Source organism: Candidatus Zixiibacteriota bacterium, assembly GCA_029860345.1.
GTDB lineage: Bacteria > Zixibacteria > MSB-5A5 > GN15 > FEB-12 > JAJRTA01.
The window spans coordinates 173,015-230,685 of the sequence record JAOUBJ010000004.1 but is presented as its reverse complement, the minus strand read 5'-3'; the positions used below and the strand labels follow the sequence as shown (position 1 = coordinate 230,685).

44 protein-coding genes are annotated in these 57,671 nt (G+C 52.6%); 18 read left to right on the top strand and 26 right to left on the bottom strand.

Translation table 11 applies throughout. The annotated features are described in order from the left end of the window. Window positions 1-51 precede the first annotated feature (51 nt). The 15 genes from OEV49_06120 to rpmH form a co-directional block, all read right to left on the bottom strand. The gene (locus OEV49_06120; protein MDH3890641.1) at window positions 52-954 is read right to left on the bottom strand and encodes a serine protease; all 903 of its coding nucleotides are present in this window, start codon (window positions 952-954) and stop codon (window positions 52-54) included. Window positions 955-1,001: 47 nt separating this feature from the next. Then, entirely contained in the window at window positions 1,002-1,955 is a 954-nt protein-coding gene (locus OEV49_06115) for an isoaspartyl peptidase/L-asparaginase (GenBank protein ID MDH3890640.1), read from the bottom strand. 101 nt (window positions 1,956-2,056) lie between these two features. After that, window positions 2,057-2,485 carry a hypothetical protein gene (locus tag OEV49_06110; protein MDH3890639.1) on the bottom strand — a complete coding sequence of 143 codons (429 nt, stop codon included), beginning with the start codon at window positions 2,483-2,485 and terminating at the stop codon, window positions 2,057-2,059. 201 nt (window positions 2,486-2,686) lie between these two features. Then, the gene (locus tag OEV49_06105) at window positions 2,687-3,694 is read right to left on the bottom strand and encodes a MoxR family ATPase (GenBank protein MDH3890638.1); all 1,008 of its coding nucleotides are present in this window, start codon (window positions 3,692-3,694) and stop codon (window positions 2,687-2,689) included. 674 nt (window positions 3,695-4,368) lie between these two features. Continuing rightward, the gene (locus OEV49_06100; protein MDH3890637.1) at window positions 4,369-4,788 is read right to left on the bottom strand and encodes a polymer-forming cytoskeletal protein; all 420 of its coding nucleotides are present in this window, start codon (window positions 4,786-4,788) and stop codon (window positions 4,369-4,371) included. Beyond that, the gene (locus OEV49_06095; GenBank protein MDH3890636.1) at window positions 4,769-5,554 is read right to left on the bottom strand and encodes a M23 family metallopeptidase; all 786 of its coding nucleotides are present in this window, start codon (window positions 5,552-5,554) and stop codon (window positions 4,769-4,771) included. Before OEV49_06095 ends, OEV49_06100 begins: the two co-directional genes overlap by 20 nt. A gap of 127 nt (window positions 5,555-5,681) precedes the next feature. After that, window positions 5,682-6,533 (bottom strand): ParB/RepB/Spo0J family partition protein, encoded by an 852-nt coding sequence (locus OEV49_06090; GenBank protein ID MDH3890635.1) that lies wholly within the window; start codon window positions 6,531-6,533, stop codon window positions 5,682-5,684. After that, on the bottom strand, window positions 6,530-7,288 hold the full coding sequence (locus tag OEV49_06085) for an AAA family ATPase (GenBank protein ID MDH3890634.1): 759 nt from the start codon (window positions 7,286-7,288) through the stop codon (window positions 6,530-6,532). The genes OEV49_06090 and OEV49_06085 overlap by 4 nt, the downstream gene beginning before the upstream one ends. An 86-nt stretch (window positions 7,289-7,374) precedes the next feature. Next, the gene (locus OEV49_06080) at window positions 7,375-8,001 is read right to left on the bottom strand and encodes a class I SAM-dependent methyltransferase (protein MDH3890633.1); all 627 of its coding nucleotides are present in this window, start codon (window positions 7,999-8,001) and stop codon (window positions 7,375-7,377) included. Continuing rightward, complete coding sequence (gene mnmG, locus OEV49_06075; protein MDH3890632.1) at window positions 7,998-9,869, bottom strand: tRNA uridine-5-carboxymethylaminomethyl(34) synthesis enzyme MnmG; 1,872 nt, start codon at window positions 9,867-9,869, stop codon at window positions 7,998-8,000. The genes OEV49_06080 and mnmG overlap by 4 nt, the downstream gene beginning before the upstream one ends. A 471-nt stretch (window positions 9,870-10,340) precedes the next feature. Next, window positions 10,341-11,687: a tRNA uridine-5-carboxymethylaminomethyl(34) synthesis GTPase MnmE gene (gene mnmE / locus OEV49_06070; GenBank protein ID MDH3890631.1), complete on the bottom strand. Its 1,347-nt coding sequence runs from the start codon at window positions 11,685-11,687 to the stop codon at window positions 10,341-10,343. A gap of 66 nt (window positions 11,688-11,753) precedes the next feature. Next, window positions 11,754-13,469, bottom strand: a complete 1,716-nt coding sequence (gene yidC / locus OEV49_06065) for a membrane protein insertase YidC (protein MDH3890630.1) — start codon at window positions 13,467-13,469, stop codon at window positions 11,754-11,756. Window positions 13,470-13,521: 52 nt separating this feature from the next. Beyond that, on the bottom strand, window positions 13,522-13,731 hold the full coding sequence (gene yidD / locus OEV49_06060) for a membrane protein insertion efficiency factor YidD (GenBank protein ID MDH3890629.1): 210 nt from the start codon (window positions 13,729-13,731) through the stop codon (window positions 13,522-13,524). A gap of 10 nt (window positions 13,732-13,741) precedes the next feature. Next, on the bottom strand, window positions 13,742-14,092 hold the full coding sequence (rnpA, locus tag OEV49_06055) for a ribonuclease P protein component (GenBank protein MDH3890628.1): 351 nt from the start codon (window positions 14,090-14,092) through the stop codon (window positions 13,742-13,744). Next, complete coding sequence (gene rpmH / locus OEV49_06050) at window positions 14,076-14,228, bottom strand: 50S ribosomal protein L34 (GenBank protein ID MDH3890627.1); 153 nt, start codon at window positions 14,226-14,228, stop codon at window positions 14,076-14,078. The genes rnpA and rpmH overlap by 17 nt, the downstream gene beginning before the upstream one ends. A gap of 345 nt (window positions 14,229-14,573) precedes the next feature. Between rpmH and OEV49_06045 the strand changes: the two genes are divergently transcribed. From OEV49_06045 to OEV49_06000, 10 genes are all read left to right on the top strand, one after another. Continuing rightward, complete coding sequence (locus OEV49_06045; protein MDH3890626.1) at window positions 14,574-14,942, top strand: cupin domain-containing protein; 369 nt, start codon at window positions 14,574-14,576, stop codon at window positions 14,940-14,942. A gap of 10 nt (window positions 14,943-14,952) precedes the next feature. After that, window positions 14,953-17,394 carry a protein kinase gene (locus OEV49_06040; protein MDH3890625.1) on the top strand — a complete coding sequence of 814 codons (2,442 nt, stop codon included), beginning with the start codon at window positions 14,953-14,955 and terminating at the stop codon, window positions 17,392-17,394. Window positions 17,395-17,588: 194 nt separating this feature from the next. Continuing rightward, window positions 17,589-20,075 (top strand): protein kinase, encoded by a 2,487-nt coding sequence (locus OEV49_06035; protein MDH3890624.1) that lies wholly within the window; start codon window positions 17,589-17,591, stop codon window positions 20,073-20,075. 21 nt (window positions 20,076-20,096) lie between these two features. After that, entirely contained in the window at window positions 20,097-20,279 is a 183-nt protein-coding gene (locus tag OEV49_06030) for a hypothetical protein (protein ID MDH3890623.1), read from the top strand. Between the two features lie 11 nt (window positions 20,280-20,290). Then, a complete protein-coding gene (locus OEV49_06025; GenBank protein ID MDH3890622.1) occupies window positions 20,291-23,251 on the top strand; it encodes a protein kinase in 2,961 nt (986 codons plus the stop codon). An 8-nt stretch (window positions 23,252-23,259) separates the two neighbouring features. Beyond that, window positions 23,260-25,107 (top strand): protein kinase, encoded by a 1,848-nt coding sequence (locus OEV49_06020; protein ID MDH3890621.1) that lies wholly within the window; start codon window positions 23,260-23,262, stop codon window positions 25,105-25,107. Between the two features lie 206 nt (window positions 25,108-25,313). Continuing rightward, window positions 25,314-28,496, top strand: a complete 3,183-nt coding sequence (locus OEV49_06015; protein ID MDH3890620.1) for a protein kinase — start codon at window positions 25,314-25,316, stop codon at window positions 28,494-28,496. Window positions 28,497-28,504: 8 nt separating this feature from the next. After that, entirely contained in the window at window positions 28,505-31,045 is a 2,541-nt protein-coding gene (locus OEV49_06010; GenBank protein MDH3890619.1) for a protein kinase, read from the top strand. Next, window positions 31,042-31,425: a hypothetical protein gene (locus tag OEV49_06005; protein ID MDH3890618.1), complete on the top strand. Its 384-nt coding sequence runs from the start codon at window positions 31,042-31,044 to the stop codon at window positions 31,423-31,425. Before OEV49_06010 ends, OEV49_06005 begins: the two co-directional genes overlap by 4 nt. Before the next feature lie 233 nt (window positions 31,426-31,658). Further along, window positions 31,659-33,830, top strand: coding sequence for a prolyl oligopeptidase family serine peptidase (locus OEV49_06000; protein MDH3890617.1), 2,172 nt, complete (start codon window positions 31,659-31,661; stop codon window positions 33,828-33,830). Between the two features lie 422 nt (window positions 33,831-34,252). Here the strand turns inward: OEV49_06000 and OEV49_05995 are convergent, their stop codons facing one another. The 5 genes from OEV49_05995 to OEV49_05975 all read right to left on the bottom strand — a co-directional run bounded on the left by OEV49_05995 (window position 34,253) and on the right by OEV49_05975 (window position 39,769). Further along, the gene (locus OEV49_05995) at window positions 34,253-34,918 is read right to left on the bottom strand and encodes a hypothetical protein (protein ID MDH3890616.1); all 666 of its coding nucleotides are present in this window, start codon (window positions 34,916-34,918) and stop codon (window positions 34,253-34,255) included. 9 nt (window positions 34,919-34,927) lie between these two features. After that, a complete protein-coding gene (locus OEV49_05990; GenBank protein MDH3890615.1) occupies window positions 34,928-35,755 on the bottom strand; it encodes a purine-nucleoside phosphorylase in 828 nt (275 codons plus the stop codon). Between the two features lie 419 nt (window positions 35,756-36,174). Further along, complete coding sequence (locus tag OEV49_05985; GenBank protein ID MDH3890614.1) at window positions 36,175-37,146, bottom strand: adenosine kinase; 972 nt, start codon at window positions 37,144-37,146, stop codon at window positions 36,175-36,177. A 243-nt stretch (window positions 37,147-37,389) separates the two neighbouring features. Continuing rightward, the gene (locus OEV49_05980) at window positions 37,390-38,469 is read right to left on the bottom strand and encodes a DivIVA domain-containing protein (protein MDH3890613.1); all 1,080 of its coding nucleotides are present in this window, start codon (window positions 38,467-38,469) and stop codon (window positions 37,390-37,392) included. A 613-nt stretch (window positions 38,470-39,082) separates the two neighbouring features. Then, complete coding sequence (locus tag OEV49_05975) at window positions 39,083-39,769, bottom strand: YggS family pyridoxal phosphate-dependent enzyme (protein ID MDH3890612.1); 687 nt, start codon at window positions 39,767-39,769, stop codon at window positions 39,083-39,085. A gap of 129 nt (window positions 39,770-39,898) precedes the next feature. On the opposite strand from OEV49_05975, the gene OEV49_05970 reads away from it, so the two are divergent. The 8 genes from OEV49_05970 (at window position 39,899) to OEV49_05935 (ending at window position 48,680) form a co-directional block, all read left to right on the top strand. Further along, window positions 39,899-40,570 (top strand): RecX family transcriptional regulator, encoded by a 672-nt coding sequence (locus OEV49_05970; GenBank protein MDH3890611.1) that lies wholly within the window; start codon window positions 39,899-39,901, stop codon window positions 40,568-40,570. Further along, window positions 40,542-43,202: an alanine--tRNA ligase gene (gene alaS / locus OEV49_05965; protein ID MDH3890610.1), complete on the top strand. Its 2,661-nt coding sequence runs from the start codon at window positions 40,542-40,544 to the stop codon at window positions 43,200-43,202. The genes OEV49_05970 and alaS overlap by 29 nt, the downstream gene beginning before the upstream one ends. A 33-nt stretch (window positions 43,203-43,235) precedes the next feature. After that, window positions 43,236-44,003 (top strand): geranylgeranylglyceryl/heptaprenylglyceryl phosphate synthase, encoded by a 768-nt coding sequence (locus OEV49_05960; protein ID MDH3890609.1) that lies wholly within the window; start codon window positions 43,236-43,238, stop codon window positions 44,001-44,003. Then, window positions 44,000-44,590, top strand: coding sequence for an SIS domain-containing protein (locus tag OEV49_05955; GenBank protein ID MDH3890608.1), 591 nt, complete (start codon window positions 44,000-44,002; stop codon window positions 44,588-44,590). The genes OEV49_05960 and OEV49_05955 overlap by 4 nt, the downstream gene beginning before the upstream one ends. Next, window positions 44,587-45,855, top strand: a complete 1,269-nt coding sequence (locus tag OEV49_05950) for an O-antigen ligase family protein (protein MDH3890607.1) — start codon at window positions 44,587-44,589, stop codon at window positions 45,853-45,855. The genes OEV49_05955 and OEV49_05950 overlap by 4 nt, the downstream gene beginning before the upstream one ends. A 34-nt stretch (window positions 45,856-45,889) precedes the next feature. Continuing rightward, entirely contained in the window at window positions 45,890-46,162 is a 273-nt protein-coding gene (locus OEV49_05945; GenBank protein MDH3890606.1) for a hypothetical protein, read from the top strand. Between the two features lie 350 nt (window positions 46,163-46,512). Further along, window positions 46,513-47,163 carry a hypothetical protein gene (locus tag OEV49_05940; protein ID MDH3890605.1) on the top strand — a complete coding sequence of 217 codons (651 nt, stop codon included), beginning with the start codon at window positions 46,513-46,515 and terminating at the stop codon, window positions 47,161-47,163. Between the two features lie 365 nt (window positions 47,164-47,528). Continuing rightward, window positions 47,529-48,680 (top strand): glycosyltransferase family 4 protein, encoded by a 1,152-nt coding sequence (locus tag OEV49_05935; protein MDH3890604.1) that lies wholly within the window; start codon window positions 47,529-47,531, stop codon window positions 48,678-48,680. Between the two features lie 169 nt (window positions 48,681-48,849). Here OEV49_05935 and OEV49_05930 read toward each other — a convergent pair whose 3' ends face one another. The 6 genes from OEV49_05930 to OEV49_05905 form a co-directional block, all read right to left on the bottom strand. After that, window positions 48,850-49,428: a hypothetical protein gene (locus tag OEV49_05930; protein MDH3890603.1), complete on the bottom strand. Its 579-nt coding sequence runs from the start codon at window positions 49,426-49,428 to the stop codon at window positions 48,850-48,852. Between the two features lies 1 nt (window position 49,429). Next, window positions 49,430-49,762: a PadR family transcriptional regulator gene (locus tag OEV49_05925; GenBank protein ID MDH3890602.1), complete on the bottom strand. Its 333-nt coding sequence runs from the start codon at window positions 49,760-49,762 to the stop codon at window positions 49,430-49,432. A 566-nt stretch (window positions 49,763-50,328) separates the two neighbouring features. After that, entirely contained in the window at window positions 50,329-52,449 is a 2,121-nt protein-coding gene (locus OEV49_05920) for a methyl-accepting chemotaxis protein (GenBank protein MDH3890601.1), read from the bottom strand. Between the two features lie 398 nt (window positions 52,450-52,847). After that, window positions 52,848-54,179, bottom strand: coding sequence for a Fic family protein (locus OEV49_05915; GenBank protein MDH3890600.1), 1,332 nt, complete (start codon window positions 54,177-54,179; stop codon window positions 52,848-52,850). A 366-nt stretch (window positions 54,180-54,545) separates the two neighbouring features. Continuing rightward, the gene (locus tag OEV49_05910; protein ID MDH3890599.1) at window positions 54,546-56,720 is read right to left on the bottom strand and encodes a DUF1926 domain-containing protein; all 2,175 of its coding nucleotides are present in this window, start codon (window positions 56,718-56,720) and stop codon (window positions 54,546-54,548) included. A 4-nt stretch (window positions 56,721-56,724) separates the two neighbouring features. Continuing rightward, window positions 56,725-57,627 (bottom strand): MlaD family protein, encoded by a 903-nt coding sequence (locus OEV49_05905; protein ID MDH3890598.1) that lies wholly within the window; start codon window positions 57,625-57,627, stop codon window positions 56,725-56,727. Window positions 57,628-57,671: the final 44 nt, after the last annotated feature.

The following is a 57,671-nucleotide window of genomic DNA, read 5'->3' as shown; positions in this document are numbered from 1 at the left end:
CGTCAGGTCTTGCGATCGCCTCAGGCGAACGTGTGACCTGACGCGGTGGCGTCAACCGACTGACTTTCCTTCCTCAGGTATGTCGATGAGACCGGGGAGCAACTCGTTTAGTTGTTTCGAAAAAGCGCTGGTTGGGACTGCACAACCCAAAGACGTTTCCTGGTGGACACCAAATCTCTCGTGCTCTCTCTCATCTTGGTTTTCCAAAAGTTCGACCATAGGAGTAAACTCTATTCGTGAGGCAAAGACCACACCCACTACATCCCCATCAACTGTGAAGACCGGTGATCCACTGCTGCCGCCGTTGATATAGATGTCCAGCAGTAGCTGAGTCTGTATTGCCAACTTAGGGTGAGGTAGAATGCCAGCAAGGCATCCTGTTTGGAGGATAGGGCAACATTGTAAATCGGCTATAGTGTCAACTACCGGACCATCCAAACCTTGGGGAAAGCCGAGAATACCGACGGGTGTACCAACGTGTAGGTTGTCTGACAAAACTATCTTAACGGGTCTCAGAGCAATGGAATCGAAGGGTGGCTCCGTCAAGTCCATTCTGCAGATTCCGATATCGGGAGCTGCGGGCGGAAGCACAAGATCGGCTCTTTGTCCTTCAAAATCTACACTATCCCTAGCGTTAACCGGGTTGGACGCTGGCGGGTCATCAATCCACCTAAGGTCTTTGATTCTTGTATTTGCAAAGCCAATTTGTGGGAACGTGCTATCCTCTCCGTCCATTACGACGAAGTTCAGAGCTCGTGATTCAGGCCTGATGGACACATTCCCTTCATCATCAGTTCTTAACAGTGGCTCCAGCACATGTTTGTTAGTAAGAATCCAACCGTCCTCATGGATGACAAAACCTGTTCCAAAAATGTTGAATTGAGGTCCGTCGTGATCGCCTATGCCGAACACAGATGCCTCTATTTTTGACACGCCTTCCCTGAAATCAATCACGTTTACTCTCTCCTCTTGTCGTTCGCCTCTCTGAATCGAGTAGCTTGCTACTCTCTGAAAATCTTCACCACCGGTTCGGTGCCCTGCATCAGATGCCCGCGGTACATGCCCTCGGTGTTGAAGGGGAGAGCGAAATTTCCGTCTTTGTCAATCGCTATCAGCCCGCCTGTTCCCTCGCGGTCGGTCAGGCTTGTTTGCACCGATGCTTCGGCAGCTTGTGAAAGCGACATCCCACCGTAACGCATCCGGGCCGCTATGTCGTAGGCCACCACCCCGCGCATGAAAAACTCACCATGCCCGGTGGTACTGACGGCGCACAACTTGTCAGCATAAGTTCCGGCGCCAACACAAGATGAGTCGCCCACTCGTCCGTACCGTTTGTTGGTCATGCCGCCCGACGATGTCGCCGCAGCCAGGCCGCCCATCTTATCCAGCGCCACCGCACCGACCGTGCCGTGCTTGTCGTCTTCAGAAAGAGCAAGTGGCAAGCCACCCTTTTTGTTCTCGCCCGCTGCCTGCTCTTTCGCCAGTAAAGCCTGCAACTGCTCCCAACGCTGGTCGGTGTAGAAGTAATCTTTGTCAACCAGCTTGAAACCCTGCTCGACCGCGAACTGTTCAGCCCCCTCGCCCATCAGCAAGACATGCGGGGAATGACACATGACTTGTTTGGCCAGGTCGATCGGGTTAGCGATCCGCCTGACCCCGGCCACCGCGCCCGCCTTACCGGTGAAACCATCCATGATAGTAGCATCCTGCTCGTTGATACCGTCGTGCGTGAAGACAGCGCCACGTCCGGCGTTGAACAGCGGTGAGTTTTCCATGACGTTGACCGCTTTCTGCACCGCGCCAAGCGCACCATGCCCTTTTTGCAGCACCGCGATGCCTACATACAACGCCTCGGTCAGGGTCTCACGGATACAGGCTTCTTTCTCCGGTGTCATTTTGGACTGGAGAATGGTGCCGGCGCCACCGTGTATGACTATGCCACAGGGTTTGGTCATTTCAAAGAGAAACGTAACTAGTAGTGAATCGGTTTGAGCTGACAATCTGTTCTTTGGTTCGCAGGGGCTTCCTTCATTAGGCAGCTGGTTGGAGGATATTCTTACCTCATAAAGTACCAGTATCTATCCTTGACCAATTTCAATTCAAAGAACCATGACTCCTCGGCCACAACTGTTTGCGCCAGAGTGTCCACTAGCCTGGCGGTGAATCCAGCGGTGATTATGCTATCCTTCTTCACCATATCGATGCCTCCATGAGCCTCGGTCCCGTTCCACCTGCCATGGTTCTTCCACAAATACTTGTCACATTGATGCTTCAATTGTGGACACATTTTCTCGCGGGTCAGATCGGGAAACTGAACGCAGAAACTCACGAATTCTAGTACGACCTTAGGATAGTATCTCGGATGGTAGCGTTCTTCTTTGATGATAAGAGAGTCCGGGGGTTCAATCATATACTCGCTTACCAGGGCTATACCCACGTCGAACACCTCTTTGTCTCTTAGCTGCTTTACATTCCAGTCACGCATAGATAATTCAATACGGTAATCGCCAAACTCAACCGTAGGGTTAGTTCGGTCCGGCGGCCAGTAGTACCACGTATGGCCCGGGGGGAAGCGACCGCAAGCCGCCAAAACACAGGCAACAACTATCGATTTTGTCAACAATGTCCTGCGTATGAAAGAACTCTCTTTCATTTCGTGCTGAGGGTTTGGTTATGCCTGATCTGGCTACCCCTCCTCTTTCACTGTCTCCAGCACCCGCTTGATAATCTCCTCGGTGTCGACACCGTCGGCTTCGGCGTTGAACGAGGTCACGATACGATGGCGTAATACCGGATAAGCAGCAAAGCGAACGTCCTCCGGACCCGGCGTGGGACGGCCATCGAGGATCGCCTTGGTCTTGGCGGCCAGGATCAGATACTGCGAAGCGCGCGGACCGGCCCCCCAGTTGACCCAGTTTTTGATAAATTCAGGCGCGGTGGCATCGTTGGGACGAGTAGCCCGCACCAGGTCGACCGAGTATTGCACCAAATGATCGGACACCGGCACGCGACGGACCAGTTGCTGGAAGGCTATGATATCTTCCGGTGAAAGAACCTTCTCAAGCTGGTGCTCCTGCACGGTGGTGGTCTCTTTGACAATTCTGTTTTCTTCGTCCGACGACGGATAGTCGACAAAGACGTTAAACATGAACCGATCCAACTGCGCTTCCGGCAGCGGATAGGTCCCTTCCTGCTCAATCGGGTTCTGCGTGGCCAACACAAAGAACGGCTCGTCGAGTTTGTAGGTCTCACCGGCTGCTGTCACTTCGTGCTCCTGCATGGCCTGAAGCAGGGCAGCCTGGGTCTTGGGCGGCGTGCGGTTGATTTCGTCGGCCAGGATTATGTTGGCAAAGACCGGCCCCTTGACAAACCGGAACTCGCGCTTGCCGGTGGTGTGGTCCTCTTCGATAATTTCGGTACCGGTAATATCGGAGGGCATCAAGTCCGGCGTGAACTGGATGCGGTTGAATTTCAGATTGAGAACCTCGGACAATGTGGAGATCAACAATGTCTTGGCCAGCCCCGGCACTCCGACCAACAAGCAGTGACCGGAGGCTAACAGGGAAATCAGGAGTTGTTCGACAACTTTGTCCTGCCCCACGATCACCTTACCGATTTCGCTGGTGATTTTGTTGTATGAAGCGTTGAGGTTTTCTACGGCGTTGAGATCGGATCCAGCCTGTTGTACGGCCATTTATTCCTCCGGCGGTTGTTTACTCTTTCACGGCTTTAGCCACCCGTAATCAGGCGGAGCTATAAGGCTTATACGCAAATGTCGACCGAAGATACAAATTCCGCCTGAGAAAATCAACCCGGTGCGAACTGTAGGTGGCAGCTTGATCGATGACGTATGCAGGATTCTTGGTTTTTCAAGCCACCCTTAAATATGGGTCTATGTGTCTGATATTTAGGTGGAAAGAACCCGACCGCGCATGTTCACAAAACTGTGGAGCGAAGTCGGCATCACCGATACATGTGCGCGGCGAGGGAGTGAACATGGGTATTAATATCCAAATTCTTTTGCATAGCTGGTATTCAGACAAAGATTTAGGAGATACTAAACGTCAGTTGGCGCAACCAGGGCGATTGATAAACGGTATGAATCAGAGATTAGTAGCTGCGTCAGCGGTGCGGATAATCTAATGCATTGCCACAAAACAACATAACATCAAAAACGCCTAACGTTCCACTTGATCCCAATCCGCCTAAGAGACATGGGTACATGCAGTTAAGAGAAAGTGCGGCCTTGTGGAAAAAGTCTCTTGACAGATTGGCGTAATAGGGCTTATGTGGCTATTAGGCAATCATTTATGAGGCTGTCCACATTCTGGGACGGTTGTCCACAGACCGCTTTCATGCTCTATCCTCTCAGTCGTCCTGATCCGACGAAAGAGCCGCTTGCGGCTCAGGCTCGGTGGCCAAAAAGCCCAAATTGGGCGGACTGTCTTTCATGCTACAAGCGCCTGAGAACATCGCACCTTCCTCGATCACCAAAGATTTGGTCCGCAGGTCGCCGTCCATTTCACACTTGGCCTGCAACTCGATTTTCTCAGAAGTGTTGACATTGCCGCGCATGGTGCCGGCGACAATAGCGCTTTCTGCTTCAATCTCAGCTTCGACCAGCCCGCTCGACCCGACCGTAACACAACCCGAACTGATAATCTTACCCTTGACCGTGCCTTCAACCCTAAGGGCACCCTTCACATCGAGGGTCCCGGTGATAACTGTATCCTTGCCGATAATGGTGTTCATCAAGCCATCCGGTTCGTTAATGTTGTTTCTTTTCATGCTGAATATCCAATGGATTTATAGGTTCATCATGCACCCTTACTTCATAGTGAAGATGGGGGGCTGTAGATTGTCCGGTGTTACCGCTTAGTGCGATACGACTACCGACCGCCACGCGGTCTCCGACTGCCACCAAAAGGCTGTCATTGTGCCCGTATAATGTGCTGACCGAATCGTTGTGTTGCACCACCAAAAGTCGGCCATAGGTGGAATCATAATCGGCATACACTACGGTTCCGATTGCCACGGCCAGCACGGCGGTGCCTTCGGCGCAGGCGATGTCGATCCCGGGGTGGTACCGGCTGGAATCACTCAACTCGAAATCTTGCGTGATAAAGCCCTGAATCGGTAAGCCCGACGGCCAGCTAAGATCCGGTCCGGCCTCCCGGTTCAGTATCGCACCAGTGGTATGATCGATACTCGCAAACAGGGTGGAGTCATCCAGCAGTTCCGGCAACCGATATTCTATACCGGCCAGTTCGGCTATCTGCTTTACAACCTCTCGCGCTTCGTTCATGTTGTTTTCCAGTATCTGCACTTTATACTGATACCTGAGCAGGCCTTCGTTCTCGGCGGCCAATTTGTCGGTGAGTGCTGCACGTTTTAATACATCGGCATAGAATGCGAAAAAGAACACCTGCCCCACCAAAAGAATGGCCAATGCCCACAAAACCGCCTTGAGCACCCAGGCCCGGACGCGATATCCACGACGAGCTTCGGCGCCGTCGGGGATAAACATAACAGTGATATACCGGGTCGCTTTCATGACCGATCGCACTCACGAAAACAAACCGGTCGAAAGCAGTTCTTGTTCTTGCATGCAACTTCCATGTCGATACATATCTCATCAGGGCGCAGCAACTCACACTCACCATTGTCACAATGGCACCGGTTCATCCGACGATCTTGCGAAACAGATCGAGCAACCGATCCAGGTCATCGTCGGAATAATAATCGATCTCGATTTTCTTTCTTCTCAAACCATGATGGATCTTCACCGAGGTTCCCAAAGTTTGTTTTAGAAAAGTCTCGGCGTCCATGATGGCCGGCATTCTCCGCTTGGGTGTCAGTCGTCGTTTGGTAACGCGACCGGCCGAACGTTCGACATCACGAACAGAGAGTGATTCATCTATGATACGCTGCGCCTGCCGCATCATTTCAGCTTCATTATCAAACGACAGAACGGCCCGGGCATGACCCTCGGTCAGTCTTCCTTGGCGCAGCATGTTTTTGATTTTCTCCGGCAGGCTCATCAATCTCAGCAGATTGGTCACGGCCACGCGGCTCTTGCCGACACGGGCGGCCAGTTGTCCCTGAGTGAGGCCACACTTTTCGATGAGGGCGTGATACGCCTCGGCCGTTTCGATCGGGTTGAGGTCCTCACGCTGAAGATTCTCCACCAGGGCCAGTTCCAGCATACTGGTGTCGTCGGCCGCTTGCATCATGATCACCGGCACTTCGGTCAGGCCGGCAAGTTTGGCTGCGCGGTAGCGACGCTCCCCGGCGATGATAATATAGCCGGCGCCGTCCGACTTCACTACCAACGGCTGGACCACGCCATGACGCTTGAACGATTCGGCCAGTTGCTCAAGAGCCGTCTCATCAAAATCTCTACGCGGCTGCAACGGATTCGGCGCCAGTCTGTCAAGGGGTACCACCTGCTGAGATGATTGATCAGTGTCACCGACGCCGCGATCACTTGGTATCAACGCTTCGAGACCTTTGCCTAAAACAACTTTACTCATTGTGCCATTACCTCTTTAGTCAAGGCCATGTAGTTCTCCGCACCGGTGCAGAGGATGTCATACAAGATGATCGGTTTGCCGAATGACGGCGCTTCGGACAATCGCACGTTGCGATTGATGACAGTGTCATACACTTTGCTGTCGAAAAAACCGCGGACTTCTTCGGATACCTGTCTCGACAAATTGAGACGTCCGTCAAACATAGTCAGCAAGACACCGTCAACGGCCAATTCCGGGTTGAGATGTTCGCGCACCAGCTTGATCGTATTCATCAACTGCCCCAACCCCTCCATAGCGTAGTACTCACACTGAATGGGAATAATCACCGCGTCGGCGGCGGTGAGGGTGTTGATGGTCAATAGTCCCAGCGAGGGTGGACAGTCGATCACGATGTACTTGTAATCATCGATGATTTGCGCCAGTGCAGACTTGAGACGTTGTTCGCGTGACATCACATTGACCAGCTCCACTTCGGCCCCAACCAGCGATATCGATGCAGGTATCAGGTTCAAGTATTCGAGTTCGCTGGCCACGATCGCCTCACCGGTGGATTTGGAGCCAAGGAGGATATCGTAGACTGACGACTCGATGTTATTTTTGTCGATGCCCAGCCCGGAAGTAGAGTTGGCCTGCGGGTCCATATCGACCAGGCAGGTTTTGCACTCGGCGGCGGCCAGGCAGGAACTTAAGTTGACGGCGGTGGTTGTTTTGCCCACGCCACCTTTTTGGTTGGCTATGGCTATTATTTTGCCCAAGAAACACTCCTTGTTATCGCAACATCCTGCTATTCGAAATGATATTACCAGGTTGCGACGGTGCGCGCAACAAAAACCGACCTTGCTCAGCAGTTTTTTCGCACTATTGTGTAGTTCTTGATAGGTTCCGCGCCGTTCAAAGTAAACGGCTGGACAATAGTGGTATACTGCGAGGAGTCGATCTCGAATTCCGGTTTGGAGTAATAAACAAAACAACCGGCATCGGTCAGAGCGTTGCTGATCAGTCGCCACAAGGATGGCGTCAGTTTAACATAGCGCAGTGTGATCAAATCGAATCTACCGTCCGGAACGCCGGGGATGAAATCGTGGGGGCTGATTTCGGCCGGGAGATTAAGCTGCTTAACGATTCGGCCCAAAGCGTCGGCACGACGTTGACGACGCTCCACCAGCACGCTCTGCTCAATTCGAAAACGGCCGGCCCGGGCCGCCAGGAGAATCACAATGGCCGGAAATCCGCCACCAGAGCCGATATCAAGATACCTGTGAAAACCGGGTTGGGCTATCTGTTCCATGGGCGCCAACGATTCGGTAGACAATCTTCTCAAGTCTTCCTGATTTGTTTCACGTGAAACAAGATTGATTCGCTGGTTCTCGGCCATGAGCAGATCGAAGAACCCTTGCAGATCGGATGCGCCATGGAACCGACTGAGCAGCTCCTTCGTATTGAAATCAAGCGGGGGATTCTGGATCATTCGGAAACAGCCCCCTGTCTCTTCAAATGGACTGACAAAATAGCCAGATCGCCGGGTGACACCCCCTCCAGTCGACCGGCCTGACCCAATGATTGCGGCCGATACCGAGCCAGCCGCTCCGCTGCTTCCTTTTTTAGGCCGGTGATTGCAAGATAGTCGAACTTCGCCGGAATTGTCATCGTCTCCAGCCGTTTGAATTTGTCGATCTCCCGCTGTTGTTTGACCAGATATCCCTTGTACCGTATTTGAATCCCGGCGCGTTGCAGCAATTCCGGCCCTTCAGAGAGGTCGGACTCAAATTCGGCCACGATGCCCAAAGATTCATCCAGTGTCAGATGTGGCTGACGGATCAAATTGGCCAGACTCACCCAGTCGGCCCGCTGAAAGCGTTCACCGGCCACCCCCAAATCAGCTACTTTTATTCGGGTCGCCTCCAGTTTCGCTACCAGGCCGGTTGTCTCCGACTGCAAGCGCGTGAATGCCTCCAGTTCCGGTGGATCCACCAGGCCGTACTGCTGGGCATAACAACTTAGCCGGTCGCGGGCGTTATCCTCACGCAAGGCCAATCGGTATTCGGCCCGCGAAGTGAACATCCGATATGGCTCGGTGATCGGCTTGGTGCAAAGATCATCAATCATCACCCCGGTATACGCCTCGGATCGATCAAGGATCAGCGGCGGCTGTTTTGACAGACAGAGCGCGGCATTCAAGCCGGCCAACAGTCCCTGGGCGGCCGCTTCTTCGTAGCCCGAGGTTCCATTGATCTGCCCGGCAAAAAAGAGCCCTGAGATTCGTCGCGTTTCGAGTGACGGTTTGAGCTGGAAAGGTGGACAGAAATCGTATTCGACAGCATAACCGGGGCGAGTAAGGTCCGCCTGCTCCAGGCCGGTGACAGTCCTGATTGCAGCCAGCTGTATCGATTCCGGTAAGGCTGTCGAAAAGCCATTTGGGTAAACTTCGCTGGTGCCGTTGCCTTCCGGCTCCAGGAATACCTGGTGTGTGGCCTTGTCTGGAAAGCGAAAGAACTTGTCCTCGATAGACGGGCAGTAGCGGGGGCCGGTAGCTGTTATCTGGCCTGAGAACATGGCCGACTGCCTGAAACTGTCCCTGATCAGTTGTTTAGTCGCAGCGGTGGTATCGGTCAAATAGCACGGGATTTGGTTAATCAAGCGTCGCGATGATCGGGCCGAAAAAAAAGGAACTTGTTCCTCGCCCGGCTGCACCCGGCATCGTGAGTAATCGACCGTATCACCATCGAGCCGAGGCGGCGTACCAGTTTTCAAGCGTCCGGTTTCGAAACCGTGCTCTCGCAGAGAACCAGACAGTCCTGTCGCAGCCGGCTCACCCATGCGTCCTGCCTCGGTCTGAGTTTCTCCAATATGAATAAGTCCGGACAGGAAAGTGCCGGAGCAGATTACGACTGCCTGGCCGCTGATTACACGTCCACTTTTGGTGTCAACACCGCAGACCGCACCATTCTGGACGATTAATCGATCAACCGTTTCTTCGATCAGCTCGATGTTTTCCACCGAGGAAACCCGGGTGCAGACATACTCGTTGTAGCGGATTCGGTCGGCCTGGGCTCGGGTGGACCAAACGGCCGGGCCACGCGATAAATTCAGCCGACGGAACTGTATCCCGGTGGCGTCAATAGCTTCGGCCATCAGGCCGCCCAGGGCATCCACTTCTTTCACCAGGTGCGACTTGCCGATTCCGCCAATGGCCGGGTTACATGACATCAGGGCCAGCTTGGTCTTATCCATGCTGATCAGGGCCACTTGCCGCCCCATGCGGGCAGCCGCCAGTGCTGCTTCGACTCCAGCATGGCCTCCGCCGACGACTATTATGTCAAAATCTCGATTTGTCAAGATACTGCAACTCTAAACTACAGTTAATTCATGTCTCTTTTCCCCTCTCGAGAGAGGTGCCCCGCCGACGGCGGGGCGGGGTGTGTTCTTCAGTCGGTGGCGGAAAAAACACACCCCTGAATCCCCTCTCAAGAGGGGACTTTGAAGACCACACCTTGTCACAACAAGCGCGGCCGAATCCACAACCAACTTGTTGGGGCGACTCATGGCCGCTCCCTGCGCGATGTCGACCGGCGGGTGATACCATCAAGCCCGGTCTGGGTCTACAGTCACGCTGTATCATCACATTCACAAATCCATCCGGTGGGTGGCACCCTCAAGCCTCGCTCGGGGGTGATAAATCACTTTCTTGGCGCTTCGCGCCCATGACTCCAAGGTTTTCACATACTTACTCATAACGCGCGTAGCGCGAAAAAGTGATTTATCACTGCCGAAGGCAGCAAAAACTGATTTATCAGTTTCACGTGAAACTCACTTGCCAATACAAAACTTAGCGAAAATCCTATCCAATATCTCGTCATTATAAATCCTGCCGGTGATTTCGTCAAGAGCGGTCACAGCAGCCTGCAACTCAAAAACGACCAACTCCGGCGACTCACCCAACCTGAGCAGTTTTCCGGCTCGTCTAATTTGTTTCAGGGCGCGCTGAAGTTTCTGCTGATGCCGTGCCGAAGTCACCACCAGGCCGGAAGTGAGATCGGGCATCGACTCCCGAATGATTGTAGATAAACTGCTGGAGAATTCGTCAACTCCCTGTCCGCTCAGGCAGGAGATAGGCATCAAGTGGGCGTGTCGGCTCTGTTCGAGCTTTTGATCGGCTTTTGTCAACACGTCTATCTTATTACCTGCTAATAACTTACGCATCCTCCCAAGGTCCTCAAGGTCGGCCTGAAGCTCTGATGACCATCTCTTTCGGGACATATCCACAATCCAGATAAGCAGATCACATTTTGAAATCAGCCGCCGAGCCAGGTCCTGACCGGCCTTCTCGATCTGGCTGCCGCCGATTCGCAGGCCGGCCGTGTCTATCAGGTTTACCGGTATGCCCTCTATGTCGATCCACTCCGACAGATAGTCCCGGGTGGTTCCCGGCGTGGCGGTTACCAAGGCGCGTTCCTGTCTCAACAACAGGTTGAACAGTGTTGACTTACCGGCGTTCGGTCGACCTGCGATCACTATTTTGAAGCCATCGCGCAAAATGCGACCAGCGCTATAACTCTCCTTCAATCGCCTTATTTGATCCATTAACTCGTTTAGTGATTTGGTCAATCCCGCACCGCCATCAGGCCCAATGTCATCCTCCGGATAATCGATCGCAGCTTCAGTTTCGGCCAGGATTTCCACCAGCCCACTTCGGAGCATGTTAACATGCTCCGTATATGCTCCCGACAGATGCTCCCGGGCTGCATCATACGATACGCTGGTTTGGGCATCGATAAGTTCGCCCACTGCTTCAGCTTGAGTCAGGTCAATGCGGCCATGGAGAAAGGCCAGTCGTGTGAATTCACCCGGCTCGGCGGCTCGCGCTCCCGATTTCAGCAATTCATTAAGTACCTGTTTAACAGCTTCTGAGCCGCCGTGACAGTAAACCTCCACTTGATCCATCCCGGTATACGAGCGTCCGGACGGCATATAGACAGCCATTACTTCGTCCAGCCTGGCGCCGTCGGCGTGACAGAACCAGCCATGCTTCAACATGAACGGAGTAAAGGACTGCTTGCCCTGCTGGTCACTTTGAAAATGTTTTTTGAGCAGTCTGAGCGATAACCGCCCGGCCACTCGGATGGCCGCTATGCCGCCTCGGCCCGGTGGCGTGATAACAGCGGCAATACTATCACCGTCTAATAGATCATCCAGATCATCGGTTTTTTTTTTGACGGCATATCAGGTAGTCATCACTTGCGCGTTTTTCTTCCTCTTGAACAGCACGTAATCAAGCAGGGAGAATACTGAGAAGCAAATCCAGTACAATACCAGCCCGGCGGCGAACGTGTAAAAGATATAACCCATGAACAACGGCATCAGATAGATCATCATTTTGTTCTGCTGTGTGCTGGGCATGGTCAGTTGTTGCGACAAGAATTGTGCGACCACCATGATGACCACGAGAATAATGTATGGATCTGAAAAGCCCGAGGCACCGCGCGACAGATCATTAATGAACCAAACAAAAGGTGCATCGCGAAGCAGGATGGTCGACCGGAAGACACTAAAGAGGGCGAAAAACAGAGGCATCTGAGGAAGCATCGGCAGACAGCCGGAGACCGGACTGACCCCGTGCTTTTTGTAGAGCTTCATCATTTCCTGGTTCATTGCCTGCGGGTTCTTCTTGTGCTTGGTTTTTAACTCATCGACCTTCGGCTGCAGGTCGCGCATGGCCTGCATCGATTTGAACGATTTCATCGACAGCGGCAAAGTCACAATCTTGACCATCAGCGCGAATAGAATGATCACCAGACCGTAGTTGGGGAGAAAACTGTACAAACGCGGCAACAACCAGATAATAGCAATCGCGAACGGTTTGATAATCCAGCCGACAAATGGAGTGGTGCCGATACCGAGCATATCCTCAAGACCGACATCGTACCCGTCCAACAGCGAATAATCAAGCGGTCCCACAAAGACTCTGAAGCTGTCACTATGATTCTCAAGACCGGTGAATTGCAAATCCATGCCGGCCGTGATATACCGTGCTTCGGTGGAGCCATCGGGCGTGGAGACATCTTGTTTGAGCCCCTTGGCAAAAGCGCTCGCTGCCGGTCGGTTTTGTGGAATCAGTACAGCCGCGAAATATTTGGAGCGCACTCCGGCCCAGACAGTGGCGCCTTCGACCGACTGATTCAGGCGACCGTCGTCGAACTCATCCAGGGTTTCACGGGCACCCCCTTGCATGGTGACCGCTTCCATGGCGTCGTAGTCGATCGTGGCCTGAGGTTCGGTGACACCTAGCGGGGTGTTCCAGGTAATCCTGTACGACCGTTCGAACCCAAGATTCCGCGGCTCTTCCAGTTCGACGGCCAGATCGTAATGATAACTGTCCGGGTAGAAACGCAGCCGCTTGATGATGCGGCCGCCCTGGCCATTGTCAAATGTGTACTCCACCTCGAAAGTATCCCGAGTGGCATCGTAACTGCCTGCAACAAGACTGGACACGAATGGGGTTTTGGAGGTCGAAAAGGTACCACCGGCAAAAGTCGCCTCGGGCGTGACAGCTGTCGCTTTCGGGAGCATCTCGATTTCTTCGCCGTCCCGATAGAAATACTCTTTGAGCTTCATCGAAACCGGACCGCCGCCGAAACTACTCAGAGTTACATCGTATTTGTTGGTGGAAACAACAATGGTGTCGGGTGGATTTGAGTCAAGGGAGCCGCTCGATTCAACATCCAGCCGATCTGGAGACCGCTGAATATCGGTACCGGTGGTGGCCGGTTCAAAATCAGAAGTGGTCTGGGCGACGGATGCTGTGTCGGTTGCGATCGGGGTTTCAGTTGGGAGCTGCAGCGGAGCCGGTTCGACCAATCCCAAGAATTCCAGAATCTGGCCGTAGAAAATGATGACCACGACCAGCAGTATAACTAACGGTAAAGTCTTTTTGTCCAAAATCGCCTTCCCTGTCTGTTTCTATCCCTGTAGACTATCTCTATCCCGAGCTTCATTCGACCGGATCGTAGCCTGCCTCATGCCACGGGTGGCACCGGAGCACGCGCCTGATGGTCATTATGCTCCCCTTCCATGCTCCGTACTTGCGCAGGGCATCTTGACCATAACGGGAGCACGAAGGTTCAAAACGACATCCTCCACTGAACAAATGAGCCAAAGCATACCTGTAGAAATCGATCAACAGAATGAGAAAACTGCTGATCAGCCCTTGGTTAGCTGAGGTTTCTGTTGATCTGTTTGAAAGTGCTTTGGATTTCACCGTACACCTGCTCGAAGCTGGATTTGGTGCTTTGCTGGCTGGGGATGAATCCCACTTTTATCGGTCTGTCCAATAATGCTTTGACCTGTCTGATCACTTCCCTGAAGCGACGTTTGATCCGATTGCGCTCGACCGCCGAGCCGTGATGTCGAGAAACAAAAACGGCGTAGCCGAATTGGTCAGCCTCTGTCCAGACACAGGCATGACCGGGTGTGGAAAGCCTTCGTCCGTTCGAGAATAGGTGATCGATCTCGCGCCGGTTTTTCAGGCTGTCTGAGCGCGGTAGTTTATTTCTTGCGTCCAACTTTGACGGTCAATCTTTTTCTGCCCCTGGCGCGACGACGAGCCAGGACACGACGGCCGCCTTTGGTGGCCATACGGGAGCGGAAGCCGTGGTCGTTTAGCTTCTTGCGATTCGATGGTTGAAATGTTCTTTTCATTCAAAAATCCTCTATAGTTTAGCCCGATAATATAACGATTCTCCTAATGCCGTCAAGGCATTAAAAATGCCCTTGACCCTTTCGGTTACAGCCGGTGTCCGCCTACCTGGTGTAGCCGTCCCGGCGCCTGAGAAGTGGTCAGCCGATCCAGCTAAAACTCTGTTTTTGACGTTGCAAAGCACACGGGCAACCACTTAGATTAGGGTCAAGGATAACCTCATAACGAGGGCGTCGTGTTATCACGGTCTCATGGCCTATTCGGACCGATTGAGGTCACCAGTCTTTTGATTGCAGGAGCAATACCACTGAACCTAACCATAATTCGATTCTGAGGAAACAATTCGAATGAAGTACACGCGGGTCTATACCGACGACAGCGGCGAATCGCATTTTGAGGATGTGGAGGTTGAGTTTAAGACAATCGACTTTGCTCCTCCGGCGCCGCCGCTGGATCTCTCGTCGTTCACACCGGCGACACAATTTGGATATCTGAGAGCGCTGGCCGGCTGGTTCGGCGACTGGCACCCAGCGCCCTGCCGCCAATTACTTTTCTACCTCGCTGGTGAGATTGAAGCCGAGACCTCAGACGGTGAAACGCGCCGGTTCGGCCCCGGAAGCGTCACGATGGTTGAGGACACAACCGGCAAGGGTCACAGAAGTCGTGTGGTGGGTGACACTGCCGCGCTCGCTGTGGTGGTGCAGTTGGCAGATTGAATCGGATAGTATGGAACCTAACGACGACGACAAAACACGCACGCACGTCGTGCTGACCAAAGGCACGATGGTTTCGCACTACCGGATTGTCGAGAAGATCGGCGCCGGTGGTATGGGTGAAGTCTACCTGGCTGAGGACACCAAGCTGTCTCGAAATGTCGCCCTGAAATTTCTGCCGACGCATTTGTGCCGGGACGAAGACAGTCGTACTCGGTTTACTCGCGAAGCCAAGGCGGCCGCCAAACTCGATCATCCGAATATCGTCCCGGTGTATGAAGTAGGTGAGTATAACGGGCGACCGTTTTTTGCCATGGCCCATATTACGGGAGAACCGTTGAGGGATGTGGTCAAACAAGGCAAACTCTCGGTTGCCGAGGCTGTGAGTCTGACCCAGCAGATATGCGAAGGACTGCACGAAGCTCACGAAGCAGGGGTGGTTCACCGGGATATCAAGCCGGGCAATATTATCATAGACAGTAAAGGCAAACCCCGCCTATTGGACTTTGGGCTGGCCACAGTTTCGGGCGAAGAGAAGCTGACCCAGACCGGGTCGACTCTGGGCACGGTCGGGTATATGGCGCCGGAGCAGATTACCGGCGGAAAAGTCGATAAGAGGTCAGACCTGTTCTCAGTCGGCGTGATCCTATATGAGATGTTAACCGGTCGTCGTCCTTTCGAAGGGGACAATGATGCTGCGATAATAAGAGCGATTACCACGTCGACACCGGAACCAATTGCTCGATTCAAATCGGGCGTGACGGGGGAGCTGCAACAGGTAATCAACAAGGCACTGGCCAAGGACCCTGCCCTCAGATACCAGCATGCCGACGGAATGCTGGCCGACCTGAGACGACTGACCGTCGAAACAGCGCCGCCCAGGAAAAACCGTTTCGTATGGTTGGCATCGGCTGCAGTGGTTTGCGTCGCTGGGGGATACTTGATTTCCACACTCTTCACCGCTGGGGAGGAGTCGGCTCAGGCTCAGCCGCCGGTTCTCATTGTGTTACCCTTCGTAAATCTTGGTGCTGCCGATGATGAGTATTTTTCCAGCGGCATCCGTGAGGAGATCAGTTCGCGCCTTTCTACTATCAAGGAACTACGCTTGCTGTCAAACAACAGCGCCGAGAAGTACCGAGACGTAGATAGGAGTATAGAGCAGATTGGTAAGGAGACGGGAGCGGACTATATTCTCGAGGCCACTATTCGTTGGGACAGATCAGGCGACGTCGATCGCTTTCGAATTACTCCCAAGCTGACCAGGACCAGTAACAGCTATATGATGTGGTCCGATAACTTCGATCAACAGATGGTTCAGATATTTGAAGTGCAAACGGAAATCGCATCCAAGATTGTTACAGCCTTGGGTTTGACACTTCTGGAGCCAAACCGACAGACTCCTGATTACGCGCCGACAACGAGCATGGCCGCATACAATTACTACCTTCGTGGTTTGGACGCTATGGGCAGGAGCGCACGCGTCGCCAAATTGGGTGAGGCGATCGAAATGTTTGATTCTTCTCTCGCTCTCGATCCACGCTTTGCCCTTGCCTGGGCTAAGAAATCAACGGCTTATACTCAGTTAGTATTCGGTCGCAAGGGGGGTGGGGCAAGGCGAGATTCAACAGGCTTACAAGCGGCAGAAAAGGCGTTGGAGTTGGATCCCAGTCTACCGGAAGCACACATCGCTCTTGGGTCGCACTACAATTTCCTTGAGCGCGATTATGAGCGGGCGCTGGATGCGTTCGCGCTGGCCTCTTCAGAAGTAGCACCTAACGCTGATCTCCTGCAGCAAATCGGCGTAGTGAAGATGCGCCAGGGTAAGTGGCACGAGGCGCTATCAAACTTCGAACAAGCAGCCAGAATCGATCCACTCACGGTGCGTCATTATTACTGGCTTGGAACCGCTCATTCTTATCTGCGTGACTTCAAAAAGGGCCGGGAGTTCGTTGATCGCGGGGTCGTCCTGGCTCCCACCGACGGGGACATGGTATACTACAGTCTGTTGTTGAACCTGCTGGAGCATGGAACTGTTGATTCCCCTACCCACTCCTATGAGAGTATCGTGAGCGCTCTCGGTGCGGCACAATCGTCGCTGTATGAGATGTTTCCCTCTACTTCTCTCGGAGTATGGAGATTCGTGATCGAGAGAACCGATCCGGATGAGATGATCGCCGACCTGCGGGACTTAAAAGATGAACGTGTGGACTATCTTGTCTACATGAATATCGCCCAGATTTTTGACCTGACTGATCGAGAAGACTCCGCCTTCATCTACTATGATTCATGCCGGATTCGACTGCTTGAGGATTTCGACTTCAGCCTGCATCCCAATGATTGGCCAATCTATTCCAGGTTAGGACTCACCTACGCTTTTATGGGGATGCCTGATTCGGCCGTAGCCGCAGGAAAGACCGCAAAAGAGTTGATGCCTGTCGACAACTGCCATTGGTGAGGACCTGATCCGGTCATGGTCATGGCCCAGATATATGCAATAATCGGACAGTATGATTTGGCCATCGATGAACTAGAATACCACCTGTCAATACCAGGTTGGAGCACACCACAGTACCTGAGAGCCGATCCGCTGTTTGCCCCTTTGCAGGAATCACCCCGATTCATAGCACTTCTTGAAAGGCATGAGGCGAAATGACCGAGCCTAACGACGACAAGACCCGTACTCACATCGTGCTGACAAAAGGAACAATGGTTTCGCACTATCGGATAGTCGAAAAAATCGGTGCTGGTGGCATGGGTGAGGTCTATCTGGCCCAGGACAGCAAGCTGTCACGCAATGTGGCACTGAAGTTTCTGCCGACGCATCTTAGCAACGATGAAGATTGCCGCGCCCGTTTCAAACGTGAAGCACAAGCTGCGGCCAAGCTGAATCATCCCAACATCGTTACGATTTTTGAAGTTTCGGAATTTCGAGGCCGACCGTTTTTTGCGATGGAGTTGGTAGAGGGTCAATCACTACGCGACCTGGCCAAGGGAAAAGAGCTTGGTGTTGATAGGATCATCGAACTGGCCCTGCAAATCTGTGACGGACTCGGCGCCGCTCACGAGAAACAAATCGTTCACCGAGATATCAAACCTTCAAACATTGTAATCGATGCCTACGGTCGACCGAAGATACTCGATTTCGGGTTAGCAGCCATTCAGGGAGGGGAGCAACTAACCAAGACAGGTTCGACCCTGGGCACTGTGCAGTATATGTCACCTGAGCAAGTAGACGGTAAAGAAGTTGATCATCGATCAGATTTGTTTTCACTTGGCGTCGTTCTATACGAGTTGATCGCAGGTCGCACACCATTTGAGAAAGACAATGAAGCTGCGACACTGAAAGCTATTACGCAGGACAACCCGGAACCGCTGGCTAGGTACAAAGCGGACATCCCTGATGAACTCCAACGCACTGTCTCAAAACTGTTGGAGAAAGAGACCTCGATGCGGTATCAAACTTCGGGTGGTGTGGTCAGCGATCTCAAGCGTCTGGTTGTTTCGACGCAGAGTTCGATGACTGTGACTCCAGCGAAGCAAAAGAGTAGATGGCCGCTTGCACTCGGTGGGCTAGTGACAATTGCGATACTGATAGTGGCCGGTGTGAAGTACTACCCGGGCGACAAGGATGAACAGAAAGTCACACCTATTGACGAGCGGATAATACTGGCCGTCCTTCCCTTTGAGAATCTCGGTGCACCGGAAGATGAATACTTCGCTGACGGAATTACCGGCGAGATTACTTCAAAGGTTAATGTTCTCGATGGTCTTGGTGTCATGGCCAGAACCAGTGTTCTCCAATACAAGGGAACGACCAAGCGCATCAGTGAAATCGGCGCTGAGCTAAATGTCGATTACATCCTTGGAGGTACAATCAGATGGGACAAGTCCGGGAGTGTCGACAAGATACGGATCACACCGGAGCTGATTCGCGTATCTGATGAAACTGCCGTCTGGACAGATAATATTCAAAAAGACCTTTCCGAGATATTTGAGGTGCAGGCTGAGATCGCTATGCGTATTGCCGAGGCACTTGGCACGACCCTCCTGGCTGGTGGCCAGGAGGCGCTCGATTATCGGCCGACCGAAAACCCTGATGCTTATGATTATTATCTGAGGTCGATGAACTCTAAAGTGGGCCCCGGCGGTCTGCTTAAAGCAATTGAACTGCTGGATAAGGCTATTGAGCTGGATTCGACTTTTGCCATGGCATTCACTGCGAAGTCTATATCACATTCGTATTTTGCTTTCTTTTACGAGTCGGGGTTCTCGGAGCATACAAGACCGGCACGAGAAGCATATCAACGGGCTTTTGAGATCCAGCCTGACTTGGCAGAGGCGCACCTGGCTAGTGGGACTTATTATAACTTGATTGAACGAAATTACGACAAGGCACTTTGGGAATTTGAACTTGCTCGACTAGGGCATGTTGAAGAAGCGTTTGTTCTGGGCGCAATCGCGATGGTCAAGTTACGACAGGGCAAATGGTATGAAACGATAGCTCTGACCCAGCAGGTCATCAAGCTTGATCCTCGATCATTTGGGACGAAGTTAACGATGTTGTGGGCGAGTTGGTACTCTCATCAGTACGAAAAAGCATTGGAAGTAATTGAGCGATTCGGGCCAAAAGTTCCTGTAGGTGGTGCTGGGGTGTATGCGCTAAAAGCAAGGATTCAGATTTGTATGGGAGCAAGTGTTGAGCAGATTCAACAAACCCTTTCCGAGTGGTCGGACAGGGGCACGAGCCCCCTGGGGAGCGTCGTCGCACCGATCATTCACGACTTCCTTGATTCAAGGAATCAGTTACCTGATCTTGACCTACTGATCTCTCGTGCAAAATCAGGATTACAGTACAACCCCGATCCAAAGCTGTATGTTAGCATTGGGCTTCTCTATCGCTACAACGGGGACGAGGAATCTGCTTACCTCTATTTGGATTCGGCCCGCATAGTAACCTACAATCGCAACGAAGAGGCGAGGCGTGACACATCCGGTCGATTTGAGCCCCTTCCTCCTAATCACGAGGTCTTAGAAATGCTTGCCATGATTTATTCACAAACCGGTAGACATGAGCAGGCCATAGAACAGGCGCAATTGGCGATGGAGACCATGCCTGTTGAAGCCTGCCATTGGTGAGGACCTTCTGCGGTCATGGTCATGGCCCTTGTTCAGTTGAACGCCGGAAATATTGACACGGCGCTCGAATACTTAGAAGAGGTCCTGTCTATTCCGTCTACCTTTTCGACCGCCTGGGTGGAGATGGACCCTCGGTGGGAGCCAGTGCGTGATCATCCAAGATATAAAGAGATCATTGCCAAATATGAAGGTATCAAGTTCTAAGGGCTGTTGATGTGGTAGACCACGAAGCTGACGACGACAAGACGCGCACACACGTCGTGTTGACCAAGGGCACGATGGTGTCGCATTACCGTATCGCCTGCAAGATCGGCGCCGGTGGCATGGGCGAGGTCTATCTGGCCGAAGACAGCAAGCTGTCTCGAAATGTCGCCCTGAAATTTCTGCCAACGCACCTAAGCAATGACGAGGATTGTCGCGAGAGGTTCAAGCGCGAAGCCCAGGCAACGGCCAAGCTGAGCCACCCCAACGTTGTCACGATTTTTGAGGTCTCAGAATATCAAGGACGGCCTTTCTTTGCCATGGAGCATGTGGGAGGCAAATCTCTTCGTGACTTGACCAAAGAGCGAGAGCTTGATCTGGACGAAGTCACTGGATTGGCTATTCAGACTCTGGAGGGGCTGCACAAAGCTCATCAAAGCGGAGTCACACACCGTGATGTCAAACCGTCGAATATCGTAATTGATGCCGATGGTCGACCCAAGTTGCTCGATTTCGGGCTGGCCGCGATTGAAGGTTTGGACAAAGTTACCAAAACCGGTTCGACGCTCGGTACGGTCGGTTATATGTCACCGGAGCAGATTCAGGGCAAAGATGTTGACCAGCGTTCCGATCTGTTTTCATTCGGGGTGGTGCTTTACGAAATGGTGACGGCGCGGTTGCCGTTTGAAGGGGACAACGAAGCGTCGGTGATGAACGCCGTCTTGAGTGAGTCCGTAGAACCGTTGTCACGATACAAAAGCGACGTCCCCGACGAATTGCAGAACATCGTGTCGAAACTCCTGGAGAAGGATGCATCTCTTCGCTACCAACACGCCGACGACGTAATCACCGACCTGAAACGATTGAGACGCGACTCCGACAGTTCAATCATCACGCCCACTGTAACAACCCAAACTCGCAACACGACTCGGTATTTGGTTCCTACACTGATTGTTATCCTGTTGGTCGCCATGTTGGTCTTCAAACCGTGGGAGCTTCAACAGCAGGGTGCCGGGGACGCGTCGGCCGAAACAAATCGTCTGGCCATTATGTATTTCGACAACCTGGCCGATCCGGCCGACAGCCAAAAGATGGGTGAGATTGCAACCAATCTATTGATCACCGACCTCTCGGAGTCACGCTTCGTACAGGTGGTCTCAAGCCAACGCCTGTACGATATTTTGAAGAATCTGGGACGTGAGGGTGAGAAGACAATTGACCATTCAACAGCATCCCAAATCGCTGAACGAGCCAAAGCCAAATGGATGTTACTGGGGAGTATTCTCGGCACGGACCCGCAAATCGTCATGACGGCTCAACTAATAGAGGTTTCATCGGGGACCGCGGTGGCCTCACAAAGAATCAACGGTAAGCCGGGTGAGGACATTTTCACGCTTGTGGATAAACTGACTGTTGAAATCAAAAGCGATTTATCCCTTCCCGAAGAAGCCTTAACCGAGACGGATCGGCCGGTGGCGGAAGTGACTACGACATCGCCCGAGGCTTATCGCCACTATCTGGAAGGTGTGGAATTAGGATTCCAGCGCTACTTGGCCGACGCCGAGCTTGCTTTGAAGCAAGCGATCACATTGGACTCGACATTTGCCATGGCCTTCTATCAACTGGCCAGGGTGGGCCAGGGACCGCGCCGTCGCACCTATCTGGCCAAAGCTCTTGAATTCTCCACCAACTCAAGGTACAAAGAGAAGTTGACCATCGAAGCCTATCATGCCTGGGTGAACGGGGAGCCGCTAAAATCGCTGGCCAGGTGCCAGGAGATTGTCAAGCGCTATCCCGATGACAAGGAAGCACATCTAAACATGGCCATCTTCTACAGCTACGGCTTCCGGCAGGTGAACATGGCCATCAAACACTACACCCGGGCTATAGAGCTGGATTCTCTATACGGTTCGGCCTACAACGCTTTGGCATATTGTTACAATGACATTGGAGATTTCGATAAGTCGATCTGGGCGATGAATAAATACATAGAGTTGGAACCGGACCAAGCTAACCCGTACGACTCTCGTGGTGAGCTCTTCGCGGGCAATGGCAGAATCGATGAAGCGATTGGCTCGTTTGCCAAGGCTATCGAGATCAAAGGAGATTTCTACCAGTCATGGGGGAATCTCGGCCTCATGCATCTTTACAAAAGGAACTACGACGAAGCGCAACGATGTTTCGATAGACTCCTTGAAAGCCCACGCAAGAACGATCGGTCGGTTGCACGACAGTACCCAGCACTGGTCCTGGTACACCAGGGCAGATTCGAACAAGCGCTCAGTGTACTTGAGCAGGGTATCGCTGCCGACCGGATGGAGAAAGCCGAGACCTGGCCCAAGCATTATCAAGTCGCCAGAATCTATGCTGAACTCGGGGAGATTGACAAGGGACTGGCCGCGATGCAAGTGGCTATGGAGGGCTACAGGGAGAATCGCGGCTTGCTTGTCCCGATCCAGCATTTCTACATACAGATGCTGGCGGAAGGTGGCCGTATCGACGAAGCCGAGACAGCGCTGGCGGAATGGAAAGGTCCTATTGCCCCGGACGATTCGGCGAAACTATCGCTCTGGTGGATCGCCGCCGGCTGTGTCGAGCGAGCCAAGGGAGACTTACCGGCCGCTGTCGAGTATTTCGGAACGGCCTCGAGCATGTATAGCAGCCGAGGATACACCTCCGGGTTTCGAGCCTATCTTATGCTGGCCAAGACCCAACAGGTGAACGGCCAACTGGGCGAGGCGGTGAACGGATATGAACAGTTGCTCTCCACCTTCAGCGAAGACCGACTACAATGGACAATCGAGTCAGTCAAGTTACACTACTATTTGGGAACGGCGTACGAAGAATCGGGTTGGAATGACAAAGCGATTGAGCAATACGAGACTTTCCTGGACATCTGGAAAGATGCAGACTCGGGGCTGGTCGCAGTCGACGATGCCAAAGAGCGCCTGGCAAAACTGAAATCAGCGCCGTAAGGAATGTCATGGAAGCTGACGACGACAAGACGCGCACGCATGTTGTGCTGACCAAAGATACAATGGTGGCACACTACCGGATTGTCGAGAAGATCGGCGCCGGTGGCATGGGTGAGGTCTACCTGGCCGAAGATACTAAACTCAAGCGCCAAGTGGCTCTTAAGTTCCTACCTGAAGAGCAAACTAAGAGCGATGCTGTACTGCGTCAATTCACACAAGAAGCTCGAGCAGCCGCACGACTACAACATCCAAGTATAGTCACTGTCCACGAGATTAACGAAGGTGGAAGAGTACCGTATATTGCCATGGACTATATTGAGGGGCAATCGCTGAAGGAACTATCAAGCGATAAACTGTTAACTGTTGCCGACATAATTGACATAGGCATTCAAATCACCAAGGGACTAACAGCAGCTCATGAAAAGGGGGTCATCCATCGAGATTTGAAGCCTGGTAATTTGATGATAGATGCAAGCGGAGCAGCTAGGATCCTGGACTTTGGATTGGCAACTCTTTCAGATGTTGAATCATTGAATGACTCTGAAGCTACCCGTACAAGTGATCCTTTCGCAGGAAAAGTGGCCGGAACAATATCTTACATGGCACCCGAACAACTACTCGGCCAGGAGATCAATGCCAGGGCAGATATCTTTGCCTTCGGCGTAATAATGCATGAACTAATCACTGGCGAACATCCCTTTTCAGCTCCTACTGCCACTGAGGTTTCAGCCGGGATTCTAAGAGACACTCCAACTGATCTACACAGCAAGCGTTCGAATATTCCGTATGACCTCAACCGAATTGTATCACGATGTTTAGCCAAGAAACCGGACAAACGATTTCAAACCGCCCGGGATGTCTGTAATGAGCTTGAGGAATTATCTAACGAGTTACGACGGGATACAGCCATTACTATAATCGATCAAGACCCGATAGCGGTAGGAAGTGTGCTTTGTGAAGAGTCATTTGTCATTACTACCGACTTAGTTCGTCAACTATCTCATAAAGACCCGAAGATGATCGGCGGTTCGTTGGCATACATAGACAACGGGATTGCATCTGATGCGTTGGTTTTCTATCTGCCCCCTTTGGGTACCGACCACGAACATTACTCTGACGTGCTTCACCAATTACCATTTCGAGCGATTGCCATATCGGTCTTCGGATTTGAACGTAACGCTCAACTAAGACTTCCCCTCACGTTGCGAGATCATTCAATTCTCATCCATGCTTTGATTAAGGACTTGTACACTCGACTTCGACCGCGTAACACTGTTCTGGTTGGGCATTCATCTGGTGCTGACCATTTTCTTCATCTACTAACCTCTGAATTGTTTTCTGATATTAGGGCAACCGGCGTACTGGCTCTTGGCTGCAATGTACATATTGAAGATTGCTTTGCGTCGGGCAAACTTGCGGAGTTGGCTGACGGTGATGAAAGCCAGATTCTGTCCACTATCAATCTGTTCAGTCAAATGTCCTCCTCGTTGTATAACTGGTTGATCATACATGACTATCTAGTGAAAGCATTTAGCAAATTTGGAATTAAGACCGCACCGTTGAGCCAATACGCATCCGACATTTTTGCTCCATTCAAGGATGGTAGTTGGGAGCAGTTTCCAAAGTGGTATAAGTATTGTAGAAGTAGAATCCGACATACACAGTTTGTAATTGATACCGATGGTTACCCTGCCCTGGATATGCTGATGCAGGAACACCTTGAAAACAATATCCTTGGCGATGACTTTCATGAAGAAGCAATTGTCAGAGCACCATGTTCACACATGGAGTTAGGACAAACCGAAATGGTCCTCAAATACACTCTTGAATTCATGAAGTTGCTGGAAGCAAAATGACTTTCAATCCGGTGAACTACTGGGCTGGGATTCGATCTTTGCGGCGGCCTTTGGCAGAATAAATGGGCCAGCCAAGATGCTTCTATCGGCGAATAAAAAACGGTCACAATGTGGTCACACTACGATCCGGTTGAGTTTAGGTTGCAAAGAAGACAGTTTGTCTCTTTCTTAGATAAGAAATTAGCATTCGGAAAAGGATCTCAGCAATGGCGCCAGAGGACTCACATGATGATCGGACTCGCACGCACGTCATTCTGACTGCCGGAACAATGGTGGCACACTACCGGATCGTCGAGAAAATCGGCGCCGGTGGAATGGGTGAGGTCTACCTGGCCCAGGACAGCAAGCTGTCTCGTAAAGTCGCTCTGAAGTTCCTGCCGACGCAACATTCCTCTGATGATGATTTCAAAGCACGCTTTATCCGTGAAGCTGAAGCAACTGCCAAGCTCAATCATCCCAATATTGTCACTATCTATGAAGTTTCAGAATTTCGGGGCCGACCGTTTTTTGCCATGGAGTTGGTGGAGGGTCAATCACTACGCGACCTGGCCAAGGGGAAAGAGCTTGGCATTGACAGAGTAGTCGAGTTGGCAATACAAGTCTGCGATGGACTCAGTGCTGCACATGATAAGAAAGTTGTCCACCGAGATATCAAGCCTTCAAACATTGTAATAGATGCCTACGGTCGACCGAAAATACTTGATTTTGGACTAGCAGTCATTCAAGGCGGAGAGCATCTCACCAAAACCGGGTCGACACTCGGAACAGTACAATACATGTCGCCTGAGCAAGTACAGGGGCAGGAAGTTGATCACAGGTCAGACTTGTTTTCTCTTGGTGTTGTGCTTTATGAGTTGATAGCCAATCGCACACCGTTTGAGAAGGATAACGAAGCGGCAACTCTGAAAGCCATCACACAGAATAACCCGGAACCGCTGGCCCGATATAAGTCAGACATCCCGGATGAACTCCAACGCACCGTCGCCAAGTTGTTGGAGAAAGACCCGTCAATGCGATACCAGAGTGCCTCCGGTGTCATCAGTGATCTCAAGCGTCTGGTTGCTCCCACCGAGAGCTATAAGTCCGCCGCTGCTGGCCGTCAGAAGAGATGGCCGCTTGCCGTAGGCGGGCTCGCCATTATTGCGATACTTGTGGTTTCCGGATTTTTGATTTCGGACTTCACTATGATCGGGGAGGAGTCCGGGCTGACGACTTTGGATGAAACCGGTTGGAAGAACTCTATCGCCGTTCTGCCCTTTCGAGATTTCAGTCCGGACAAAGACCAGGAGTACTTCTGCGACGGTATGACGGATGCCATTATCGGCCGACTGTCCGGAGTGGAAAAGCTGAAAGTCATCTCGATGACATCGGTAATGCGCTACAAGGATTCGGACCGGGATCTCAGAAAAATCGGTCGGGACCTACTGGTCAATACTGTTCTCGAAGGGAGTATTCAACGTGAGGAGAACCAGATCCGGGTCAGGGCACAGTTGATTAATAGCGCCGATGATGCTCACCTCTGGTCGCAGACTTATGACCGAGAATTGGAGAGCGTTTTCGATATCCAGGATGACATTTCCAGAGCCATTGTTGCCGCAATGCGACTTGAACTGCTCGGCACGGACGAGGCAGTTATTACCCGCCGCTATACAGAAAACATAGAGGCCTACAATTACTACACGCGCGGCCGCCACCTGTGGAATAAGCGAACCGAGAGTGATATAAGAAAGGCCATTGAGTATTTTGAAATGGCCATTGAGTTCGACTCCAACTATGCCCTGGCGCACTCCGGACTGGCCGATGCCTGGTCCACCCTTCGGGAATACATCTATGTGACCGGAACTGTCACGAAAACAGAAGCTCTGTCGAACGCCCGAGCGGCGGCGGAAATAGCTATTGGGCTTGATGAAGGCCTGGCTGAAACCCACGCCTCAATGGGAAATATCCTGTGGGATGAGAATGATCTGGAGGGAGCCGAAAAGGAATACTCGCGTGCTATTGAGCTTAATCCCGGTTATGCCTGGGCGCACCTCTGGTATTCTGGACTTTTAGGAGCTATGGCCAGGTATCCCGAACAAATCCAAGAGGAAGATATAGCCTTTGAGTTAAACCCGATGGCGATTCCCCTTCTTGAGAGCAGAGTGCGGAGAAAAGTACAGTCCTCTGAATGGCAGGAGGCGGAGGAACTCTATCAGCGCCTGATTGAGATCGAGCCGAATAGAAGCGAATCATATACCAGATATGCTTATTTTTTGGCGAGAAGCATGGATAGATTCGGGGACGCTATCATGCAATGTTCGCTGGCCGTCCAGGTCGACAAGCAAGCGTACAATGACCTCGCTTATATCTACGAGTGGATTGGAGATACTGACAAGGCTCTCTGGGCAGCCAACATGTACATGGAATCAGCACCGGAAAAGCACAATGCCTACGATAACAGGGGCGCAATCTATGCCTTAAACGGAATGCTAGACAGCGCTATTGCCTCCTTCGAAAAAGCTCTGGAGCTAAAGCCTGACTTTGTGGCCAGTCTCTGGCAACTGGGAAACGTCTATATGTTCAGGCAAGAGTATGCCAAGGCGGAAAGCCTGTACCAGGTTATTGCCTCTCATCCTGACAAGTACACCAGGGCCAATGGAAGACTCTACCTGACACAGATACCCTTGTATCAGGGCAGAATCCAAGAGGGTCTTCGCATGCTGGGCGACCTTAAAGACAGAGCGCTTGCCGAGTCGGCCAAGGACAATAATCTGGCATACGGCAATTTCAAGAGAGGATTCATTTGCCAGACAATTCTTAACGACCATAAGTCTGCCATCGCTGAATATGAGAAAGTGATAGATATCATGAAAGATATCAATCCGAACAGTTGGATGGTTGCCTTTGCGAGGGGTCGCATGGCCACCAGCTACGCCCAGAGTGGCGATATGAGAAGGGCAGACCAATTGATGGCGGAACTCAAAAGAGACATCGACAGGTACGGACCATCTGCGATTTATACTTATCAAGTGTCGACTGGTATGCTGGAAATGGAAAAGGGTAACTATGACACTGGCACTGTCCTGTTCCAGAATGCATACAGAATCGCCCCGGCGTTTTTTTTGCGGGAATTGATTGGCCGAAGTTACCTCGACGGTGGTCGGATTGATGATGCTCTAAGGATCTATGAGGAGATCATTAACCGGTATGAACTGAACCGGGCATATTGGCCGACATTCGGAATTATGGCACACTTGTATCTCGGCAGGACTTACGAGGAAGCCGGGAGATATGACGACGCAATTGCACAGTACGAAACCTTTCTGGACATTTGGAAAGATGCCGACGATGGCTTGACGCAAGTCAAAGACGCCAAAGAGCGCCTGGCAAAACTGAAGTCAACACCGTAGAGAATTGCATGGAACCTGACGATGACAAAACACGCACACACATTGTGCTGACAAAAGGTACGATGGTGTCGCATTACCGAATTGTCGAGAAGATCGGCGCCGGTGGTATGGGTGAGGTGTTTCTTGCTGAGGATACCAAGCTTGATCGGCAAGTAGCGCTGAAGTTTCTTCCCCCCCATCTTTGCCAGGACGAGGAGTGTCGTAAGCGGTTCAAGCGGGAGGCGCAAGCCACCGCGAAACTTAACCACCCCAGCATTGTGACGATTCACGAAGTCTCGGATTTTCAGAGTAGACCATTTATCGCGATGGAACACGTTGGGGGGAGTTCTTTGAAAGAGATCATCGCAAAGGGTGTGATATCTTTGTCCGCGATTATCGAGATGGCGAGGAGCATTGTTGAAGGACTTTCTGAAGCACACAAGGCTGGCATAACTCATCGGGACATCAAGCCGGATAACATCCTTGTAGATAGTGCCGATCGTCCCAAGATTCTTGATTTTGGCCTGGCCGTAATTGAAGGCACCGAACACCTCACTCAAACCGGTTCCACCTTGGGCACAATCGGATATATGTCCCCGGAACAGATTGACGGGAAAGTCGTCGATGAACGATCCGATCTGTTTTCGTTCGGAGTTGTTTTTTATCAGTTGATTGCAGGTCGCGCTCCCTTCAAAAGGGAAACTGCAACCGCAGTCTTGAAAGCTATTTTGACCGAGGCGCCAGAACCACTTGCCCGATACAAGAGCGATGTTACGGAAGAGATGCAAAAGGTGATCACCAAACTGCTGGAGAAAGACCCATCGGCCCGCTATCAATGTGCGACTGATCTGCTTGTTGCCCTGGAGAGTCTGGATGTGCATCCCACAGGGTCCTTGTCAACCAAGGTGGAAGAGGATTCTAAGCGCAAGATGATTGTTGTGCTCCCTTTTGAAAACCTGGGCCCTGCAGACGAAGAGTACTTTGCCGATGGTATGACCGAAGAGATAATCAGTCGGTTATCAGCCATTCGTGACCTCGGCGTAATCTCTCGCACCAGTGCTATGAAGTATAAGAATAGCTCTCAGTCGATCAAGGAGATCGGTGCCGACCTGGGAGTCGATTATGTTATGGAGGGAAGTGTCCGGTGGAATCGCAGGGGGAAAAACTCAGACCGCGTTCGTATCACACCACAGTTGATCCGCACTTCCGACGACACACACATTTGGTCGGATCGATATGATCGCACTCTTGATGATATCTTTGAAGTGCAATCACAGATTGCCGAACAGGTTGTGAGCCAACTTGACATCCAGTTACGGAATCCGGAACGCCAGATACTCAACGCCAAACCGACTGAAAATATCGACGCATACCAGGTTTACTTGCAGGGATTAGATTTCGTCGGGCGACCGGATTATGCGGAATCTGATTTTCAGAGTGCAATCAAGATGTTTGAAAAGGCAACAGAGTTGGATCCTTTCTTTGCATTAGCATATGCGAACCTGTCTCGTGCGCATTCCATGATGTTCTTCCATGGCTATGATCGTAGTGCCGAACGTGCATCACAAGCCAAGGCTGCCGTTGACAAAGCGTATCAGCTTCAACCAGAACTTGCCGAGGTGCACCTCGTCTACGGTTACTATTATTACTACTGCCTGGAGGATTTCGAACAGGCATTGGCGCAACTGGACAAGACCCAACGGGAACTTCCCCACGACTCCCGGGTGCTTGCTCTCATCGCCGCAATTGTCAAACGTCGTGGCCGCATTGCCGAGGCGGTACAGTATTATGAGAGGGCTTTCGAGTTAAGCCCCCGAGATGCATCTCTTCCTCATGAAATCGGCTGTGCGTACATGACCAATCGCAAGTACACCGATGCCCAGCATTTTTATGATCTATCTATAGCCCTTGCTCCGGATCAGACATTGGCGTACGTGTGCAAGTCATGGAATTACTGGCTGTCGCAGGCTGATGTGAACAGAGGTTGTGAGACAATTGGCAGGATGCAAGAGGATACTCAACGGCATGCCTTTTACATGTATCAGGCCCGACTGTTCGCTCGGGACTACGAACAGGCCTTAATGGTGCTGGCCGAAGCACCGGTTGTTTTTGATGAAGGTCAGTGGATGCTTTCTCCAAAGTCGATGTATGAAGCATACGCTTACCAGCGGCTAGGCGACAGCCTGAAGTCCGAAGAAAAGTATAATGAGGCGAAGGAGATTCTGGAGAAAGAAATAAGAAAAAGACCTGACGACAATCGTCCACATGCGTCTATGGGAATCGTACTCGCCGCCCTTGGTAATGCCCAGGATGCTGTCAATGAAGCTGAGTTATCTGTCAGATTAATGCCGGTAGAGAAGAATGCGGTGGTGGGGCCGTTTCGCATTGAGGATTTGGCCGTAGTGCACACTCTACTTGGCAATTCAGAGGCTGCCGTGGAACATCTTGAATATCTGTTGTCTATACCGTGCTGGTTGTCTGTGCCGATACTAAGGATTGATCCAAGATGGGACCCGCTACGCGATGACACGCGATTTCAATCCCTGCTTGCGAAATACGGTGGGAAATGATGAATCAAGACGACGACAACACCCGTACCCACGTAGTCTTGACACAAGGCACGATTGTATCGCAATACCGAATCGTCGAGAAGATCGGCGCCGGTGGAATGGGTGAGGTCTATCTTGCTGAGGATACCAAGCTCAAACGCAAAGTGGCTCTCAAGTTCATGCCGGCCCATTTGACATCAGACAGAGAGATGCGCCTCCGCAAGGTGAATTGTCAGAATTGCGTGGGGTGCCGTGCGTTTCGGGGTGGCACCCTCAAAGTCGCTTTGGGGGTGGTTCATTGGCAGAAGGACTCTTGCCCCAAACAAGGGTTGAGACGGCCACCCGTCGCGCAGGACCCCATGCACTCGGCGCTGATGACTCACCCTTTCGCGCAACGCTAAGCTCCGGTACCGAGTGGCGAAGCCATAAACCCATTTATGGGCGGCTTGACGGTGTCACCCTGAGCGGAGTCGAAGGGTGAAGCCCCATTGAACACTCCACCTGCAAAGCCCACCCATTTATCGGTTTCATTCTCGACCACCTTTGGTTACATTTGCCCAGGACAAAGATCACACAATCCGCGCACACAGTCAAACAGGTGCGTCGGAACCGTCCAGAAGAGAGGAGTCTTCACATGTTCACCGCCGCCCTCATTTCCACTTCCAAGACAAGAACCGTTGTCGTCCTTTGCTGTACTCTTGCACTGGCTGCAACACTCTTCGCAGCCAACCTGCCCACACCGCCCGAGAGCGGTAAACAAGCGGTGACGGATACCTATCATAACACCGATGTTACAGAAAACTACCGCTGGCTGGAGGATTTTGAAAACACAACAGTGCAGGAATGGAACACGGCACAGAACGTTTACTCAAGAGAGATTCTCGACAAGGTGGCGGCCAGACCGGCCATCAAAGAATTCCTCACCGAACTGATGGGTGGCGAGGCGACGGATTACTACTACCTGAAATCTCAGGCCGGTGTGCTCTTTGCCTTTAAGTTCCAACCCCCTAAAGAACAACCGCTTTTGATAACGCTCGAATCGCCGTTCGATCTCGCAACTGAAAGAGCCGTTCTCGATCTCAACGAGCGCAACCCGGAGGGCACGACGTCAATCGACTTCTATGTGCCGTCGCCTGATGCATCTCTGGTGGCTGTGTCGTTGTCGGAGTTCGGCAGTGAAAAAGGGAACGTCCACATTTTCGAGGTGGCGACCGGCAACGAACTGCCGGACATAGTTCCCGGTGTCAACGGACCTACCGCCGGTGGCGATGTTGCCTGGAGCGCCGATGGTTCCGGGTTCTACTACACTCGTTATCCGCAACCGGGCGAACGACCGGAGGAAGACCTCAGTTTCTACCATCAGGTGTTTTATCATAAGATGGGCGCCCCGATCGAGAAAGATACCTACTCGATCGGCGAGGAGTTTCCGCGCATTGCCGAGAACCAGCTGGATGCCTCGGAGGACGGTCAGTACTTCCTGACCACGGTGGCCAATGGTGACGGCGGCGAGTACACGCACTACCTGCTGGGGCCGGAGGGCGAATGGAGGCAGATAACGCAGAACGCCGATCTGATTCCGACCGTGAAATTCGGACCCGACAACTCGCTCTATCTGTTGTCCAACAAAAACACCCCGAAAGGGAGCATCCTGCACCTGCCGCCGGGCGAGACGGATCTTACCTTAGCCAAAACTATCGTGGCCGAGAGCGATGTAACCATCAAGAGCTTTGTACCTACCGAGCGGTATCTATTCTTGATCGATCTGGATGGCGGACCGACTACCATGCGGGTCGTGCGTCTGGCCGATCAAACAATGAAACCTATTCCGACCGCGCCGGTGAGTTCGGCGGGCAGTATGTTCTGTGTTGGCGGTGATGTCGTGCTGTTCAGGAGCACCAGCTACACGGAACCATCTGTCTATTACCAATTCAACCCACTCACCTGGGATATGAAAAGAACCTCTCTCTACAAAACATCGCCGGCCGATTTTTCTGATGTCGAAGTCGTCCGCGAATTCGCCACGTCGAAAGACGGCACCAAAGTCCCGGTGAACATTATCAAACCACAAGGAACCAAGCTTGACGGAGAGAACCCGACCATCCTGTATGCCTACGGCGGTTATGGCATCAGCCTCTCGCCACGTTTCGACGCCACGCTCAGGTTGTGGTTGGATCAGGGAGGAATCTATGTCGTGGCCAACCTGCGCGGCGGCGGCGAGTACGGCGAGGAGTGGCACCTGGCCGGCAACTTGACCCAGAAGCAAAACGTCTTTGATGATTTCGCTGCCTGCGCCGAGTATCTGATCGAAAGCGGCTACACCAATCCGTCAAAGCTCTGCATCAAAGGTGGTTCCAACGGCGGCCTCCTGATGGGCGCAGCATTCACCCAACATCCGGAACTGTACCGCGCGGTTGTGTCTTCGGTTGGCATCTATGACATGCTGCGTGTTGAACTCGATCCCAACGGTGTGTTCAACATCACCGAGTTCGGAACGGTGAAGAACCCTGATCATTTCAAAGCGCTGTACGCCTATTCACCATACCACAACGTGAAGGTCGGCACAGCCTATCCGTCCGTTTTGTTCCTGACCGGCGACCACGACGGGCGTGTCAACCCATCGCAGTCGCGCAAGATGACGGCCTGTTTGCAGGCTGCTACCAGCTCGGCCAATCCGATAATGCTGAGAACCGATTCAAAAACCGGCCATGGCGGTGGAACAGCACTGAGCCGGAAGATTGAATACCAAACCGACGTCTATGCATTTATAATCAGCCAGCTTGACCTGAAGTTCAAACACGACAGGTGATAAATCACTTTGTTGGCGCTACGCGGCGATAAATCGCTTTCTTGCTGCTTCGCACTATCCTTTGTCATCCCGGACCTTGATCCGGGATCCAGTCTTCATAATGTCACCCCGAGCGGAGTCGAGGGGTGAATGTTTCGTGCGTGGTGTACGTCCTCGTGCGTCACGTGCCGTAGGGGCAGTCTGCCGCCCACGGAACACACCCCGCCCTTCGGGCACACCTCTCAAGAGGGAACCCATAAACGGGCTTTTGCGCTTTGCGCACAGTTAACCTCCTCCTGCGCGGAGCCATCAAGGTAGGTCGAAACCCCTGCGGTTTCGACATCTTTTCGTGGGGCGTCCGCATCGGCGGATTAGCGGTTCCGCCTTTGGCGGTCGGCAGAACTAGAAGCGGTTCTACCCTACGGGTGAATCCGAAGAGCTGTTTACTTTGCCCACTTGCGTGAGCATTTTCGTGTCAAGATGTCGCATGCACCGACGAACAGGTTCAGGTCTTTCAGTCTCTTGAGTGTCGTGACCGTGCCGATAGGCCTCAATCTGTCGTGTCGGTTGATATCGCCATCATGGACTATTTGGTGCCTGCGCTCGACCAGAATCTCAACGCTACGCTTGATGCGACTTCTCCCCAATAGACCCTGCGCATTCTGGCACATGTTCTTGAAGCCGAGGCACACAAAGAGATCGTCAACCGCGTCGAAACGCTGAGTAGTTATACGTTCTACATGGTTTTGAACAAGAGCGCGTATTCGTCGGTAAGGACGTGTCATCGAGATCATTACCAACGATTTTCGTATATTGAAGCCCGACTCTTCGAGTATCCTGATAAGATCATCATGCGGCTCGTGCGTCTTAAGATATGGAACTATGAGCTCTGTGAATCTCGCTGTGAAGTAAGTGTCCATTGCAGCGACACTTAGAACTACAGAAGATCGTATGAGGTCACTTTCATGCCGAATCTTGATCGCCTTGGTCTCGTTGATTCTGAGCCATGTTTCGATTAGACCCAGTGACCTGTTCCAAGTTCTATTGAACTGAAGAAACGATTTGCTCCACTTGTGCTTCGGTTCAATTTTCACTAATTCGTCGAACATAGCCCCCCCTCACATCCTCTCCACACAGCCGGCGATGATGTCACGGAGATACGGCTCGGCTTCGCCGGCGATTGCAATCACTTCTTCGATCTTGAGCGGATGCATGGCGTCCGGCAGACCCATATCGGTCACGATTGAAAACCCAAGAACTCTGGTCCCTTGATGACGGGCCACGATAACTTCCGGTATCGTCGACATTCCCACTGCGTCTCCGCCGAATATCCTAAGCATCCGATACTCAGCCGCCGTTTCCAGACAGGGACCGCTCAGACCGATATAGACTCCCTCTTGTAGATGCGTCCCCTGCCCAAGCGCTACCTCGCGCGCAATCTTTTGATACTCGAAACTGTAGACCTCATACATGTCAGGGAAGCGACCACCCAGTTCATCGTCGTTGGGACCGATCAGCGGGTTGCCGCCGAAGAAATTGATGTGGTCCTTGATCATCATAATGTCCCCCGCTTTGAAGTTTGGGTTCAACCCGCCGCAGGCGTTGGATACGATCAAAGTCTCGATACCGAGTGCTTTCATAACGCGAATGGGAAAAGTTATCTGCTGATAGGTGTAGCCTTCATAAAAATGAAACCGTCCCTGCATACAAACCACCGGCTTACCCTTGAGATGTCCAAATAACAAGCGCCCCGCATGCGACTCAACGGTCGACACGGCGAAGTGCGGTATCTGATCGTACTCGACACTTCCGACCATCTCGATACCATCGACTAACGACCCCAACCCGGTACCCAGAATTATACCGATCTTCGGTTGCAGGTCGACCTGGCCGGTAATGGCGGCAACGGCTTCGTTTATCATCTTTTTAAGATCGGCATTACTCATTGGATAGGTCCTTTCGCATATTCAGAAGTCAGGCAGCACCGAACAATGGTTGACACATGGACGGAAGATACAAAGATCGGTGGTTCGGCACAATTCCGAATATGGTTGTCATCCATGCGAAGGGGCTTGTTGAAGTATTCCTGTTTCCGGTCATTGCGAGCGAGTCCGCGTTTCGCGGAGGAGCGCGGCAATCTCACCCCTCGACTCCGCTCGGCATGACATGTTCGCATGGAATCGAGATTGCCACGGTATCACGCGTTTCGTGTGATATCTCGCAATGACGACTCCGTGGGTCTTTCAACACTCCCGACGGCGGGAATCCGGTACGCTATTGACGAAGGTGGATTCCTGCTTTCGCAGGAATGACACGGACAGTCCGCTGAGTCTGAAGACTCACCGGGCACAAGACAATCGTGAAGTTATAGCAGGCCCTTGATCCGCTCCCAGCCCTCGTGGGGAATACCGGCGCCGACTACTCGACAGACTTCATAGCCGCAGGCCGAGGCGATTCGGCCGCACTGCTCAAGCGGCAAGTCGTTAACCAGGCCATACAAGAAACCCGAGGCCCACAAGTCCCCGGCGCCGGTGGTGTCGATGATGTCCGATGATCCGGCCGGTGCTGTCTCAACGATTTCTCCTCGATGCGAGATGACGCTTCCCCGCTCGCCAAGTTTGAGCACGGCGGTTTCGACCTTTTCCGACAGTAATGTCAGTGACTTACTCTCATCCGTCTGGCCTGTGAAAACACGCGCCTCATCTTCGTTGGCCATGAGAATATCGACGCAGTCATCAACCAGGCCCTCAAGAAATGGTTTTGCTTGTTCGACCACCGTGTAACTGGCCAGGTCGAGCGAGACGCGCGCGCCTGCCTGTTTAGCCGTAGTTACCACGGTCGTGATCAGGTCGCGGTTGAACAACAGGTATCCCTCGACGTGCACCACGGCTGCCCCGGCGAAACAGTCGGGGGTAATTTCACTAATGGAAAGCTCCGATGATGCTCCCAGGAAAGTCAACATCGATCGCTGCGCATCCGGGGTTATGATAGACAGGACACGACCGGTGGGTTGTTCCGACCTGAACAGTCTCGGGTGTACGCCGCTTGCGATAAGTCCTTCCTCCAGAAGGTCCCCCAGCCCATCCTGGCCGCACTTGCCGACAAAACTCGCGTCGTTGCCCAGGCGGCCAACACCTACCAGGGTGTTGCAGGCTGAACCGCCCGGGACCATCGTCGGCTGACCGGTCAGTTGGATCACGACTTTCTGGATCAATGGTTCATCGACAAGGATCATACCCCCTTTGGCGGCATCGATCTGTTTTAGGAAAGCGTCTTCCTCATGCGCCAACAGGTCAACAAGGGCCGAACCGACACCAACTACAAGAGTTTTTGACAATCTATCCTCCGGGCTTCAGAAGCCGTCGTCCGAGTCTGCAATCTCCATCGATATTCACGCTATTCGATCGTTGCCGATCAAGAGGCGACCGTACACCAATCTCCGTCAGAGGCAAGAATGTCAACAAGAAACCCGGCAGCCAGTACGACCGCCTCTGACCTGTGCAACCGAAGTGTCGGGAATAAAAAGAGACCGGTCGCTGGGGTATCTGCGACCGGTCTCACATGTCGGGCGGGTAAGATTTTATGATTGAGCAGCTCTATCCATCTCTTCTTCAAACTTGGCTACCACTTTATCCAGCTCTTTGGCCAGATCCTCCGGGCCGGCACTTGGTGCATCCGACTTCTGTTCAGGATCGGAGGAGTTGGGAACACTAAACCTATCAGTAGCACTGTCCTTATCGGCAGAGGACTCCGACGGACCGGATGACGGACCGACGATGAAACCCGGCGGTATATCTTCGGCCCGCGCACTGGTCTCCACAATTTCGCCCGGCTTGGGGGCTGGCTCTTCTGCAGCATGGGATTCGTTCGGCTCTTGTTCGCTCGAACTGTCGTTGGTCTGGTATTTCTGCAGAGCTTCGGCCAATTCCGGGTCGATTGGTTTGGGTGCTTCAGCCTCGGCGGTTTCCGCGTCGTTATCGCCTGATTCAGCAGCGTCCGAATCCGCCTCTGTAGACACCTCGACGATCTCCTCGGCGGCGTTGGCCTCTTCGGTTCGGATCGATTCGTCCGACTCCGACGGTGTACCGATCGTTTCCATCTGCTTTCGGTCCACCTCTCCGGACTCGGTTACTTCGATCTTGCCGCTGTCGTTATCCACGTCCGAGTCATGGTCATGGTCTTGGTCCTGGTCGGTGGTCTTGATATCCGGCTCTGCCTTGACAAGATGCTCGATAATCTCAAGATGCGAAGTAATGACGCCATGTACTTTATTGAGATATGATTTCTTGGCCATTTCGGCCGCGGCAATCTTGGAATCAAGCGCCCCCAATTGCTCGGTGCGAGAACTAAGAACCCGGTCAGCCTCATCTTTCGCCTTGGAGAGAATCAAGTCCGCTTCTTGTTTGGCGTTGGCCACGGTCATGTCGGCATTGCGCCGGGCGTCGATGGCGGCGCTTTTGATGGTGTCCTCAAACTGGCGCAACCCGGCCAACTGGGACTTGAGGGAATCGACCTCCATCGACAGTTTCAGGTTTTCCTGTTTGACCGCATCCAGCGCAGCCGCCACCTGATCCAACAGGCTGTCGACTTCTTCTTTGGAGTAGCCCCTCATTTGAGTCGAGAATTCGCAGTTGCGAATATCGTTTGGCGACAAATCCATAGATTACTCGCTTATCTAAAGGTTCTTTCTAAACATTCTCATTTCCAGTTGCCGAGGCGAAAGCTGTGCAAAAAACGACCAGCCGGTCGCGCCCGACCCTATACATTAGTTATCGAACCTTTGGCGGAAAAATTGAGCCCTTTAATTGTTTCTAAATGAAACCGATAGATCGGTTCCTCGCGCTGCGCGCAGATTGCTCAAGACACCTTTTGATGGTGTCACAGGCCGCGTAGCGCAGGAAGCCCATTTATGGGTTTATCACCGGGTTCGAAGACGGATCCGGCCTACAGTCTGCCGGGTGGCACCCTCAAGCCCGGCTTGGGGGTGACAGGCAAGCCTGCTTCTTGCCCTTCGCGCCTGGTGACATTTGCAGGCAATGTTTAAGGCTGAACGCGCGAAGCGCGATAAACGGGCTTGCCCGCCGTCCCAAACAAGGTTTGAGATGGCCACCCGACGCCCTATTGCCAGACGATCTGGCGGGATCGCAGGGATCCCGCCCTACTGGATTACGACCTTCGCTCATGCTTCGACTGTGCTCAGCATGACATGAAGCGCGCGCGAAGCGCCAAAAAGTGATTTATCACCGCGAAGCGCAAGAAGCCCATTTATGGGTTTATGGCCGGGGGCCGAATAGCGAGCTGCCGATACGGATCATTGTCGCCCCTTCGGCAATGGCCAACGTAAAATCACCCGACATGCCCATCGACAGGGTATCGAACTGATCCCCCACCGACTCACGGCCTGACATGAATAACTCGTTACAGCGAGCGAAAGTGCGACGAATGACCTTGTCGTCATCGACAAATGGGCCAATCGTCATCAAGCCGATCAAATCGATGTTGGACAGAGCAGCCACTTGGCTAATGAGCGCCAGGCTGTCCTCTGGGTTGACTCCGAATTTCTGGCTCTCGCCGGAGCAGTTGACTTCGATCAGACACTCCACACGCCGTTCGAGGATACCTGCCTGCCGGTTGATCTCTTCGGCTAACTTGAGCGTATCGACCGACTGGATAACGTCGAATAGTCCGAGCGCTTTCCTGACTTTGTTGGTTTGGAGATGGCCGACCATGTGGTAACGGGCAATCGGACCGGCCTCTTTGATTTTGGGTTCGGCATCCTGTACCCGGCTTTCGCCAATTTCGTGGATACCGGCGGCGACAACGGTTTGGATGACCACAGTCGGATGCGTTTTTGTAACGGCAACGATTGTAATGTCGTCGGCATCACGATCGTACTCTTCGCAGGCACCGGCGATCTGGCCGTGCAACTGCTGAATGTTGTGGGCAATCGAATCTTTCACCGTGCGACAATATCCTCGCTGGATACCCCGGATGCAAGGGAAAACCGACCTCGTAGGCCAAGTGCGAATTCTTTGAGTTTGATTCAATCCGGAGCAGCCCTATATTGACCCTCTAACGCGACTATTGCTATGAACGATCAAATCAGGCTCATAAAACTCATCACCACTCCCGCCAGCGCCACCTTGACCATCACCGGTGAAGAGCAGCCTCTGACTGTGCCGATCAATACTGTTCTCCACCATCGGTTAGTTGAAGGGATTGTGATAACTATGGCGCAGCTTGATATGCTCCACGAGGAGGCCGAGTTGTACCGATGCGACCGTCAGGTGGCGCGGCTGCTGGCCATGCGAGATCACTCGGTGGGCGAACTGAAAGCCAAACTCAGGCAGAGAACGTTCTCGACTTCGGTGGTGCAATCGACATTGCGAAAATATATCGACAGCGGCGCTCTTGACGACTCCCGATACGCTATGGCTTCGGCGCAGTCCTTGTTGTTGAGGCGTCCGTGTGGTCGTGGGTATCTCTGCGCCTATTTGCAGAAACGCAAAATCAGCCGTGATCTGGCCGAGCAAACAGCAGAAGCTCTTTTGGACGCCGAGAATCCGGACGATCTGGCCGTCACCGCGCTTGAGCAGCGTTGGTCTCGCTTTGAGCAGTTAGAGCTTGAAACGGCTCGCAGCAAAGCCTATAATTACCTCGCTCGGCGCGGCTTTGGTTATGCACCGGCCAAAGCGGCCTTTGAAAAACTGTGGCGTGAAACCCGCGAAACAAGTGAGGAATCCGAAAATCAAAACCGCTGAGATCCGAAAGAACTTTCTGGAGTTTTTCAAGGCGCGCGATCATCGCATCGTGCCATCGTCGCCGCTCATCCCGTTCGATGATCCGACTATCCTGTTCATCAACGCCGGGATGGTGCCGTTCAAAGATATCTACACGGGGCATCGAAAAGTTGATTACAAGCGTGCGACCTCTGTTCAAAAATGCATCCGAGCAGGCGGTAAGCACAATGATCTGGACAATGTCGGTTTCACGGCGCGTCATCACACCTTTTTTGAAATGCTGGGCAATTTCTCTTTCGGAGACTATTTCAAAGAAGAGACTATTCTGTACGCATGGGAGTATTGCACCAAGATTCTCCAATTGCCAACTGGTCGGCTGCATGTTTCCATATACGAGGACGATGACGAATCCCACGCTCTGTGGGAGAAAATTGCACCGGAGTTGAAGAACGGGCGCATTCAGAGATTCGGCAAGGAAGACAACTTCTGGAGTATGGGCGACATTGGTCCATGCGGTCCCTGCTCGGAAATTCATTTCGACAGAGGTGAAGAATGGGGTACCGGCCCCGAGGATGTCGTCAATGGTGAGGGAGAGCGATTTGTCGAATTCTGGAACCTGGTTTTCACACAATTTGACCAGCTTTCAGATGGAACAGTAGTACCGCTACCGAAACCTTCGGTCGATACCGGTCTGGGGTTTGAACGAATTGCGTCGATCCTGCAAGGTGTCGACAGCAACTATGGAATCGATCTGTTTCAGGATTTGATTAAGGCTATCTCGGAGGTCACAAGCTCAAAGTATTCAGACCATGTATCTTCGCACCATGTCATCGCCGACCACTTGCGTGCGTTGACCTTTGCCATTGCCGACGGCGCAGGTATCTCCAACGAAGGGCGGGGATATGTGCTGCGTCGTTTTCTACGCCGAGCCGCGCGGCATGGACGGTTGCTGGGGATGCACGAGCCATTTATCCACACACTGGTACCCACGTTGGTCAACGCCATGTCGGATGCCTATCCGGAGATTGGCGAGAAGCAGTCGCATATCGAACATGTTATCAAGGCCGAAGAAGAGTCCTTCCTGCGCACGCTTGAGACCGGGCTGGGGTTGTTCGAACAGGTGGCAAAGAAAGTTAAGGGCACGGGCGGAACCGTTATCGATGGCGCTGATGTATTCAAGTTGTACGACACTTACGGTTTTCCTTATGACTTAACCGAGATCATCGCCGGCGAGCAGGGGTTGACTTTGGATCAACCCGGTTTCGATGCGGCCATGGCCAAGCAGAAAGAGCAGTCGAAGGCGGGGGGGGTGACCGCAACGCACGATGTGACACTTAGGGCGGTTCTTGACCATAGCCCACCATCGGGCGATCCTACGGATTTTGTAAGAACAGACGAACCAGTTCTCTCAAAAGTTGTCTGGCATCGGCCGTCAGATGTCATTGGGGATGGAACCGTAGACTCGCAAGATTTCGTAATCCTGAAAGAAACACCCTTCTACGCTGAATCGGGTGGACAGATCAGCGACACAGGTATGATTACAGCAGGAGATTCGGTGTTGCGCGTAGATTCCATGTCACTTCATCAGGGATGGCACATTCACAAGGGTGAGGTGGTTGAGCCGGGACAGCGAGAACACTTCGAGAAAGGTGCGACCGTAACCGCCTCCGTCGACTCAGAACGACGCTGGGACATCCAGCGCAACCACACCGCCACCCACCTGGCCCACAAAGCCCTGCGTATGGTGCTGGGCGATCATGTCAAACAGTCCGGCTCGTATGTCGGACCCGACCGGCTACGCTTTGATTTTTCGCATCACCAACCGATGACACCCGGCGAGGTCGCACAAGTCGAACAGATCGTCAACGAACAAATCCTGAATGCAACCAATGTCACCACCGAAGAGATGGATGTCGATGCCGCCAAAAAGTCCGGCGCCACGGCGCTGTTTGGTGAGAAATACGACGACCTCGTGCGCGTGGTATCCATCGCCGACTTTTCCAAGGAACTGTGCGGCGGCACGCATGTAAGCAATACCAGTCAGATCGGCCCGTTTTTTATTACGCTTGAAACGGGGATCGCCTCGGGTGTCAGGCGGCTCGAAGCCATAACCGGACGTGAGGCGATCAAACTGATGCTTGATGCCAAGCGATTCCGTCAGGATGCATCTCAACTGCTCGGACGGTCAGAGGAAGAGGTGGGGGATGCGCTGCAACAGTTGAAAGAAAGCAACCTCGCGCTTGAGAAAGAGATCAAGAAAGTAAAAGCCGAGATGTTCTCAGGCGGCGGCCAGTCGATTGGTGAACGTCGGCCCATTGGAAAGGTGAGCTACATTACGCATGATTTCGGCCAGTCGGATCGTGATGTGATGGCCGGCTGGGTGGACAGTGAGAAATCCATCAACGAACCTGTTGTGGTGCTGGCTTTCGGTACCATTGCAGATAAACCGACGGTTATGATCGGCTCCAGCGCCACAGCGACAAGTCAGTATGATCTGCACAGCGGGTCGCTGGCTAAGGAGTGCCTCAGCATACTCGGTGGTCGCGGCGGCGGCAAACCGAACTTCGCGCAGGGAACGATCGCCACGGGCACAGCGGCCAGTGAAGTCTATGAAGTTTTCGGGAAAAAAATCAAGGAAGTAGCGAGAGCATAGTAGTCAGAGTATGTCACCAACAAGGAAGAACAAGTGATCGATGGACCGATCTACACAAAATTGATAACCGCCTGCTCAGAACGTGGCGCCGGGTTTCTGCTTCTTCTGGACCCGGACCGGGTCAGCCGGGAGGTCTATCTGCCGCTGGCTGAAGCGGCCGCTGACTGTGGCGTGGATGCTATTCTGGTAGGAACATCGTTTATGTTGGACGGAGATTTCGCCACTTCCGTTAAGGAAATAAAACAGATTTCACCCGTGCCGGTGATTATTTTTCCGGGATCGTATGCCCAGATTTGTCCATCGGCGGATGCTATCCTGTTCACTTCGTTGCTGTCCGGCCGCAACCCGAGCTACCTAATCGACGAACAAGTAAAAGGAGCCCCGATTATCAAAAGATGCAATCTCGAAACTATCCCGACCGGCTATCTATTGATTGAATCCGGACCACTGACATCGGTGCAATACATATCCGGCACTTTGCCGATTCCGCGCAGCAAGAACGACATCGCCTGCGCCCATGCCCTGGCCGCTCAATACCTCGGAATGAAGCTGGTCTATCTGGAAGCAGGCTCCGGTGCCGAGTGGCCGGTGTCGGTGGAAATGGTCGAAGCAGTGTCGTCTTATGTCGATATTGGGATCATTGTCGGCGGAGGGCTGCGAACACCCTCGGATTGCGAAGCCCGAGTCAAGGCCGGTGCTTCGTTTGTGGTAATCGGCAGTGGTTTGGAGTGTGAACCGGACCCGGAGTTGATGCGTGAGTTCGGCGCGGCTATTCATTATAAGGAGAAAGTAACGGCATGAACGAAGATGTCCGCCTGGCACCACTGAAAAAAGCAGCCGAAGATTCAGCTATTCTGCGCCGCGCAGTGGTCGATCAATTAGGACTGCAAATTCTCGATCTGGCTGCTGTGATCTCAGGAGTGATCGGAGCCGGCGGCAAGTTACTCATAGCCGGCAATGGTGGCTCCGCTTCTGACGCCTCCCACTTTGCGGCCGAGATGATTGTGCGGCTAACTGCGGAACGAAACCGCCAGTCGCTGCCGGCTATCGCGCTCGGGATGGACCCATCCGTGACCACAGCCGCGGCCAATGATTTCGGATACGAAAACGTCTTCGCCCGACAGGTGGAAGGGCTGGGTAGCAAAGGGGACCTGTTGTTTGTTCTCTCCACTTCCGGCAATTCACCGAATTTGATCAAGGCCGTGGCCGTGGCTCGTGAGCGCGGCATGTTATCGGCGGCTTTACTGGGCGGACGCGGGGGCAAGCTGGCCAAACAGATCGAACGACCGTTGATAATACCGCACACCTCGACTCAACGCATCCAGGAAGAACATATTTTCATCATCCACAGCCTGGTGGAACTGATCGAAGGCGATCTATTCGGATGAACCAAATCGCGCCGTCAAGATTAACCGACGCTCTCTTTTTCTTCTATGCTCTGTTCATATTCGGCAGCACCTTTTCGATAGCCCTGGCTCAGATGGCCTTGGGTGTGTCGCTGGCCTTGTTTATCACAGTGATTGTCGTTCACCGTTACCAGCCTTTCGTCGATTCATTGAAGCGGTTTTACGTTTTCGTGGCCCTCTACATAATATGGATATTCGTTTGTTCGATGTTGGGCGAGACGGTCGGTCGGTCGTTGTATATCATGAAAGAAGACTGGCTGTTTTTGATTGTGCCCATCGGTGTCTTCCTGATGCAGAACAAGACGTACCGTGAGCGATTGATGGCGATTTTCGCGGTCGGTGTGTTGTTGGTTTCGATCTATGGTCTTTTGCAATACTCACTCGGTCTAAACTGGTTCAAAGACTCGGCTCTCACAGCGGCCGATGGTTTTGGCTATCGGGTGCGCGGAAATTTCTCACATCGGCTGACATTCGGCAACTACTACGCCACGGCCGCCCTGATGCTATTTGGATTGGGCGTCCGAAAAGTCGAGAATCTGAGAGCCGGGCGAAGGCAACTGTTTCTGGCCGCTTCTCTTTTGGCCATGGCCGTAACGCTGCTCTCGTTCAGTCGCGGATCGGTCATCGCGCTGGTGGTGGGTCTGCTGGTGGCCGGTGTGGTGCTCGGTCGAAAGTACTTGATAAGCATGATTGGCGGTTTGGCCGCAATGGCTTTGGTGGTAGCGCTGTTGTTACCGGGGCTGGTCGAACGATTCACGGGGGCGATGGACAAAGAACTCAGTTTGGAATATGAGGGAAGCCGACCGTTCATCTGGCAAAAATCTCTGTCGATTGCCCGCGAGCATCCGGTTTTCGGCGTTGGCCCGGGCAATTTCGAAACCGAGTACGCAGCCAGGCTGCGCCCCGATATCCCTGATTATCGCAAGCATGTCCACGCCCACAATGATCTTATAAACATGGTCGCAGTCTACGGTCTGCCGGGTTTTTTGCTTTTTGCCGGACTGTGGATGGTGTTGTTTGGATATACTTTCGGCGGGTTCAGACGGCGTCGGTCATTTGCGGAAGGCGATCGCTTTTTCCTGGCGGCATCACTGGGCGCAGTGGCCTTTTTCACAACGGCGCTGTTTGAGGCCACCTTTGCCGATGAGGAAGTGCGTCAACTGTTGATGTTCGTTTGGGCGGTCGGGCTGTGGCCCTGGTATAATGAGCAACGAAAGGCAAAAAGATCGGCCGCTAAAAGGTCTTGACTTTGAAGCCGATATCTCTTTCTTGGAGACTGTTATGGCCAAAAAAACCAACAGACCCGCCCCGAAAGCCGCAGCCAAATCTGAGGATGTCAGTTGGCCGTTCGGAATGAAGAATTATTTGATTTTCGCCGCTGCCTTAGTGGTGATCGTAGTCGGTTATGTGACCCTGGGTACCGGCTCGATGACCCTGGCGCCGATACTCTTGGTGCTGGGTTACTGTGTGTTGATTCCGGTTGCTATCGTCATTAAAGACAAGCCGGACGATACCACACCCGACGCCGCTCGGCCCGATCTAAGCGCGAAATAGACAGGCTGTTGGGCAGATTGGAATATTCCTCCGCCTTCTGAAGGCGGAGTTTTTTTTGTGGGCGAACTCTGATCCGTCATTGCCAGGCCTCGCCTTTCGCATGGCCGCGGCAATCTCCATCCTCTGTCATGCCGGACCTTGATCCGGCATCCATCTTCGCCCGGTCACCCCGAGCGCAGGGAACCGTAGGTCGAAACCCCTGACCCGAAGGGTTCGCGAAGCGAGGTTTCGACATCACGCGCTTCGCGTGATTCCTGTTCTGGGATCGTTAAGGAACGAGTGCCCTCCACACTTTCCCCACAACATCCCTGCATAATCCGGCTGGTTGCTTATTGGTAAAGGTTAGTCCTATGCCTACCAGCAAAAAACAAGTCGCCGCCAATCGGCGTAACGCCAAGAAATCCACCGGCCCCACGTCTACTGAAGGCAAAGCTGTCGTCAGCCGTAACGCTATCAAACATGGCCTTCATGCCTGCGACATTATCCTCAAATCCCCTCACCTAACCGAGGACCGCACGGAGTACGAGCAACTCCTCGACTCGCTGATCGATGAGCTCAAACCACAAGGCACCATGCAGGATCATCTCGTTCTGAAAATTGCCAACGCCCTTTGGCGCTACCGACGAGTCATCAACGCCGAAACCGCCCGCATCAACCGGCAACTCGAAGACACCGCCGACAGCATCGAACGCGGTCATTACGTCAGCATTCTCGATGATCCCGACGACCTCGACGAAGAAGCGCTCGCGCGCCAGAACGCCAACCGTGTCTCGTCCCAAGCAGTCCCCGATCAATCTTTCCGCGAAACCCTGCAACACTACGAAATGCGCCTCGACCGCCAACTTACTCGCGCTTTCACCCTTTTGCACCGCCTGCAACACCCCGACCAATCCGATTCCCCAGCCCAGCTTGCCGCCAAAAACTTTTTTCCGCAAAACAAACCCATTTCACAACCTCCCCTCGACTCCGCTCGGGGTGACAAAGTTCCCACAGCAAGCTGATGGGCCACCCAAGTCATATCGAACGCAGTCGATCCTTGAGGCCAAGCCGTGGGCGGGTCGAGTTCTCTTCATCCCCTCTTGAGCGGGCCGTACACCGCCAGATGGCGGGGGGCGGGGTGTGTTCTTTCTTAGTAGGGCGGCATTCTTGCGATGCCGCCAAGTTCGGCAGTATCACAGCGATCCTGCCCTACTTTGTCATACCGAGCGCACTCGAGGTATGAAGTTGCTCATTGCGGAGTCTGTCTGTATCATGTATGGCAAGTGTCGGGCGGGGTCGCCCGACACCACTCGCCCCCAGTTGTGGGTGCAACCCCAATCACAAGCCCACCCGGTGGGTGGGGTACCGAAGTTAGGACGAGATTGTAATGAACGAACCCTCAACCAGCCGTGACTACTCGATAGGTCTTCTATGTTCATCAGGGTCATGGGGTGGGCTGGAGATGAATGTTCTCAGATTGGGCATTTGGCTGAAGCAGCGCGGATGGCAGGTGGTGCTGTATGGTCAACGAGACACCAAACTGTTCGACGAGGCTGAACGCGACGGTCTGAGTGTGCGGCATTTGCACTCGACGTTCAAATACGGCGATCTGATCAACGCCAGTCGGTTGGCGCGGTATGTAAAAAAAGATAACGTACAGCGGCTAATCATAAATTATGGCAAGGACCTCTTTCTGGCCGTACTGGCCAAGAAGTTCGCGCGCGGTTTTTTCAAACTTCTGATGCAACAACACATGCATGTCGGCGGCCACAAGAAAGATGCCTTCCACACTTGGGAGTACAATCATCTTGATGCCTGGATAGCACCATTGCCGATGTTCAAGGATCGACTTGTTCAATACACCCGGCTTGAGACTGACAAAATCCATGTCATACCCTTCGGGATCGAGCTTGACAGACTGACATCCAACCGCCCCGACCGCGCAGCAGCCCGGCAAGGACTAGGGTTGCCCGCCGATGCGTACATAGCCGGTATCGTGGGTCGGCTGGAAAGCAAGAAAGGACAGGATGTACTCATCAAAGCCTGTCGTGGTGTACACGACGCCGGTGGGCGCTTGCATCTGTTGATCGTCGGTGACAAAACGATAAACGACCCGGAGGGATACCCGCAGTATCTGGACAGCCTGACTGAGCAACTTGACCTGAAGTCGTTCGTGCATTTTCATCCGCATCAGTCCGATGTGGTCAGTGTGTATGCGGCCATGGACCTCTTTGTTATGGCATCGCACTCGGAAACCTACGGCATGGTTACAATCGAGGCGATGGCCTCGGGTCTGCCGGTTATCGGGACTGCAGAAGGCGGCACGGTTCAGATTATCAACGATGGTGTCAACGGACTTCTGGTGCCGCCGCAGGACGAGGAGAGTCTTGCCTCGGCTCTTTTGAGTCTAATGAACAACCCGACGCACGCAAGAAGTTTGGCTTCGCGGGCCGCTTTGGAGGCTGTTGAGAAATATTCGCATCACCGCCAGGTACTGCTGATCGAAACACTGTTCGATGAGTTGGGCGGTCGGGGTTGATAGGATATCGGCAGCACGAAGTCTGTGCTTGGTGTACGTCCTCGTGCGCTACGTCCATGTCATGCTGAGCGCAGTCGAAGGGTGTGTGCAGCCGAAGCGTTTTCAAGGGGCAGACGAGGACGGCCACAAGTGGCTTCCACTCGCCGCCCACAGAGCGGAATTTGGCGGTTTAGATGAATCGTCGGATAAGGTTGTCGACCAGCTTGACCACCGCCGCGACGACAGAAACCTTCAACAGTCTAAGCCAGATAATAGAAACGAGGGACTTATATACCTGAGTCCAATACCAGACTTCGGCCCGCTTCTGTCCGAACTTCGGCTGGATTCTGGTAGCGAATTCCTCGGCAAAATCTCCGATGATTGTTTCACGGTCAGCTTTGGACAACAGAAGATTGAGGACATACTCAGCATGCGTGGGCGGCGAAGGTGGCTCGGGGGGTGAAGTTGGCTCAGTAACTGAAGGTGAGTCCGCTGAGGCTGTGTGGCTCCCCGACAATACATCCTGGTCACCGAACCATGGCTCTTCGATGTTGACGTCCTCAGACCTCAGACCATCCAAGTTGAGCCAGTCTATCTTGGCACCAAACTGAGGATCGAAGTGAACTGAGTCCACATCTATATGTATGCCAATCAGATCGTGACAGGCACTACAGAGTGACAACGTGTTATTGTTGTCGATGGCAACATCCGATATTTGTGCGCTTGCATCACGTATCCCGCAACTTTCGCACGTCACTTTCTTGCCCATGTCACGACGCTCCCCACTGGGGCTTCCAGCTGGCCTGCATCCTGCTCATAGCTTCCATGTGTTGTGAGAGGGCTGTTTCACCCGGGGCCTCAATCTCAAAGAACTTCTTGGCCCGGCCACCACGCACCGGAGAAGGCTCACCGAGTCTCGAAGACACCAGACCTTTGCGTTCAAGGCGGTAGAGAGTCGCGTACAAAGCACCCACCGACACATCCAATTCAGCATACTCAAGTAGCTCTCGACGGATGGCAACCCCATACGCTTTTTTGCGAAGACGGGCAACGGCCATCAGTACAGCGAATTCAAGTTTTCCCAGAAATTGACCTTCAGCCAATATTCGACTCCTATCTTCGGCGGTTGTCCTATTTCTTTTACATAATAGAACAAACTAGTTTGTTTGTCAAGTGTTTATCGCCAAAAAGGAAGAATCGGTCCTTTCGAGTGGTCATTCCCTTCCCCACCAGTACCCATTCCGACCCCAATCATAACTTAAACTATTCCCAAATAACAGCTTATCGCCCGCTTCAGTTTGGCACACGGTCTGCAATAGAGCAGTGGTAAGGAGATAAGATGATATGGAAATCAAAGAATTCTTCTATCTGTTGCTTGTAGCCGTGCCCTGGATACTCTTTGGCACCGGCTGTCTGATGGGCTCCGACAAGAAAAAGCTCCACAGGTGAATTGCCCATAAATGGTTCCCTGGCGCTTCGCGCGCTCTCACTCTCCGACTGCGCTCATGCTTCGACTGCGCTCATGCTTCGACTGCGCTCAGCATGACAGGGTGAAGGCTGGATACTGGCCTCCGCCAGTATGACAGGACGACGAATGGCGGGTTCGATGATGTACGGTGTCAAGAGATAGTATACAGTTTGTGTCAGGACCGCAGGGCTCCTGCCCTACTTATTTGCTACCACTCTTTGCAACTTTGAAACGACTCATCATCTCCCGAAGAGTTTCCGCCTGCCGGTTCAACTCTTCAGCCGCCGAGGCCGATTGATCCGCCCCGACTGCGGTCTCCTTGGTGATGGTCGAAACCTGCTCAATGTTTTTGGAAATCTCATCGGCTGAAACCGATTGCTGATCGGTGGCGGTGGCGATCTGCTGGACCATTTCCATCACTTGCTGAGACATGGTGACAATCTCGCTCAGACTGTTACCGGCTCGATCGGCCAGTTCACGGCCTTTGTCGACCTCCTGGACTCCGGCTTCCATAGAGTTGACGGCATCTTCGGTTTCACCCTGGATACCTTTGATCATGTCGGTGATTTCACCGGTCGCTTTGCTGGTACGTTCGGCCAGCTTTCGGACCTCATCGGCCACGACGGCAAAGCCCCGACCCTGCTCACCGGCTCGGGCCGCTTCGATGGCGGCGTTCAATGCCAGCAAATTGGTCTGGTCGGCAATGTCGTCGATCACAGAGACAATCTCGCCGATCTGATCGGCCGACACGGCCAGTTTGGCAATCGACTCAGCCGATGAGCGCACGGTGTCGGCGATTCGCTGCATTCCCTGGATGGAGTCGTTGACAATCTGACCGCCGGAGGTCGCGGTTTCAGCCGCCGATTTGGATGTCTCGGTAGCATCGCCGGCATTCCGGGCCGACTCAACCACTGTGATCGACATCTGCTCGATAGCCGTTGCCACCTGGCTGATCTGATGTGCCTGACTGTTGGCTCCTTGTGACATCTGGTCGGACGAGGTTGATATCTCAGTGGAGGCCGAAACCAATTTGGCTGCGGCCTCGCCAAGTTGGCGGATCACCGCTACCAGGTTGCTCAGCATTGTTCTGAATGACATACCAAGAATATCCTTATCACTTCTGGGTTCAATCGACACGGTCAGGTCATTGTGGGCGATTTTCTCGGCGGCTGAGGCCAGTGATTTCATGTACTCGATAAGCTCCCCGAAAGAACCGGCCAGGGCGCCCAGTTCATCCTGGGATCTAATATCAAGACGCTGTTCCAAATCTCCGGTGGAGACATGACGTGCCGCTTGGGTAATCTGTATAATCGGCCGCGAGATGGAACGGGCGAAAAACGCGCCAAACACAAACAAGAGAGCAACCATGACACCGGACAGAATAATCAGCGATAGTTGCAACGAACTGACATCGGCCAGAGCTTCGGATTCATCCAGCTCGGCCATGAGGCACCACTGCATGTCGCCGATCGTAAGAGGCGTCGAGGCCGATAAGACCTGTCGACCGCGATAACCGGCCACGACATCCACTCCGGTCTCCCCGGCCAGGCCGTATTGGCAGGTTGAAGTCTCGATCTTTTGTTTCAGCATCGTCGGTTGGCTTGAAAACCGAGAGTCGGATCGCATCATGAGGTCTTTGCCGACCAGGTACGTTTCACCGGATTGACCCAGCCCGGAGCTTTCCTGCATCATCTTGTTCAGTTGCCCCAGTGGGATTTGCAGTATCACCTCACCGACCAGATCGCCGCCGCCGTCATGGATGGGTGCACCGACAAACGACGCGGGAGCTCCTTGGTTTGGTGTATAGTCGGCGATATCCACCATGGCTGTGCCGTGCTGCGCCTGTTTGAACAAATCGCCAATGTTCTCACGCGAGTATTGACCATCGACTAAGTTGGTTGTAAAGTCCGGCCCTTTGTCGATGGAGTATACAATGGTACCACCGGCCGAGACCAGGTACAGATCAGAATAACCAAACACTGTTTTATATCGCTCCAGCCACTTCGCATACGATTCTTCCGCATCACGGAAATCATCACTGTCGGCCCCTTCGGACAAGATAGCGTCCTCGAAATCCTGCACGGCACTGACCACAATGGGATTGCCGGCCAGAGCCTGAACATCGCTCAAGCGTTCCCGAAAATAGCCTTCGACCTGAGTCTTCTTGACGGTACACAGCGAAACCAACTGATTGAAGGCTTGTTTCTCCAAAGCGGATTTCGAATTGTTGATAGCAAAGAAGCTCATCGTTCCCAAAGGAATCAGCCCCACCAGCAAAAAGACAGCGACTAGCTTGGTGTTGATCTTCAGGCTCTTGAACATAACAATGTCCTTTCTAAAGTACGTTCCTTGTAAGTGAAACTTGTTCCGACAGAACATGATGGCCAGAGGTGGCGATTGGTCGAGTCGGACCACTCTGTCTCGGTCTGCACACTACCGCTCCAATCCAACTTGCTGCATTCGGACGGTATCACAATTCTTATGATACTCGACATCTACTCTCGATAATCGGCCCGAGCAAAAGAGACTCGGACAATCATCCCGGAAGAGAGTCTATACACGATGAATCGGTTCAATTTCGGTCGGCCTTGAGGCGGCTGACTGTCCAACCATTGCACAGCCGAGGGGGCGGAGATTTCGGCGCCGGTACAATCCATCCAACTATCTGGGATATTGATGTTAAGACAGAGGATTAGACAATAATCGACCAGAAACTTAGATCAGAACAATTCAGATATAGCCTTTGTACCTCTAAATGGGCGATCGCGCCCGAGCTTGGTGGAAGACAGAAGACCGAGCTGCTCAAGCTGCTCAAGGTCTTTCCGAGAGGTCGGCCTTGATACGCCATGGATTTGTGCGTAGGTCTTTATAGCTGTTGAAGCACTGCTGTTCTTGTGGAGATATCGTAGCAGTTGAATCTGCCTATCGTTGAGATTGTATTTCGCTCTTGCAATCCCCGCCATCTTGCGATTCTGAATCTCTTTCCTTTTACAATAAGTTTCGAAATCACGCTTCGCTTGTGTGATTCTTCGGAAGTTATAGTCAATGAAATACGTCAGATCATTATCGTCTTGTTCAGAGTAAATATAGGCGTCGCGATACTGCGCCGGCGAGTTCTTTATAACCTTCGAGACCGGCAAATACGAGAATGCCCAATAGTTATTCTTGAGTAAATACCAATAAAAAAGTGTTCTGGCCATTCTGCCATTTCCATCAGCGAAGGGATGCAGAAATCCCATCCAAAAATGTATAAGAATCGCCTTTATTAGTGGATGAACAAACTGGACCTCTTTGGACGTGTCATTGGCGTACTGGATGAATCGTTTGATCTCCTTCTTCATGAATCGCTCAGAAGGCGGAACATGATAGACAATATTAGTTGCAGCATCGCATACCACAATTTCATCCTTATCGCGTCGGAATCTACCGACCAGGCTATCGTCAATAGTGTCTTTGGTAAGCATTACGTGCAAATCCAACAGTGTTTCTATGCTTAACGTTTTCTTCCCTAACTGGCTTTCAACCGCACGCATCGCGTTGTAGTTGTTGATGATCATTCGCTCCGACTTATTCGCAGGTTTTCGTTTCTCAAGCAACATTTGTTTTGCAACTCGACGCGTTGTATTGGCTCCTTCCAGTTGGGATGAAGCTATAGCTTCTTCGATTATACCACGAGTGATGAACCGTTGACGTGTCGCGTCGTCATCAATGACATTTGCCATGAGTGCGCCGCCGAGCTCCATATCTATTTCGTGAAGGAAGTAGTCCTGACCGGGGAGTGGCTGCCAAGAAAAAGGCGTGTCTCGTTCGTCGCGAATAATCGTGTTTGTGCGATTTGGTGAATGCTGTCGAAACAGCTTTATTAGAGACCAGAACTCCCCTGCGCTGACGCCTTGAGGGCGCGACTTGTATTTTGCCTTATCCCAGAACAAGTACTCGGGTCGACTCGTGCTTTCAATGAATTTGGAGAAGTCTTCACCCTTCAAAATGCGATCCAGTACTTTATCAGTGTTGGCGCTTATGTCTGGTTTAGTAAGTTTGAAAACTTCCATGTTCTTGGTTGCTCCGGTTAGGTCAGCGGCAGTGAATATGTAAACTCTTTATGTATACTTTACATATATTATACATATTTCGATACGTAAAGTCAACACATATGTTTTATATATGTTTTACATGTCACAATATAATGCAATCTGGTGTTAGTTAACATGTTAACCAGGCAACTAACAAGATAAACCCCAATCTGCTTGGTGACAAAGACTTACGTGGCTTGTGTGAAAACTCAAGAATGGTGGTTTTCGCGCAGGTATGATCGACGTGAAACGCACTGCTTGGCTTGTCAAAGGGGGCCTAGAAACGGCTCAGAGAAAACTCCCTTCAACAAGTGCTCGACAGGCCTTGTGTTGACGGTACCCCCATCACGGCGACCCGGCCGCCGACATTGTTTTGAGACCGGCTTCGAATTTCGCCAGGTCGCCCGCGTAGAGAGTCAGATTAATCTCCACCGGTTGCTCGCCAAGCTGCAAACGGTAGACGTTCACGAAAGTGGTGCCCTGATATACTTTTTCAAAGCCACCTTCGGAAAGTGATACCGTAAAGATGGGGGCGTGCCACAACTCGCACTCCTGATCTGAGTCCAGAGCCACGGCCAGAGATCGATACTGGTCTATCATGGCCCAGGACCGCTCGTGTTCGTGGCGTCCGGTGGAATCCAGATAGGAGTTGATAAGCTGCCGCTTGTTGATGAGGATGGTTCTGTCTTCGGCATGACCGGCCTGGAAACTGAAATTGTTCTCAAGGGCAAAGGTAGCCGTCACTGGTTCTTTGGATCGCGAAGACAACTGGTAGCGAATCTCAATCTGATCGCTGTTGGGAGCAAAAGTGAACTGCTTTTGGACCGTTACCGGCACCACGTTCAGCGGTCGCCACAGATGACCTTGTCGAACCAAACTGACTTTGGACGATGAGCGATCGGTTTCCACAGCGTAAGGTTCCAGAATAAAATCGCCCTCTTCGCCATACTTTCCGGCCAGGAACTTGTCGAAGTCAACATCGTCGGTCATGAAATGATCGATAAAACAGCGTTTGAGATACCAGTCTTCGTTGAGAAAATTCTTCAGCCCTTCTTCTTTGGCCATGACGACATCGTGAATGGACGCAGTAACATCTTCGGAGGCGTTGGTGATGGCACGATCCAGTTTGAGATGGTATCCTTCGCGTCGGCGGGTGAGCGTATCAGTGATGCAGTAGTTGTGTTTGTTCAGGGCCAGGTCCAAAAGCAGGCCGCCTCTTCCCGGCTTGAATACGGCGGTAAAGGTTCCACTTTGCAGCATGACCTCATCGACACCGTCGGCATCGTAGTCGTACACGGAGAAGTTGGTCGGTTGAAGGTCCATCAATTGGTCCAGCGTGACATCCGCTTCGATCAGGCTTTCGTACACGGCCTGGCGTATATGCGGTAGGTAAAGGCCGCCAAAGACGCCATGCCAGTAAGGACAGTTGCACTGACCGGCGTACAGACGGTCACGTGCGTTATCGGCAAGTTCGGTCTTGCCGGGGTTGAGCCGTTCGAACTCAGCCAGCTTGTTTGAAACCGAGAGCATCTTTTTGTGCATCAGGTTGGATTCTTCATACTTGGACAGGAAGCCCCGCCAGTGTCCACCACGGACAAACCGTCCGTACCGTTCGAGTTGACCCTGATCTTCAAGCCATGTCTCCAACCGTTCGTACTCAACAAAAGCAGTTGACGGCAGCGCCCAGTGCAGCATCTCAGAATACGAAGCCGAGGGCAGATAGGCCCGTCCGACAGGTTCCAATGCGGCCGCCTCACCGAGCGTGATGACTTCCAGCCAGTCGGAGTTTTTTTCGATAGCTTCAAAAAGCCGTCTCAGCCATTCTTCCTCATAACAATGCCTGAAAGTCTTGGGCCAGACACCGAACTTCTCACCATCGTCGGCATAAATTGCCAGTCCCGATGAATTCCGTTCCGCCTGCACTTTGAGTTCTTCTATTACATCCTCCACCGTGCCGAACGGCAGCAGGTAGCGCAGACGTTTCTGAATCGGCAGCAGTGTCACGGTGTGCCCCTCGTTCTCGGTCACGAAAGGTCCGCCCAGTTGGTTCGGCTCAAAACCGGCGTACAGAAAATGAGTGTCGTCAATCGGCAGGTAGGAGACGCCTGCCGCAGCCAGCAATTTGGGCAGGTGCGGTTCCCAGATTCGTTCGGTGAGCCACAGCCCGGAAGGAGCGACCTCGAAATGATCGTGCAGATAGCTGGTGAGTTCCTTAATCTGCCCAAGGGCATCGCGTTCGGGCACGGCGGTCAGGATAGGCTCATAGAAACCGCCGGTCATCAGTTCGATCTGACCCTGGTCGACCATGTTGCCGACCAGTTGGAAATAGTCGGCATGAGCCAGTTTCTGCCAGCGCCACAGGATACCCGACTGGTGCAGGGAGAAACGAATGCTGGGATGTTCGGTGGCCAGTTTGAGAAACGGCAAGTATGCCTTCTGATGCGCTTCTTCGAAAACCGCCTCGAAATTCCCCACCGGTTGGTGGTTGTGCAGACCGAGAGCTAATCGGAATTTTGCCATGGGCTCAGAATATCTCCAAAGTCAGATTTATGTACTTACGCGGATTGGCGCGTATATCATTAACAAGATCATCAATATTGTCGGCGGTTTTGCGCAGGTCATCATACAAGCGTCGGTCTTCAATGAGTAACTGCAAGGTACCTTCCGGATTGTTCAGATTGTCGGCGAACTCCCGGGCCGAGATCGACAGGGTGTCCAGTCGTCCCACCATCTGTTCGAGGCTGGCTGTTACCCGATCGGCTCTTTGCAGGCTGGAATCTATATGTCCGCGGTTGGTCTTGAGCATAAGGTTGAGTTCCTTCGAGGCCGAGAGAAAATTCTCCGCCGTCCGGTCCAGCTTGGCCTCGTTGCGCTCCATGTAACCGGCCAGTGACGATGAAACCTGTTGAAGGTTTTCCAGGCTGCTCGAAAACAAACTTAGTGAGGAGTCAGACCCGACCGTTCGCTTGAACGATATTACCAGATTGCGCAACTCGGTGATCATCTCCCCCATCAGCCCCATCACTTCCGGCAGACCGGTGTCATACAGGCCGCGCGCGGGTCGGCTGAAGTCAAAGCCTTCCTGGTCTCGTCCCGGCGTGATAGCCACGAATCGCTCCCCCATAAGGCCGAGGTTCTTGATTACAATCTGCGCATCCTTCTTAAGCATCACATCCTGGCTTAGCCACAACTCAACCTCAACTCCCTGTGGAGTCAAACGAAGGTCATTCACTTTTCCTTTTCGCACACCGGATACGGTCACACCATCGCCTGCGGCCAGGGTGCCGACATCGTCAAACAGCACCAGGACTCGCTGCGAGTTGGCTTTGAGTTTGTAACCCTGCAACCAGTACAACGATCCGGCCAGAATGACGATTCCGATCAGGATAATAACGCCGACGCGAAATTCTATATTCTTGCTTGCCATACTATTCTTACAATATCGGTAAGTCGGCTACTTCAATTAAGTTA

Excerpts from the sequence above, each read along its gene's own strand:
- OEV49_06115 (MDH3890640.1), bottom strand. The coding sequence starts at position 1,955 with ATGACCAAACCCTGTGGCATAGTCATACACGGTGGCGCCGGCACCATT.
- OEV49_06110 (MDH3890639.1), bottom strand. The coding sequence starts at position 2,485 with ATGCGTGACTGGAATGTAAAGCAGCTAAGAGACAAAGAGGTGTTCGAC.
- OEV49_06105 (MDH3890638.1), bottom strand. The coding sequence starts at position 3,694 with ATGGCCGTACAACAGGCTGGATCCGATCTCAACGCCGTAGAAAACCTC.
- OEV49_06100 (MDH3890637.1), bottom strand. The coding sequence starts at position 4,788 with ATGAAAAGAAACAACATTAACGAACCGGATGGCTTGATGAACACCATT.
- OEV49_06095 (MDH3890636.1), bottom strand. The coding sequence starts at position 5,554 with ATGAAAGCGACCCGGTATATCACTGTTATGTTTATCCCCGACGGCGCC.
- OEV49_06090 (MDH3890635.1), bottom strand. The coding sequence starts at position 6,533 with ATGAGTAAAGTTGTTTTAGGCAAAGGTCTCGAAGCGTTGATACCAAGT.
- OEV49_06080 (MDH3890633.1), bottom strand. The coding sequence starts at position 8,001 with ATGATCCAGAATCCCCCGCTTGATTTCAATACGAAGGAGCTGCTCAGT.
- rpmH (MDH3890627.1), bottom strand. The coding sequence starts at position 14,228 with ATGAAAAGAACATTTCAACCATCGAATCGCAAGAAGCTAAACGACCAC.
- OEV49_06045 (MDH3890626.1), top strand. The coding sequence starts at position 14,574 with ATGAAGTACACGCGGGTCTATACCGACGACAGCGGCGAATCGCATTTT.
- OEV49_06040 (MDH3890625.1), top strand. The coding sequence starts at position 14,953 with ATGGAACCTAACGACGACGACAAAACACGCACGCACGTCGTGCTGACC.
- OEV49_06035 (MDH3890624.1), top strand. The coding sequence starts at position 17,589 with ATGACCGAGCCTAACGACGACAAGACCCGTACTCACATCGTGCTGACA.
- OEV49_06030 (MDH3890623.1), top strand. The coding sequence starts at position 20,097 with ATGGCCCTTGTTCAGTTGAACGCCGGAAATATTGACACGGCGCTCGAA.
- OEV49_06020 (MDH3890621.1), top strand. The coding sequence starts at position 23,260 with ATGGAAGCTGACGACGACAAGACGCGCACGCATGTTGTGCTGACCAAA.
- OEV49_06015 (MDH3890620.1), top strand. The coding sequence starts at position 25,314 with ATGGCGCCAGAGGACTCACATGATGATCGGACTCGCACGCACGTCATT.
- OEV49_06010 (MDH3890619.1), top strand. The coding sequence starts at position 28,505 with ATGGAACCTGACGATGACAAAACACGCACACACATTGTGCTGACAAAA.
- OEV49_06005 (MDH3890618.1), top strand. The coding sequence starts at position 31,042 with ATGATGAATCAAGACGACGACAACACCCGTACCCACGTAGTCTTGACA.
- OEV49_06000 (MDH3890617.1), top strand. The coding sequence starts at position 31,659 with ATGTTCACCGCCGCCCTCATTTCCACTTCCAAGACAAGAACCGTTGTC.
- OEV49_05995 (MDH3890616.1), bottom strand. The coding sequence starts at position 34,918 with ATGTTCGACGAATTAGTGAAAATTGAACCGAAGCACAAGTGGAGCAAA.
- OEV49_05990 (MDH3890615.1), bottom strand. The coding sequence starts at position 35,755 with ATGAGTAATGCCGATCTTAAAAAGATGATAAACGAAGCCGTTGCCGCC.
- OEV49_05980 (MDH3890613.1), bottom strand. The coding sequence starts at position 38,469 with ATGGATTTGTCGCCAAACGATATTCGCAACTGCGAATTCTCGACTCAA.
- OEV49_05970 (MDH3890611.1), top strand. The coding sequence starts at position 39,899 with ATGAACGATCAAATCAGGCTCATAAAACTCATCACCACTCCCGCCAGC.
- OEV49_05955 (MDH3890608.1), top strand. The coding sequence starts at position 44,000 with ATGAACGAAGATGTCCGCCTGGCACCACTGAAAAAAGCAGCCGAAGAT.
- OEV49_05950 (MDH3890607.1), top strand. The coding sequence starts at position 44,587 with ATGAACCAAATCGCGCCGTCAAGATTAACCGACGCTCTCTTTTTCTTC.
- OEV49_05945 (MDH3890606.1), top strand. The coding sequence starts at position 45,890 with ATGGCCAAAAAAACCAACAGACCCGCCCCGAAAGCCGCAGCCAAATCT.
- OEV49_05940 (MDH3890605.1), top strand. The coding sequence starts at position 46,513 with ATGCCTACCAGCAAAAAACAAGTCGCCGCCAATCGGCGTAACGCCAAG.
- OEV49_05935 (MDH3890604.1), top strand. The coding sequence starts at position 47,529 with ATGAACGAACCCTCAACCAGCCGTGACTACTCGATAGGTCTTCTATGT.
- OEV49_05930 (MDH3890603.1), bottom strand. The coding sequence starts at position 49,428 with ATGGGCAAGAAAGTGACGTGCGAAAGTTGCGGGATACGTGATGCAAGC.
- OEV49_05920 (MDH3890601.1), bottom strand. The coding sequence starts at position 52,449 with ATGTTCAAGAGCCTGAAGATCAACACCAAGCTAGTCGCTGTCTTTTTG.
- OEV49_05915 (MDH3890600.1), bottom strand. The coding sequence starts at position 54,179 with ATGGAAGTTTTCAAACTTACTAAACCAGACATAAGCGCCAACACTGAT.
- OEV49_05910 (MDH3890599.1), bottom strand. The coding sequence starts at position 56,720 with ATGGCAAAATTCCGATTAGCTCTCGGTCTGCACAACCACCAACCGGTG.
- OEV49_05905 (MDH3890598.1), bottom strand. The coding sequence starts at position 57,627 with ATGGCAAGCAAGAATATAGAATTTCGCGTCGGCGTTATTATCCTGATC.